The organism is Escherichia sp. 10290, from assembly GCF_030295155.1.
Lineage (GTDB): Bacteria > Pseudomonadota > Gammaproteobacteria > Enterobacterales > Enterobacteriaceae > Escherichia > Escherichia coli_F.
This window is the reverse complement of the sequence record NZ_AP025741.1, coordinates 1,495,600-1,550,232: the sequence shown is the minus strand read 5'-3', so window position 1 is coordinate 1,550,232 and position 54,633 is coordinate 1,495,600. Positions and strand designations below refer to the sequence as shown.

Annotated in this window: 69 protein-coding genes, 2 tRNA genes and 1 pseudogene (2 of these 72 cut by a window edge); 20 read left to right on the top strand and 52 right to left on the bottom strand. The window is 53.0% G+C overall.

The window, feature by feature from the left end; all coding sequences use genetic code 11:
• Nucleotides 1–770 carry the 5' portion of an NADP-dependent isocitrate dehydrogenase gene (gene icd / locus QUE74_RS07755; RefSeq protein ID WP_000444487.1) on the bottom strand. The gene continues 481 nt to the left of window position 1, outside the view, so 770 of the gene's 1,251 nt are visible here — the first part of the coding sequence; the start codon lies at nt 768–770; the stop codon falls past the left edge of the window.
• Between the two features lie 171 nt (nt 771–941).
• Between icd and rluE the strand changes: the two genes are divergently transcribed.
• The 8 genes from rluE to roxA all read left to right on the top strand — a co-directional run bounded on the left by rluE (nt 942) and on the right by roxA (nt 8,773).
• The gene (gene rluE / locus QUE74_RS07750; RefSeq protein ID WP_001248699.1) at nt 942–1,595 is read left to right on the top strand and encodes a 23S rRNA pseudouridine(2457) synthase RluE; all 654 of its coding nucleotides are present in this window, start codon (nt 942–944) and stop codon (nt 1,593–1,595) included.
• Between the two features lie 9 nt (nt 1,596–1,604).
• Nucleotides 1,605–2,066, top strand: a complete 462-nt coding sequence (gene nudJ / locus QUE74_RS07745; RefSeq protein WP_000476078.1) for a phosphatase NudJ — start codon at nt 1,605–1,607, stop codon at nt 2,064–2,066.
• Nucleotides 2,067–2,119: 53 nt separating this feature from the next.
• Nucleotides 2,120–3,226: a tRNA 2-thiouridine(34) synthase MnmA gene (gene mnmA / locus QUE74_RS07740; RefSeq protein ID WP_001353282.1), complete on the top strand. Its 1,107-nt coding sequence runs from the start codon at nt 2,120–2,122 to the stop codon at nt 3,224–3,226.
• A 34-nt stretch (nt 3,227–3,260) separates the two neighbouring features.
• Nucleotides 3,261–3,902, top strand: coding sequence for a high frequency lysogenization protein HflD (gene hflD, locus QUE74_RS07735; protein ID WP_001297479.1), 642 nt, complete (start codon nt 3,261–3,263; stop codon nt 3,900–3,902).
• A gap of 3 nt (nt 3,903–3,905) precedes the next feature.
• The gene (purB, locus tag QUE74_RS07730) at nt 3,906–5,276 is read left to right on the top strand and encodes an adenylosuccinate lyase (protein WP_000423752.1); all 1,371 of its coding nucleotides are present in this window, start codon (nt 3,906–3,908) and stop codon (nt 5,274–5,276) included.
• Nucleotides 5,277–5,444: 168 nt separating this feature from the next.
• Nucleotides 5,445–6,116, top strand: a complete 672-nt coding sequence (phoP, locus tag QUE74_RS07725) for a two-component system response regulator PhoP (RefSeq protein ID WP_001265481.1) — start codon at nt 5,445–5,447, stop codon at nt 6,114–6,116.
• Nucleotides 6,116–7,576, top strand: coding sequence for a two-component system sensor histidine kinase PhoQ (gene phoQ / locus QUE74_RS07720; RefSeq protein WP_000735420.1), 1,461 nt, complete (start codon nt 6,116–6,118; stop codon nt 7,574–7,576). Before phoP ends, phoQ begins: the two co-directional genes overlap by 1 nt.
• Nucleotides 7,577–7,651: 75 nt before the next feature.
• Complete coding sequence (gene roxA / locus QUE74_RS07715) at nt 7,652–8,773, top strand: [50S ribosomal protein L16]-arginine 3-hydroxylase (RefSeq protein ID WP_001354917.1); 1,122 nt, start codon at nt 7,652–7,654, stop codon at nt 8,771–8,773.
• A 48-nt stretch (nt 8,774–8,821) separates the two neighbouring features.
• Here roxA and pepT read toward each other — a convergent pair whose 3' ends face one another.
• On the bottom strand, nt 8,822–10,048 hold the full coding sequence (gene pepT / locus QUE74_RS07710) for a peptidase T (RefSeq protein WP_000359451.1): 1,227 nt from the start codon (nt 10,046–10,048) through the stop codon (nt 8,822–8,824).
• Between the two features lie 249 nt (nt 10,049–10,297).
• On the opposite strand from pepT, the gene potA reads away from it, so the two are divergent.
• The 3 genes from potA (at nt 10,298) to QUE74_RS07695 (ending at nt 12,776) form a co-directional block, all read left to right on the top strand.
• Nucleotides 10,298–11,434, top strand: a complete 1,137-nt coding sequence (gene potA / locus QUE74_RS07705) for a spermidine/putrescine ABC transporter ATP-binding protein PotA (RefSeq protein ID WP_000531596.1) — start codon at nt 10,298–10,300, stop codon at nt 11,432–11,434.
• Entirely contained in the window at nt 11,418–12,281 is an 864-nt protein-coding gene (gene potB, locus QUE74_RS07700; RefSeq protein WP_000799399.1) for a spermidine/putrescine ABC transporter permease PotB, read from the top strand. The genes potA and potB overlap by 17 nt, the downstream gene beginning before the upstream one ends.
• A gap of 165 nt (nt 12,282–12,446) precedes the next feature.
• Entirely contained in the window at nt 12,447–12,776 is a 330-nt protein-coding gene (locus tag QUE74_RS07695) for a YkgJ family cysteine cluster protein (RefSeq protein ID WP_071528431.1), read from the top strand.
• Nucleotides 12,777–12,918: 142 nt separating this feature from the next.
• On the opposite strand, the gene QUE74_RS07690 is transcribed toward QUE74_RS07695, so the two are convergent.
• The 22 genes and pseudogenes from QUE74_RS07690 to QUE74_RS07585 all read right to left on the bottom strand — a co-directional run bounded on the left by QUE74_RS07690 (nt 12,919) and on the right by QUE74_RS07585 (nt 35,047).
• Nucleotides 12,919–13,527 carry a DUF4376 domain-containing protein gene (locus tag QUE74_RS07690; protein WP_047082641.1) on the bottom strand — a complete coding sequence of 203 codons (609 nt, stop codon included), beginning with the start codon at nt 13,525–13,527 and terminating at the stop codon, nt 12,919–12,921.
• Nucleotides 13,528–13,544: 17 nt separating this feature from the next.
• On the bottom strand, nt 13,545–14,588 hold the full coding sequence (locus QUE74_RS07685; RefSeq protein WP_286331915.1) for a prophage tail fiber N-terminal domain-containing protein: 1,044 nt from the start codon (nt 14,586–14,588) through the stop codon (nt 13,545–13,547).
• Between the two features lie 64 nt (nt 14,589–14,652).
• A complete protein-coding gene (locus QUE74_RS07680) occupies nt 14,653–15,252 on the bottom strand; it encodes an Ail/Lom family outer membrane beta-barrel protein (protein ID WP_087661122.1) in 600 nt (199 codons plus the stop codon).
• 67 nt (nt 15,253–15,319) lie between these two features.
• The gene (gene gpJ, locus QUE74_RS07675; protein ID WP_105268814.1) at nt 15,320–18,706 is read right to left on the bottom strand and encodes a phage attachment tail tip protein J; all 3,387 of its coding nucleotides are present in this window, start codon (nt 18,704–18,706) and stop codon (nt 15,320–15,322) included.
• A gap of 234 nt (nt 18,707–18,940) precedes the next feature.
• The gene (locus tag QUE74_RS07670; protein ID WP_050866423.1) at nt 18,941–19,522 is read right to left on the bottom strand and encodes a tail assembly protein; all 582 of its coding nucleotides are present in this window, start codon (nt 19,520–19,522) and stop codon (nt 18,941–18,943) included.
• Nucleotides 19,519–20,262: a C40 family peptidase gene (locus tag QUE74_RS07665; RefSeq protein ID WP_047082290.1), complete on the bottom strand. Its 744-nt coding sequence runs from the start codon at nt 20,260–20,262 to the stop codon at nt 19,519–19,521. Before QUE74_RS07665 ends, QUE74_RS07670 begins: the two co-directional genes overlap by 4 nt.
• 10 nt (nt 20,263–20,272) lie before the next feature.
• Complete coding sequence (locus QUE74_RS07660) at nt 20,273–20,971, bottom strand: phage minor tail protein L (protein WP_001179486.1); 699 nt, start codon at nt 20,969–20,971, stop codon at nt 20,273–20,275.
• On the bottom strand, nt 20,971–21,312 hold the full coding sequence (locus QUE74_RS07655; protein WP_000807926.1) for a phage tail protein: 342 nt from the start codon (nt 21,310–21,312) through the stop codon (nt 20,971–20,973). The genes QUE74_RS07660 and QUE74_RS07655 overlap by 1 nt, the downstream gene beginning before the upstream one ends.
• Nucleotides 21,305–24,547 carry a phage tail tape measure protein gene (locus QUE74_RS07650; protein ID WP_047082287.1) on the bottom strand — a complete coding sequence of 1,081 codons (3,243 nt, stop codon included), beginning with the start codon at nt 24,545–24,547 and terminating at the stop codon, nt 21,305–21,307. The genes QUE74_RS07655 and QUE74_RS07650 overlap by 8 nt, the downstream gene beginning before the upstream one ends.
• A gap of 51 nt (nt 24,548–24,598) precedes the next feature.
• Complete coding sequence (locus QUE74_RS07645) at nt 24,599–24,880, bottom strand: phage tail assembly protein T (protein ID WP_001234271.1); 282 nt, start codon at nt 24,878–24,880, stop codon at nt 24,599–24,601.
• Between the two features lie 23 nt (nt 24,881–24,903).
• Nucleotides 24,904–25,278, bottom strand: coding sequence for a phage tail assembly chaperone (locus QUE74_RS07640; protein WP_001030063.1), 375 nt, complete (start codon nt 25,276–25,278; stop codon nt 24,904–24,906).
• 5 nt (nt 25,279–25,283) lie between these two features.
• Entirely contained in the window at nt 25,284–26,000 is a 717-nt protein-coding gene (locus tag QUE74_RS07635) for a major tail subunit (protein ID WP_001275471.1), read from the bottom strand.
• Between the two features lie 65 nt (nt 26,001–26,065).
• Nucleotides 26,066–26,410 carry a tail completion protein gp17 gene (gene gp17, locus QUE74_RS07630; RefSeq protein WP_000133388.1) on the bottom strand — a complete coding sequence of 115 codons (345 nt, stop codon included), beginning with the start codon at nt 26,408–26,410 and terminating at the stop codon, nt 26,066–26,068.
• A complete protein-coding gene (locus tag QUE74_RS07625) occupies nt 26,407–26,853 on the bottom strand; it encodes an HK97-gp10 family putative phage morphogenesis protein (RefSeq protein WP_000573391.1) in 447 nt (148 codons plus the stop codon). Before QUE74_RS07625 ends, gp17 begins: the two co-directional genes overlap by 4 nt.
• Entirely contained in the window at nt 26,850–27,200 is a 351-nt protein-coding gene (locus QUE74_RS07620; protein ID WP_001007905.1) for a phage head closure protein, read from the bottom strand. Before QUE74_RS07620 ends, QUE74_RS07625 begins: the two co-directional genes overlap by 4 nt.
• A 10-nt stretch (nt 27,201–27,210) precedes the next feature.
• Nucleotides 27,211–27,537, bottom strand: a complete 327-nt coding sequence (locus tag QUE74_RS07615) for a head-tail connector protein (RefSeq protein WP_000125984.1) — start codon at nt 27,535–27,537, stop codon at nt 27,211–27,213.
• Nucleotides 27,534–29,956, bottom strand: a pseudogene (locus QUE74_RS07610) (phage portal protein). Before QUE74_RS07610 ends, QUE74_RS07615 begins: the two are co-directional and overlap by 4 nt.
• Complete coding sequence (locus tag QUE74_RS07605; RefSeq protein WP_001063101.1) at nt 29,902–30,123, bottom strand: hypothetical protein; 222 nt, start codon at nt 30,121–30,123, stop codon at nt 29,902–29,904. Before QUE74_RS07605 ends, QUE74_RS07610 begins: the two are co-directional and overlap by 55 nt.
• A 44-nt stretch (nt 30,124–30,167) precedes the next feature.
• Nucleotides 30,168–32,105: a phage major capsid protein gene (locus tag QUE74_RS07600; protein ID WP_089607112.1), complete on the bottom strand. Its 1,938-nt coding sequence runs from the start codon at nt 32,103–32,105 to the stop codon at nt 30,168–30,170.
• A gap of 63 nt (nt 32,106–32,168) precedes the next feature.
• Nucleotides 32,169–33,830 carry a terminase large subunit gene (locus QUE74_RS07595; RefSeq protein ID WP_032253698.1) on the bottom strand — a complete coding sequence of 554 codons (1,662 nt, stop codon included), beginning with the start codon at nt 33,828–33,830 and terminating at the stop codon, nt 32,169–32,171.
• Nucleotides 33,827–34,390, bottom strand: a complete 564-nt coding sequence (locus QUE74_RS07590) for a terminase small subunit (protein ID WP_047082717.1) — start codon at nt 34,388–34,390, stop codon at nt 33,827–33,829. Before QUE74_RS07590 ends, QUE74_RS07595 begins: the two co-directional genes overlap by 4 nt.
• Nucleotides 34,391–34,681: 291 nt before the next feature.
• Nucleotides 34,682–35,047, bottom strand: a complete 366-nt coding sequence (locus tag QUE74_RS07585) for an HNH endonuclease (protein ID WP_000829190.1) — start codon at nt 35,045–35,047, stop codon at nt 34,682–34,684.
• A 41-nt stretch (nt 35,048–35,088) separates the two neighbouring features.
• Here QUE74_RS07585 and QUE74_RS07580 point away from each other — a divergent pair, with 41 nt between their 5' ends.
• Entirely contained in the window at nt 35,089–35,289 is a 201-nt protein-coding gene (locus QUE74_RS07580; RefSeq protein WP_000095746.1) for a YlcI/YnfO family protein, read from the top strand.
• A 192-nt stretch (nt 35,290–35,481) separates the two neighbouring features.
• Here the strand turns inward: QUE74_RS07580 and QUE74_RS07575 are convergent, their stop codons facing one another.
• From QUE74_RS07575 to QUE74_RS07440, 28 genes are all read right to left on the bottom strand, one after another.
• Nucleotides 35,482–35,949, bottom strand: a complete 468-nt coding sequence (locus tag QUE74_RS07575; protein WP_045907062.1) for a lysis protein — start codon at nt 35,947–35,949, stop codon at nt 35,482–35,484.
• 7 nt (nt 35,950–35,956) lie between these two features.
• On the bottom strand, nt 35,957–36,103 hold the full coding sequence (locus QUE74_RS07570; RefSeq protein ID WP_000539792.1) for a hypothetical protein: 147 nt from the start codon (nt 36,101–36,103) through the stop codon (nt 35,957–35,959).
• Complete coding sequence (locus QUE74_RS07565) at nt 36,103–36,672, bottom strand: phage antirepressor N-terminal domain-containing protein (RefSeq protein WP_001056806.1); 570 nt, start codon at nt 36,670–36,672, stop codon at nt 36,103–36,105. The genes QUE74_RS07570 and QUE74_RS07565 overlap by 1 nt, the downstream gene beginning before the upstream one ends.
• A 270-nt stretch (nt 36,673–36,942) precedes the next feature.
• Nucleotides 36,943–37,476, bottom strand: a complete 534-nt coding sequence (locus QUE74_RS07560; protein WP_000992128.1) for a lysozyme — start codon at nt 37,474–37,476, stop codon at nt 36,943–36,945.
• 50 nt (nt 37,477–37,526) lie between these two features.
• On the bottom strand, nt 37,527–37,871 hold the full coding sequence (locus QUE74_RS07555) for a YdfR family protein (RefSeq protein ID WP_047089938.1): 345 nt from the start codon (nt 37,869–37,871) through the stop codon (nt 37,527–37,529).
• A gap of 4 nt (nt 37,872–37,875) precedes the next feature.
• Nucleotides 37,876–38,082, bottom strand: coding sequence for a class II holin family protein (locus QUE74_RS07550; RefSeq protein ID WP_000411809.1), 207 nt, complete (start codon nt 38,080–38,082; stop codon nt 37,876–37,878).
• A gap of 299 nt (nt 38,083–38,381) precedes the next feature.
• The gene (locus QUE74_RS07545; RefSeq protein ID WP_105268821.1) at nt 38,382–40,232 is read right to left on the bottom strand and encodes an SASA family carbohydrate esterase; all 1,851 of its coding nucleotides are present in this window, start codon (nt 40,230–40,232) and stop codon (nt 38,382–38,384) included.
• 475 nt (nt 40,233–40,707) lie between these two features.
• On the bottom strand, nt 40,708–40,872 hold the full coding sequence (locus QUE74_RS07540) for a DUF3927 family protein (protein ID WP_032185423.1): 165 nt from the start codon (nt 40,870–40,872) through the stop codon (nt 40,708–40,710).
• Complete coding sequence (locus tag QUE74_RS07535; RefSeq protein ID WP_001380362.1) at nt 40,869–41,300, bottom strand: tellurite resistance TerB family protein; 432 nt, start codon at nt 41,298–41,300, stop codon at nt 40,869–40,871. Before QUE74_RS07535 ends, QUE74_RS07540 begins: the two co-directional genes overlap by 4 nt.
• A 189-nt stretch (nt 41,301–41,489) precedes the next feature.
• Nucleotides 41,490–41,699 carry a hypothetical protein gene (locus QUE74_RS07530; protein ID WP_000498121.1) on the bottom strand — a complete coding sequence of 70 codons (210 nt, stop codon included), beginning with the start codon at nt 41,697–41,699 and terminating at the stop codon, nt 41,490–41,492.
• Between the two features lie 52 nt (nt 41,700–41,751).
• A complete protein-coding gene (locus tag QUE74_RS07525; RefSeq protein ID WP_000735807.1) occupies nt 41,752–41,976 on the bottom strand; it encodes a hypothetical protein in 225 nt (74 codons plus the stop codon).
• 89 nt (nt 41,977–42,065) lie between these two features.
• Nucleotides 42,066–42,142: transfer RNA gene (locus QUE74_RS07520), tRNA-Arg, on the bottom strand.
• 80 nt (nt 42,143–42,222) lie between these two features.
• Nucleotides 42,223–42,298, bottom strand: a tRNA-Ile gene (locus QUE74_RS07515).
• Between the two features lie 40 nt (nt 42,299–42,338).
• Nucleotides 42,339–43,397 carry a DNA-methyltransferase gene (locus tag QUE74_RS07510; protein ID WP_044789899.1) on the bottom strand — a complete coding sequence of 353 codons (1,059 nt, stop codon included), beginning with the start codon at nt 43,395–43,397 and terminating at the stop codon, nt 42,339–42,341.
• Between the two features lie 151 nt (nt 43,398–43,548).
• Nucleotides 43,549–43,746 carry a hypothetical protein gene (locus QUE74_RS07505; RefSeq protein ID WP_000917768.1) on the bottom strand — a complete coding sequence of 66 codons (198 nt, stop codon included), beginning with the start codon at nt 43,744–43,746 and terminating at the stop codon, nt 43,549–43,551.
• A gap of 211 nt (nt 43,747–43,957) precedes the next feature.
• Nucleotides 43,958–44,647: a bacteriophage antitermination protein Q gene (locus tag QUE74_RS07500; RefSeq protein ID WP_024243668.1), complete on the bottom strand. Its 690-nt coding sequence runs from the start codon at nt 44,645–44,647 to the stop codon at nt 43,958–43,960.
• Nucleotides 44,640–45,002: a RusA family crossover junction endodeoxyribonuclease gene (locus tag QUE74_RS07495; protein ID WP_032331587.1), complete on the bottom strand. Its 363-nt coding sequence runs from the start codon at nt 45,000–45,002 to the stop codon at nt 44,640–44,642. Before QUE74_RS07495 ends, QUE74_RS07500 begins: the two co-directional genes overlap by 8 nt.
• A 13-nt stretch (nt 45,003–45,015) precedes the next feature.
• Nucleotides 45,016–46,065: a DUF968 domain-containing protein gene (locus tag QUE74_RS07490; protein WP_001265175.1), complete on the bottom strand. Its 1,050-nt coding sequence runs from the start codon at nt 46,063–46,065 to the stop codon at nt 45,016–45,018.
• Between the two features lies 1 nt (nt 46,066).
• On the bottom strand, nt 46,067–46,345 hold the full coding sequence (locus QUE74_RS07485; protein WP_001341388.1) for a hypothetical protein: 279 nt from the start codon (nt 46,343–46,345) through the stop codon (nt 46,067–46,069).
• Nucleotides 46,346–46,512: 167 nt separating this feature from the next.
• Entirely contained in the window at nt 46,513–46,668 is a 156-nt protein-coding gene (hokD, locus tag QUE74_RS07480; protein ID WP_001303917.1) for a type I toxin-antitoxin system toxin HokD, read from the bottom strand.
• A gap of 245 nt (nt 46,669–46,913) precedes the next feature.
• Nucleotides 46,914–47,018, bottom strand: a complete 105-nt coding sequence (locus tag QUE74_RS07475) for a hypothetical protein (protein WP_001278450.1) — start codon at nt 47,016–47,018, stop codon at nt 46,914–46,916.
• Between the two features lie 115 nt (nt 47,019–47,133).
• On the bottom strand, nt 47,134–47,718 hold the full coding sequence (locus tag QUE74_RS07470) for a DUF551 domain-containing protein (RefSeq protein ID WP_000627694.1): 585 nt from the start codon (nt 47,716–47,718) through the stop codon (nt 47,134–47,136).
• Between the two features lie 56 nt (nt 47,719–47,774).
• A complete protein-coding gene (locus QUE74_RS07465) occupies nt 47,775–48,170 on the bottom strand; it encodes a DUF977 family protein (RefSeq protein ID WP_001118159.1) in 396 nt (131 codons plus the stop codon).
• A 15-nt stretch (nt 48,171–48,185) separates the two neighbouring features.
• The gene (locus QUE74_RS07460; protein ID WP_105268832.1) at nt 48,186–48,956 is read right to left on the bottom strand and encodes a DUF1627 domain-containing protein; all 771 of its coding nucleotides are present in this window, start codon (nt 48,954–48,956) and stop codon (nt 48,186–48,188) included.
• 21 nt (nt 48,957–48,977) lie between these two features.
• A complete protein-coding gene (locus QUE74_RS07455; protein WP_001409081.1) occupies nt 48,978–49,724 on the bottom strand; it encodes an ATP-binding protein in 747 nt (248 codons plus the stop codon).
• Between the two features lie 6 nt (nt 49,725–49,730).
• The gene (locus QUE74_RS07450) at nt 49,731–50,696 is read right to left on the bottom strand and encodes a phage replication protein O (protein ID WP_001422090.1); all 966 of its coding nucleotides are present in this window, start codon (nt 50,694–50,696) and stop codon (nt 49,731–49,733) included.
• A gap of 20 nt (nt 50,697–50,716) precedes the next feature.
• Nucleotides 50,717–51,142 carry a toxin YdaT family protein gene (locus QUE74_RS07445; protein WP_032207470.1) on the bottom strand — a complete coding sequence of 142 codons (426 nt, stop codon included), beginning with the start codon at nt 51,140–51,142 and terminating at the stop codon, nt 50,717–50,719.
• A complete protein-coding gene (locus QUE74_RS07440) occupies nt 51,126–51,398 on the bottom strand; it encodes a transcriptional regulator (RefSeq protein WP_000887447.1) in 273 nt (90 codons plus the stop codon). Before QUE74_RS07440 ends, QUE74_RS07445 begins: the two co-directional genes overlap by 17 nt.
• Nucleotides 51,399–51,507: 109 nt before the next feature.
• Between QUE74_RS07440 and QUE74_RS07435 the strand changes: the two genes are divergently transcribed.
• From QUE74_RS07435 to QUE74_RS07400, 8 genes are all read left to right on the top strand, one after another.
• On the top strand, nt 51,508–51,909 hold the full coding sequence (locus tag QUE74_RS07435) for a helix-turn-helix domain-containing protein (RefSeq protein WP_001329851.1): 402 nt from the start codon (nt 51,508–51,510) through the stop codon (nt 51,907–51,909).
• A gap of 27 nt (nt 51,910–51,936) precedes the next feature.
• Nucleotides 51,937–52,128, top strand: coding sequence for a type II toxin-antitoxin system RelB family antitoxin (gene relB / locus QUE74_RS07430; RefSeq protein ID WP_000100899.1), 192 nt, complete (start codon nt 51,937–51,939; stop codon nt 52,126–52,128).
• On the top strand, nt 52,128–52,415 hold the full coding sequence (locus QUE74_RS07425; RefSeq protein ID WP_000936798.1) for a type II toxin-antitoxin system RelE/ParE family toxin: 288 nt from the start codon (nt 52,128–52,130) through the stop codon (nt 52,413–52,415). The genes relB and QUE74_RS07425 overlap by 1 nt, the downstream gene beginning before the upstream one ends.
• A gap of 272 nt (nt 52,416–52,687) precedes the next feature.
• Nucleotides 52,688–52,840: a DUF1391 family protein gene (locus tag QUE74_RS07420; RefSeq protein WP_032190801.1), complete on the top strand. Its 153-nt coding sequence runs from the start codon at nt 52,688–52,690 to the stop codon at nt 52,838–52,840.
• A gap of 11 nt (nt 52,841–52,851) precedes the next feature.
• On the top strand, nt 52,852–53,226 hold the full coding sequence (locus QUE74_RS07415) for a hypothetical protein (protein WP_032180882.1): 375 nt from the start codon (nt 52,852–52,854) through the stop codon (nt 53,224–53,226).
• Between the two features lie 519 nt (nt 53,227–53,745).
• Complete coding sequence (gene dicB / locus QUE74_RS07410; protein ID WP_000449175.1) at nt 53,746–53,934, top strand: cell division inhibition protein DicB; 189 nt, start codon at nt 53,746–53,748, stop codon at nt 53,932–53,934.
• The gene (locus QUE74_RS07405) at nt 53,931–54,119 is read left to right on the top strand and encodes a DUF1482 family protein (protein ID WP_000199473.1); all 189 of its coding nucleotides are present in this window, start codon (nt 53,931–53,933) and stop codon (nt 54,117–54,119) included. Before dicB ends, QUE74_RS07405 begins: the two co-directional genes overlap by 4 nt.
• Nucleotides 54,120–54,214: 95 nt before the next feature.
• Nucleotides 54,215–54,633, top strand: the 5' end (the start) of a protein-coding gene (locus QUE74_RS07400) for a 3'-5' exonuclease (RefSeq protein WP_286331914.1). It continues 2,053 nt past the right edge of the window; the window shows 419 of its 2,472 coding nt (coding positions 1–419); it begins with the start codon at nt 54,215–54,217; its stop codon lies off the right edge, out of view.

The following is a 54,633-nucleotide window of genomic DNA, read 5'->3' as shown; positions in this document are numbered from 1 at the left end:
AGTTCACCGCCAAACTCTTCACGCGCCAGCTGGTAACCCCAGTCTTTAAACGCGCCTTCGGTGAACTTCATGATGTTACCTTTGTGCACCAGGGTCACAGAGTCACGGTCGTTAGCAATTGCGTATTCGATCGCGGCACGAACCAGACGTTTGGTGCCTTCTTCCGAACACGGCTTGATACCGATACCGCAATGTTCCGGGAAGCGAATTTTCTTCACGCCCATCTCTTCACGCAGGAATTTAATCACTTTCTCAGCGTCGGCAGAATCAGCTTTCCATTCGATACCCGCATAAATGTCTTCCGAGTTTTCACGGAAGATAACCATATCGGTCAGTTCAGGATGTTTAACCGGGCTTGGGGTGCCCTGATAGTAACGTACCGGACGCAGGCAGATGTAGAGATCCAGTTCCTGGCGCAGAGCTACGTTGAGAGAACGAATACCGCCGCCAACCGGAGTGGTCAGAGGGCCTTTAATGGCAACGCGATATTCACGAATCAGATCAAGGGTTTCAGCAGGCAGCCAGACGTCCTGACCATAAACCTGTGTGGATTTTTCACCGGTGTAAATTTCCATCCAGGAGATTTTACGCTCGCCTTTATAGGCTTTCTCGACTGCAGCGTCGACCACTTTCAGCATGGCTGGGGTTACATCTACACCGATTCCATCACCTTCAATGTAAGGGATAATCGGATTTTCAGGAACGTTGAGTTTGCCGTTTTGCAGGGTGATCTTCTTGCCTTGTGCCGGAACAACTACTTTACTTTCCATTCACCTCTCCTTCGAGCGCTACTGGTTTGCTCGTCTGCCACCACGTTGCATATGCGTTTGCGTCCTGCGATACGGATGCTTTAGAGCAATTTTTTGTTAATGATTTGTAATTGGCTTGTCAATACTACCCTATTGTTTGCCGTCATGAAAGATGCGCGTTATTAGGCTATAATGCGGCAATTCATAATCTCTGAAAATACCATGCAAAAAACTTCTTTTAGAAATCACCAGGTTAAGCGATTCAGCTCGCAACGTTCTACCAGGCGAAAACCTGAAAACCAGCCCACGCGTGTGATCCTGTTCAATAAACCCTACGATGTTCTTCCGCAGTTCACCGATGAAGCCGGACGCAAAACATTAAAAGAATTCATCCCGGTTCAGGGAGTGTATGCGGCAGGTCGTCTCGACCGCGACAGCGAAGGGTTACTGGTACTGACCAATAACGGCGCTTTGCAGGCGCGTTTAACCCAGCCGGGTAAACGTACCGGGAAAATCTATTATGTACAGGTAGAAGGTATTCCCACACAAGACGCCCTTGAAGCGTTGCGCAATGGCGTAACCTTAAATGATGGCCCTACCCTGCCCGCAGGTGCGGAGATGGTTGAGGAGCCGGAATGGTTATGGCCCCGTAATCCGCCAATTCGTGAACGAAAAAGTATTCCCACCAGCTGGCTTAAGATCACCTTATATGAAGGACGTAATCGCCAGGTGCGCCGCATGACCGCCCATGTTGGTTTCCCCACGCTGCGACTGATTCGCTATGCGATGGGGGATTACTCTTTGGATAATCTTGCCAATGGCGAATGGCGAGAAGCGACAGATTAAGGATGCAAAATGTTTAAACCGCACGTTACCGTTGCTTGCGTGGTGCACGCAGAGGGCAAATTTTTAATCGTTGAAGAGACGATTAATGGTAAAGCGTTATGGAACCAGCCCGCCGGGCATCTGGAAGCAGATGAAACCTTAGTGGAAGCCGCCACCCGTGAGCTGTGGGAAGAGACGGGCATCAGCGCGCAACCGCAACATTTTATCCGCATGCATCAGTGGATTGCGCCGGATAAAACGCCGTTTTTGCGCTTCCTGTTTGCCATTGAGCTTGAGCAAATATGTCCAACCCAGCCCCATGACAGCGATATCGACTGCTGTCGTTGGGTCAGCGCCGATGAGATTTTACAGGCCTCAAATCTGCGCTCGCCGCTGGTGGCGGAAAGTATTCGTTGTTATCAAAGTGGGCAACGCTATCCGCTGGAGATGATTGGCGATTTTAACTGGCCTTTTACAAAGGGTGTCATCTAAAAGGCTGCGTGATAGAATACGCCGCCTTGAAGTTCAATGTCGTGAGTGATCCAATGTCTGAAACCGCAAAAAAAGTAATCGTCGGCATGTCCGGCGGTGTCGATTCCTCCGTTTCTGCCTGGCTGTTGCAACAACAGGGATATCAGGTCGAAGGCCTGTTTATGAAGAACTGGGAAGAAGACGACGGTGAGGAATATTGCACAGCGGCAGCGGATCTGGCTGATGCCCAGGCTGTCTGCGACAAGCTCGGCATTGAACTGCACACCGTTAACTTTGCTGCCGAGTACTGGGACAACGTCTTCGAACTGTTCCTTGCCGAATATAAAGCCGGTCGCACGCCGAATCCGGATATTCTGTGCAACAAAGAGATCAAATTTAAAGCTTTCCTCGAATTTGCCGCTGAAGATTTAGGTGCCGATTATATCGCTACCGGTCATTACGTACGTCGGGCAGATGTCGATGGCAAGAGCCGCCTGCTGCGTGGTCTGGACAGCAATAAAGACCAGAGCTACTTCCTTTATACGCTCAGCCATGAGCAGATTGCGCAAAGCCTGTTCCCGGTCGGCGAACTGGAAAAACCGCAGGTGCGTAAGATTGCAGAAGATCTCGGTCTGGTTACCGCGAAGAAAAAAGATTCTACCGGGATCTGCTTTATCGGCGAGCGTAAATTCCGCGAGTTCCTGGGCCGTTATCTCCCGGCGCAACCGGGCAAAATCATTACCGTCGATGGCGATGAAATTGGCGAGCACCAGGGTCTGATGTATCACACCCTCGGTCAGCGTAAAGGTTTGGGTATTGGTGGCACCAAAGAAGGCACTGAAGAACCGTGGTATGTGGTCGATAAAGACGTCGAAAACAACATTCTGATTGTTGCGCAGGGCCATGAACACCCGCGTCTGATGTCTGTCGGTCTGATTGCCCAGCAGCTGCACTGGGTCGATCGTGAGCCATTCACCGGCACTATGCGTTGCACGGTAAAAACCCGCTATCGCCAGACCGACATCCCATGCACCGTCAAGGCGCTGGACGACGATCGCATTGAAGTGATTTTTGATGAGCCGGTTGCCGCCGTGACGCCGGGCCAGTCTGCCGTCTTCTATAACGGTGAAGTGTGCCTCGGTGGCGGTATTATTGAGCAGCGTCTGCCGCTGCCGGTCTGATTATTATCTTTACTTAAACAAGGAAGCAGTGAACGTGGCAAAGAATTACTATGACATCACCCTCGCCCTGGCCGGAATTTGTCAGTCGGCACGCCTGGTGCAACAACTCGCTCACCAGGGGCATTGTGATGCCGATGCGCTACACGTCTCACTCAACAGTATTATCGATATGAACCCCAGCTCCACGCTGGCGGTTTTTGGTGGCAGCGAAGCTAACCTGCGCGTCGGGCTGGAAACATTGCTCGGCGTGCTCAACGCCAGCAGTCGCCAGGGCTTAAATGCTGAGTTAACCCGCTACACCCTTAGCCTGATGGTGCTTGAGCGCAAACTTTCCTCAGCGAAAGGTGCGCTCGACACTCTGGGCAACCGCATCAACGGCCTGCAACGTCAGCTCGAACACTTCGATCTACAGTCCGAAACGCTGATGAGCGCGATGGCCGCTATTTATGTTGATGTGATTAGCCCGCTAGGCCCGCGCATTCAGGTCACCGGATCTCCTGCTGTACTGCAAAGCCCACAGGTGCAGGCGAAAGTCCGCGCCACCCTGCTGGCAGGCATTCGCGCCGCCGTGCTCTGGCACCAGGTCGGCGGCGGACGTCTGCAACTGATGTTTTCTCGTAATCGCCTGACCACTCAGGCAAAACAAATTCTTGCTCATTTAACCCCGGAGTTGTGATCTATGGAATTATCCTCACTGACCGCCGTTTCCCCTGTCGATGGACGCTACGGCGATAAAGTCAGCGCGCTGCGCGGGATTTTCAGCGAATATGGTTTGCTGAAATTCCGTGTACAAGTTGAAGTACGTTGGCTGCAAAAACTGGCCGCGCACGCAGCGATCAAGGAAGTTCCTGCTTTTGCTGCCGACGCAATCGGTTACCTTGATACAATTGTCGCCAGTTTCAGCGAAGAAGATGCAGCACGCATCAAAACCATCGAGCGTACCACTAACCACGACGTTAAAGCGGTTGAGTATTTCCTGAAAGAAAAAGTGGCCGATATCCCGGAACTGCACGCAGTTTCTGAATTCATCCACTTTGCCTGTACTTCGGAAGATATCAATAACCTCTCCCACGCGTTGATGCTGAAAACCGCGCGTGATGAAGTGATCCTGCCATACTGGCGTCAACTGATTGATGGCATTAAAGATCTCGCCGTTCAGTATCGCGATATCCCGCTTCTGTCCCGTACCCACGGTCAGCCAGCCACGCCGTCAACCATCGGTAAAGAGATGGCAAACGTTGCCTACCGCATGGAACGTCAGTACCGCCAGCTTAATCAGGTGGAGATCCTCGGCAAAATCAACGGCGCTGTCGGCAACTATAATGCCCACATCGCGGCTTACCCGGAAGTTGACTGGCATCAGTTCAGCGAAGAGTTCGTCACCTCGCTGGGTATTCAGTGGAACCCTTACACTACCCAGATCGAACCGCACGACTACATCGCCGAGCTGTTTGATTGCGTTGCGCGTTTCAACACCATTCTGATCGACTTCGACCGTGACGTCTGGGGTTATATCGCCCTTAACCACTTCAGACAGAAAACCATTGCTGGTGAGATTGGTTCTTCCACCATGCCGCATAAAGTTAACCCGATCGACTTCGAAAACTCCGAAGGTAACCTGGGGCTTTCCAACGCGGTATTGCAGCACCTGGCAAGCAAACTGCCGGTTTCCCGCTGGCAGCGTGACCTGACCGACTCTACCGTGCTGCGTAACCTCGGCGTGGGTATCGGTTATGCGCTGATTGCGTATCAATCCACCCTGAAAGGCGTGAGCAAACTGGAAGTGAACCGTGATCATCTTCTGGAGGAACTGGATCACAACTGGGAAGTGCTGGCTGAGCCAATCCAGACAGTTATGCGTCGCTATGGCATCGAAAAACCGTACGAGAAGTTGAAAGAGCTGACTCGCGGTAAGCGCGTTGACGCCGAAGGCATGAAGCAATTTATCGATGGTCTGGCGCTGCCAGAAGAAGAGAAAGCCCGCCTGAAAGCGATGACGCCGGCAAACTACATTGGCCGCGCCATCACCATGGTTGATGAACTGAAATAAGCCTCAAATCAGTGCCGGATGGCGATGCTGTCCGGCCTGCTTATTAAGATTATCCGCTTTTTATTTTTTCTCTTTACCTCCCCTCCCCGCTGGTTTATTTAATGTTTACCCCCATAACGACATAATCGCGTTACACTATTTTAATAATTAAAACAGGGAGAATGAAAAATGCGCGTACTGGTTGTTGAAGACAATGCGTTGTTACGTCACCATCTTAAAGTTCAGATTCAGGATGCTGGTCATCAGGTCGATGACGCAGAAGATGCCAAAGAAGCCGATTATTATCTCAATGAGCATTTACCGGATATTGCGATTGTCGATCTCGGTTTGCCTGACGAGGACGGTCTGTCATTGATTCGCCGCTGGCGCAGTAATGATGTTTCACTGCCGATTCTGGTATTAACCGCCCGTGAAAGCTGGCAGGACAAAGTCGAAGTATTAAGTGCTGGCGCTGATGATTACGTGACTAAACCGTTTCATATTGAAGAGGTGATGGCGCGAATGCAGGCATTAATGCGGCGTAATAGCGGTCTGGCTTCCCAGGTAATTTCGCTGCCACCGTTTCAGGTTGATCTCTCCCGCCGTGAGTTATCCATTAATGACGAAGTGATCAAACTGACCGCGTTCGAATACACCATTATGGAAACGTTGATACGCAATAATGGCAAAGTGGTCAGTAAAGATTCGTTAATGCTACAACTCTACCCGGATGCGGAGCTGCGGGAAAGTCATACCATAGATGTACTAATGGGACGTCTACGCAAAAAAATTCAAGCGCAGTATCCACAAGAAGTGATTACCACCGTTCGCGGCCAGGGCTATCTGTTCGAATTGCGCTGATGAAAAAATTACTGCGTCTTTTTTTCCCGCTCTCGCTGCGGGTACGTTTTCTGTTAGCAACGGCAGCAGTAGTATTGGTGCTTTCGCTTGCCTACGGAATGGTCGCGCTGATCGGTTATAGCGTCAGTTTCGATAAAACTACGTTTCGGCTGTTACGTGGCGAGAGCAATCTGTTCTATACCCTTGCGAAGTGGGAAAATAATAAATTGCATGTCGAGTTACCCGAAAATATCGACAAGCAAAGCCCCACCATGACGCTAATTTATGATGAGAACGGGCAGCTTTTATGGGCGCAACGTGACGTGCCCTGGCTGATGAAAATGATCCAGCCTGACTGGCTGAAATCGAATGGTTTTCATGAAATTGAAGCGGATGTTAACGACACTAGCCTGTTACTGAGTGGAGATCACTCTATGCAGCAACAGTTGCAGGAAGTGCGGGAAGATGATGACGACGCGGAGATGACCCACTCGGTGGCGGTAAACGTCTACCCGGCAACATCGCGGATGCCAAAGTTAACCATTGTGGTGGTGGATACCATTCCGGTGGAGCTAAAAAGTTCCTATATGGTCTGGAGCTGGTTTATCTATGTGCTCTCAGCCAATCTGCTGTTAGTGATCCCGCTGCTGTGGGTCGCCGCCTGGTGGAGTTTACGCCCCATCGAAGCCCTGGCAAAAGAAGTCCGCGAACTGGAAGAGCATAACCGCGAATTGCTCAATCCAGCCACAACGCGAGAACTGACCAGTCTGGTACGAAACCTGAACCGACTGTTAAAAAGTGAACGCGAACGTTACGACAAATATCGTACGACGCTCACCGACCTGACCCATAGTCTGAAAACGCCACTGGCGGTGCTGCAAAGTACGCTGCGTTCTCTGCGTAGTGAGAAGATGAGCGTCAGTGATGCTGAGCCGGTGATGCTGGAGCAAATCAGCCGCATTTCACAGCAAATTGGCTACTACCTGCATCGTGCCAGTATGCGCGGTGGGACATTGCTTAGCCGCGAGCTGCATCCGGTCGCCCCTCTGTTGGACAATCTCACCTCGGCGCTGAACAAAGTGTATCAACGCAAAGGGGTCAATATCTCTCTCGATATTTCACCAGAGATCAGCTTTGTTGGTGAGCAGAACGATTTTGTCGAGGTGATGGGCAACGTGCTGGATAACGCCTGTAAATATTGCCTCGAGTTTGTTGAAATTTCTGCAAGGCAAACCGACGAGCATCTCTATATTGTGGTCGAGGATGATGGCCCCGGTATTCCATTAAGCAAACGAGAGGTGATTTTCGACCGGGGTCAACGGGTTGATACTTTACGCCCTGGGCAAGGTGTAGGGCTGGCGGTAGCCCGCGAAATCACCGAGCAATATGAAGGTAAAATCGTCGCCGGAGAGAGCATGCTGGGCGGTGCGCGGATGGAAGTGATTTTTGGTCGCCAGCATTCTGCGCCGAAAGATGAATAAATATGTCCATACTTCACGCATTACGTTAAGCATCCGTTATAATCGGTTGCAGATACCAGCCTGTGGATGCTTAACATGGAATACCAACTCACTCTTAACTGGCCCGATTTTCTTGAACGTCACTGGCAGAAACGCCCGGTAGTGTTAAAACGCGGCTTTAATAATTTTATTGACCCGATCTCTCCAGACGAGTTGGCGGGTCTGGCGATGGAAAGCGAAGTCGACAGTCGACTGGTCAGTCATCAGGATGGCAAATGGCAGGTCAGCCACGGCCCGTTCGAAAGCTACGATCATCTCGGTGAAACCAACTGGTCGTTACTGGTACAGGCAGTGAACCACTGGCATGAGCCGACCGCCTCGCTGATGCGGCCGTTCCGTGAACTACCAGACTGGCGTATTGATGACCTGATGATCTCTTTTTCCGTACCTGGCGGCGGCGTCGGCCCACATCTCGATCAGTACGACGTGTTTATCATTCAGGGTACCGGACGTCGTCGCTGGCGAGTGGGCGAAAAGCTGCAAATGAAACAGCACTGCCCGCACCCGGATCTGTTACAGGTCGATCCGTTCGAAGCCATCATCGATGAAGAGCTGGAGCCTGGCGATATCCTTTATATTCCGCCAGGATTCCCGCATGAAGGCTACGCGCTGGAAAATGCGATGAACTATTCCGTGGGTTTTCGCGCGCCAAATACGCGGGAACTGATTAGCGGATTTGCCGATTATGTGCTGCAACGTGAACTGGGCGGCAACTACTACAGCGATCCTGATGTTCCACCTCGCGCTCATCCTGCGGACGTTCTGCCGCAAGAGATGGATAAACTGCGTGAGATGATGCTCGAATTGATCAACCAGCCGGAACACTTTAAGCAATGGTTTGGCGAGTTTATATCCCAGTCACGCCATGAACTGGATATCGCGCCGCCAGAGCCGCCTTATCAGCCGGATGAAATCTACGATGCGCTGAAACAAGGTGATGTGCTGGTGCGCCTGGGTGGTCTGCGCGTATTGCGCATTGGCGACGACGTGTATGCCAATGGTGAGAAGATCGATTCCCCGCACCGTCCGGCACTGGATGCGCTCGCCAGCAACATTGCGCTGACCGCGGAGAATTTTGGCGATGCGCTGGAAGATCCGTCATTCCTCGCAATGCTCGCGGCGCTGGTCAATAGCGGATACTGGTTCTTCGAAGGGTAAGTTTGGATTTAAGCCGGATGCGGCATCACATGCCGCATCCCTTTTCGCTTACTTCCGTTGCGCCGTCAACTCGGCAATACGGACGATTACCTGCACCGCTTTTTCCATACCTTCCAGAGTCACAAACTCATGCTTACCATGATAGTTGTAACCGCCAGTGAACAGGTTCGGGCACGGTAATCCCATAAACGACAACTGCGCGCCGTCGGTACCGCCGCGGATCGGTTTCAGTTCCGGTTCAATATCGCAGTCACGCATCGCCTGCTGGGCGATATCGAGAATATGCGGATGCTCAACCACTTTCTCGCGCATATTGTAGTAACTGTCTTCAATCACCAGTTCAATGTAGCAATCAGGATGTAACCCTTTGCCCACTTTTTTGGCGATCTCCATCATTTTACGTTTACGCGCTTCAAACTGTTTACGGTCGAAATCACGGATGATGTAGTGCATATCGGCCCGTTCAACGGTGCCTTTCATGCTCGCCAGGTGATAGAAACCTTCATAGCCTTCTGTCATTTCCGGGCTTTCATTTGCCGGAACTTCCGCATGAATACGTGCCGCCAGCGAAAGCGCATTTACCATCACTCCTTTCGCCGTGCCCGGGTGAACATTGTTACCGACAATTTTGATATTGACCGACGCGGCGTTGAAGTTTTCAAACTCCAGTTCGCCTACGCCACCACCATCAACGGTGTAAGCCCAGCGGGCATCGAAGGCGTCAACATCAAAATGTTTCGCCCCTTTGCCCACTTCTTCATCCGGGGTAAAGGCGACGCGAATATCACCATGCGGAATGTTTTTTTGTTGTAATACCGCCAGCGCGGTCATGATTTCTGCAATACCTGCTTTGTCATCGGCACCTAACAAGGTTTTACCATCGGTGGTAATCAGCGTCTGACCCAGTAGCTGATGCAGCACCGGGAACATAACCGGTGATAAAACTTCATCGCCGATACCCAGCGCAATATCGCCACCGCGATAGTTTTCAACAATTTGCGGATTCACATTTTTGCCGCTGCAATCCGGTGAGGTATCCACATGAGAAATAAAGCCAATCGCCGGGATATCGCCAGGGACGTTAGCCGGTAACGTCGCCATCAAAGTGCCCTTCTCACTTAAGGTCACATTGATAAGCCCCATCTCTTCGAGCTGCTCTTTCAGCAGATGCAATAACTTCCATTGGCCTTCCGTGCTGGGAACCTGTCTCACCCCTGCCTTTGATTGGGTATCCAGAGACACGTAGTTCAAAAATCGCTCAAGTAGTTTATCCATGTAGTCACCCTCACTTTTTGTGACAACATTATTAAGAAGCAAGAAAAGACAAATATTGCGTCAGGTCACTTTTAGCCCTGCAAGCGGGAATATTTATCAGCATTACCTTAATGAATATAAAGCTAAGCCAGTAATTCACAACAAAGATTGGCGATTCAAGCGGTTTGCCGTAGAATTACCGCCCTCATTAAGAGTCACCAAGGTGGTTAACCACAAACCCCGCATCGGTAAGCCATCCGTTGCGTTTACATGGGACAGAGTAAAAAATTGAATAAACAACCGAGTTCGCTTTCACCGCTGGTGCAATTGGCGGGAATTCGCAAATGCTTTGATGGTAAAGAGGTCATTCCCCAGCTGGATCTGACTATCAACAATGGCGAGTTCCTCACGCTGCTTGGCCCTTCTGGCTGCGGTAAAACAACCGTTCTTCGCCTGATTGCAGGTCTGGAAACTGTTGATTCCGGACGCATCATGCTGGATAACGAGGACATCACCCACGTTCCGGCGGAAAACCGCTATGTGAACACTGTTTTCCAAAGCTACGCACTTTTCCCCCACATGACCGTGTTCGAAAATGTGGCCTTTGGGTTGCGCATGCAAAAAACCCCCGCTGCTGAAATTACGCCCCGCGTGATGGAAGCCCTGCGGATGGTGCAGCTGGAAACCTTCGCTCAACGTAAACCGCATCAGCTTTCTGGTGGTCAACAGCAACGCGTCGCCATTGCTCGCGCGGTGGTTAACAAGCCTCGTCTGTTGTTGCTGGATGAGTCGCTCTCAGCGCTGGATTACAAACTGCGCAAGCAAATGCAGAACGAGCTGAAAGCGTTACAGCGTAAGCTTGGCATTACATTCGTGTTCGTAACTCACGACCAGGAAGAAGCACTTACCATGTCGGACAGGATTGTGGTGATGCGCGATGGTCGCATTGAGCAAGACGGCACGCCGCGTGAAATCTACGAAGAGCCGAAAAACCTGTTTGTTGCTGGGTTTATCGGTGAAATCAATATGTTTAATGCCACGGTCATCGAACGTCTCGACGAGCAGCGCGTACGCGCCAACGTTGAAGGCCGCGAGTGTAATATCTACGTTAACTTCGGCGTTGAACCGGGGCAAAAACTGCATGTTCTGCTGCGCCCGGAAGACTTACGTGTTGAAGAGATTAACGACGACAACCACGCCGAAGGGCTGATTGGTTACGTTCGCGAGCGTAATTACAAAGGCATGACGCTGGAGTCGGTTGTTGAGCTGGAAAATGGCAAGATGGTGATGGTCAGCGAATTCTTCAATGAAGACGATCCTGACTTTGACCACTCTCTCGACCAAAAAATGGCCATTAATTGGGTAGAAAGCTGGGAGGTCGTACTGGCTGATGAAGAACACAAGTAAGTTCCAGAATGTAGTGATTGTCACTATTGTCGGTTGGCTTGTGTTGTTTGTCTTTCTGCCCAACCTGATGATCATTGGCACCAGCTTTTTGACCCGCGACGACGCCAGTTTCGTCAAAATGGTCTTTACGCTGGATAACTACACGCGTCTGCTCGATCCGCTCTATTTTGAAGTGCTATTGCACTCGCTGAATATGGCGCTGATCGCCACCCTCGCCTGCCTGGTGCTGGGCTATCCCTTTGCCTGGTTTCTGGCGAAGCTGCCACACAAGGTGCGTCCGCTGCTGCTGTTTCTGCTGATTGTTCCGTTCTGGACCAACTCATTGATTCGTATCTACGGGCTGAAAATTTTCCTCAGCACCAAAGGCTATCTCAACGAGTTTTTGCTCTGGCTGGGCGTTATCGATACACCAATTCGCATCATGTTCACGCCCAGTGCGGTGATAATCGGTCTGGTTTACATTCTGCTGCCGTTTATGGTGATGCCGCTGTACTCCAGTATCGAAAAACTGGATAAGCCGTTGCTTGAGGCGGCGCGCGATCTCGGTGCCAGCAAGTTGCAGACCTTTATCCGCATCATTATCCCACTGACGATGCCGGGAATTATTGCCGGATGTCTGCTGGTAATGCTGCCAGCGATGGGCCTGTTCTATGTGTCCGACCTGATGGGCGGTGCGAAAAACCTGCTGATCGGTAACGTCATCAAGGTACAGTTCCTCAATATTCGTGACTGGCCGTTTGGTGCAGCCACCAGCATTACGCTGACTATCGTAATGGGCCTGATGTTGCTGGTTTACTGGCGCGCTTCTCGTCTGCTGAATAAGAAGGCAACCGAAATAGATGATTAGTGCTGAATATTCAAAGAGTTAATGGCAAATTTGGCATGCTTTTTACTTTTGCGTAAAAAGCATGCCTCTATCCATAAAATCAAATAGTTATAATCTAATTTTGGAGAATGTTTTTTTCAGCGCCCTTTTATCTGATCGCTTAAAAAAACAACAAGTAGTATGAAAATGAGCAATCCGAATCCATGCATGACGTGTGGTGCCTGTTGTGCATTTTTCCGCGTCTCTTTTTACTGGGCTGAAGCCGATGATGCAGGCGGAAACGTCCCGGTCAGTCTCACTGAGCAAATATCTCCTTTTCATCGCTGTATGCGCGGCACCAATCAGAAAAATCCCCGATGTGTCGCTCTGGCCGGCCCCCCCGGTGAAAACGCATATTGCTCTGTTTACAAAAACCGTCCGTCCACATGCAGGGAATTCGCGATGTCCGGAGAAAATGGCATCGCGAATGAAGCATGTAACCGCGCACGGGAAAAATATGGATTTCCCAAAATCTGAATATTCTCCGCCGTGCAAAAATGCGAACAACATCACTTCACTAATCAGCCTTACATGGCATACTTAGCACGCTAACTATGATAACAAACTAATACCCTAAAACTCATGGTTCCGGGACTGGTCGTGGTCCCGTTTTTTTTATTCAGCCAGCAGGCCATCCGACAACATAACTGCGGATCGCCTTCAGGTCTGTCAGCGCCTCAACCTCTGCTTTCATCTGCAACTGCCGTGTATTAATCTCCACTCCCTTCGCAAACATCGCCTGCTCTGTCGCATCCGACAGGGCTATGATGTCTGCCGCCGTCACCGGCACCACATTATTATCCCCGTCCGTCCAGGCAAAACCTTCCGGAAGACGGTTATTCTCTGCCATCAGGCGTGTCGTGCTTATCCTGGACAACGTCTTCTTGCCGTAATCCCAGTGCCTTCCGTTGAATTCCATCACGTATTCCATATTCTCCTGCACATCACGCCAGATATTAATCTCTTCCCGTTTCGCCGCCTTTGCCGCTTCCAGTACTGCAGCCGTGGCAACAAAGGCGGTCACACTTCCGTATGTTCCTGCTGTCAGCCCCGACCACAAGGCTTTTCCGTGTTCTGTATTATCCGTTTCCGTTGCGGTATACGGCAGCCATACCTGCTCTCCTTTTTCATTCACCGCATCTTCAAACTGCACCTCGCAGTTTATCCCGCCATTTTCGTTATACGCAGCATTACGAACGGCAATAACACCAGTTACCGTCTCTGCCATAACTTTTTCCTCCTCGTTTATTTTATACGAATAAACAGTGACTTCCCTGTCGACATCCCTGCATATCCAAGGCAGCGCCATGTCCCTGACAGAGTGACAGCCGAGTTGTCGAAACTTACATCAGCATCATAAGAAGATGACGGGTGCAACTGGCTGGCTGCAACACTGTCGCCATAGTCTGCTGTGCCTTCGTACATGGCATAAACCAGAGAACCTATATCCCCCGCACTGACCTGTTGAGCACCTGGTCCAGGATCGCCTTTATCACCTTTCGGACCCTGCGCACCTGCCGGGCCTGCGGCTCCCGTATCCCCTTTAGGTCCCTGTGGCCCTGCCGGGCCTGCGGCTCCCGTATCCCCTTTTGGTCCCGGTGGCCCCGCCGGGCCTGCAGCTCCCGTATCCCCTTTCGGTCCCTGCGGTCCTGCCGGACCTGTGGCTCCTGTATCCCCTTTTGGTCCCTGCGGCCCCGCCGGGCCTGCAGCTCCTGTATCCCCCTTGTCGCCCTTCGGTCCCTGTGGACCTCCCGGGTCGCCCTGCTCACCTTTCGGGCCGGTATCCCCCTTATCGCCCTTGTCTCCTTTATCCCCCTTTGGCCCCTGTGGGCCTGTATCACCCTTGTCTCCCTTCTGTCCCTGCGGACCCGTTGCTCCGGTGTCGCCTTTCGGTCCCTGTGGTCCCACCGCCGTTTCCGCTTTCCTCGCCGCTTCCTCTGCCCTGCTGACAGCCGCATCCGCCGCGTCTTCCAGTTTTTTCAGCGACTCAGGGTAATAAGTGCTGTCCTGCTCACGCAGCAAAAACGCATTCAGTGTGCCCGGCTCGTCGTCTGCCATGACGTCAATCTCGCCAGCGCATGCCGGCTGACGGCCTTCCACGCACAGGGTCACACGATAACGCCCCGGCTCAACCTGCATGGTGTAACTGCCTGTTTCCCCTGGCTGACACTCCGCCACCGTGGTGACTATCACCGTCTCACTCGTTCGCGTGGCTTTCAGCTCTATGGTGCAGTCCGGTACCGGTTTTCCTGTACCATCCTTCAGCACACCTGAAATCTGTACTGACATATTCCCCCCACAAAAAAGCCCACCAGAACCGGCGGGCTGTCATAACTCTGTGTTACCTGGCTAATCAGAATTTATAACCGACACCCACAATGAAACCGTCAGTGCGCCAGTCGCCACTGCCGGAGCCTTCATAAGCAATATCAATGGCCACGGATTCGGTCGGGTTAAACTGCACGCCAGCCCCCCACGCCAGTGACGTGTTGCTGTGGCGACCGTCATCACTTCCGGTCAGCACATCGTGCGTTTTCCCCTTGTTGTCAGGTACACGGAGATAATCCCCGGAAAAAGTCGACACTCGACTGTAAGCCACACCCACCATCGCATACGCGCTGAACCCTTCATTCACGCGCACAGACGGCCCCGCCATCACGCTGAACCAGCGGTTACGAATGGAATCTTCATGCCAGCGGGTATCACTGTAACGGGTAAGCTGGCGATTCATGTCTCCTGCATAGCTGAATGACGTCACCAGCCCCAGCGTGTCCGTAAATTCATAGCGGTATTTCACGTTGAATCCGGTTAAATCATCACTGCCGGACATATCAGAATGGGTATGAAGATACCCGGCACTCAGAGTGGAGTGATTCTCTGCTGCACCCGCTGGCGCACCCGCAGCGGCCAGCCAGACGACTGCAGACATAATAACAGCACATAATTTACGCATAATTACCTCTCGCTTTTCTGCAATAAAAAAGGCACCATTTCTGGTGCCCTTATATGGGTTATAAAATTCAGCTGATACTGATGCCTGCGGTGGCTTTCTTCATCACCACAACCAGCAAATCGCTGATACTTGCTGTGGGATACCAGTTATTCACCAGCCATGCTGACACCGAAAACTCCAGTGTCATGTGACCGTGACCGGCAGGCATATCAATAACGCCACTGTAAATCAGCGTATTATCCAGCGCGGTACGGTTATAAATTTCAGCACCGTTTTTCCGCACTATCAGACGGCATGAGGAGTAAATATCAGTATGCTCTCTCTCATGCTTAGCGCCACTGAATGCCACCGCCGGAATAACAATCTGCCGGTCAAACGGCTGATCGTCATAAACCCTGACGGTAATGGTCCCTGATGGCCACCGCTCCGGTGCCCGGGAGTCCCGCGGGAAAGCCTTACCCACTGTTTTGACAATATCGCCTTCAATCTGGTTGGCTGACAGTTTCCCCTTAATCTGACAGTTCTCATTAATCGTGACGTTGTTGAGCGTCCCTGAGTTCGCATTCACACTGCCACTGATATCCGCATTTTTAGCGGTCAGCTTTCCGTCCGGTGTCAGGGAAAATGCCGGTGGATTTCCACCACTGGTAATGGTGGGGGCCGTCAGGCGTTTCAGGAACACGTCGTTCATGAATATCTGGTTGCCCTGCGCCACAAACATCGGCGTTTCATTCCCGTTTGCCGGGTCAATAAACGCGATACGGTTAGCGGCAACCAGAAACTGGCTCAGTTTACCGTCCTCCGTGTCCTCCATGCTGAGGCCAAGCCCGGCAACATAATGCTTACCGTCTTCGGTCTGCTCAATTCTGACGCCCCACATGGCATTCCATTTATCGTTAGCGTCTTTCCACTCTTTCGAAAACTCATCCAGTCTGCTGGCGTTATCTTCCGTCAGTTCAGCGTTTTCCAGCAGCTCTTTACCGAGATGTGTTTTATTAATCAGCCCTTTGTAAAAATTCAGGTAGCCTTCGGCATCATCGCTGGCCCGGCCGACGGCCTCCACAAATGCCGATTTGCCCACCAGGTTGACGCTGCGGATATAAAAATAATAATCATGGCCCGGCCTGATATTACTGGCGGCTGTCCAGTACAGCGCCGTGCCAAGATAGCGGGCGGAGGTTTCAACCTGCCTGATATCCGCAATCTGCTGTTCCGAAAACCAGAATTCAAACTGCACCGTCGGGTCATATACAGCCAGTTTCGGGACCGCCGTTATCTGAAAATACCCCGGTATCAGTTCAATGGTGGCAGGCGCTGCCGGGGCGTCAATCCGGAACGTGGTGGTGGCAGGTTCGCCCTGCTGGCCATAGCTGTTAATCGCCCTGACCGTCAGGGTGTATTCCCCGGGCGGCAGACCACTGAAACGGTGCGCCGTGTCTGCGGTGATGGCGGTGGTCACCAGGCGGCTGTTTTCACCGCTTCCGCTGGTCAGACGCAGACTGAAGCTCACACCTTTCACCACCCGCGGCGTGTCCCATTTCGCCTGCGCCAGATACTGGCCGTCTGAGGCACTCACCTCCACCGTGAGGTGCTGCACTGCCGGAGGGATAACGCTGTTCAGGGTGCCTGACTGCGGCTCAAAGCTGGCCCCGTTATCCACGATGGCTTCTTTTTCCGGTACGTGCTGCACCGCCGTGATGGCAAAGGTGCCATCCGTGTTTTCCCGGATGGCGACACAACGGAACAGGCGACGACGCAGTGACGGCAGGGAGAGTCCCCACACACCGTATGTCGCCACGCCATCAGGCAGGGTACTGACCTGTATCCGGTCCGGCGCGGGGTGTGCGGTGATGTCCACACTCATCGGCTTACCGCTGCCGTTAATCAGGTTCACCGTGGCGGTACCGGTCTCCGGCAGTGTCACCTCACGGTCCAGCGTCAGTGTGCGGCTGGCAGCGTCGATGGACAGGATACGTCCGCCGGTCAGGGTCCCGGCGTAGTCGTTATCACAGATTTCAATGATGTCTCCGGGCGTGTGCCGCAGCCCCTGTGACCCGAGCGTGAAATCCACCGTCTGCGTTTCCAGCAGTCCGGTCTTTATCACCCACAGTCCGGCACGGTGGGCCTGACCACGACTGGTGCAGCCGAACGCATCCATCTTCAGCAGGTTGCGTCCGTAGCGCAGTATGGCTTCCGGGTCTTCCACCAGTTCCGTGGAGGTCTGCCAGCCGTTCTGCGGGTCGGTGTAATTCACCTCCACTGCCGTGTGACGGTCCTTCAGGGCGCTGAAGCTGTAGCGGAACCCCACGCCGTTATCATCCACCACCACATCGCTGTTGGTGTACGGCCACACCACATCCGACGGGCGGTCCTGAACGAACGTCAGCGTCTGGCCGTTCCATACCGGCATACAGCGCATCGCCGAGCAGAAATCGCAGAGCACATCCCATGCCTTACGCTGCTGTGACAGGTACGCATTAAACGTCATCCGCGGCTCTGTCCCTCCGAAGCCATCCGGGACACGCTGGTCACAGTACTGCCCGATGGCATACAGCGCCCACTTGTCCACATCCGCCGCCCCCAGACGTTTTCCCATGCCGTAGCGCGGGTGAGTCAGCATGTCCCACAGGCACCAGGCCGGATTGTTGCTGTATGCCGGTTTCAGACTGCCGTCCCAGATACCGCTGTAAGTGCGTTTTTCCGGGTCATAGTTTGACGGCACCTGGATGATGCGACCGCGGATATGGTAGTTCACCGTCATCTGCTGGCCACCGAACTGCTCCGCATCCACCTGCAGCCCCACAATGGCCGTGTTCGGGTAGCACTGTTTCACATCGATGATTTCGGTGTATGACGACCACAGCGTTCTGTTCTGCAGCTGGTCCGTGGTGCTGTCCGCCGTCTCCCTGACCATCCGGATGTTAAAGGGGCGGGGAGGCAGATTATCCAGAATCACCGACGCCAGAAACTGCGAGGTGGTCTTGCCGTTAATGGTGACATCCTTTTCCGTCACCCAGTTACCGTTACGCTGTAACTGAATCAGCAGCCGGACAGAAGCCGGATTACGGTCACCCTGTGAGGTTGTCTGCACCAGTGACTGTACGCCGAAGGTGACCCGCAGGCGGTCAATGTTCGCGGACGTAATGGTGCGCGTCACCGGCTTTGCCTTCGTCACTTCCACGCCCAGTGCGGTTTCAGCTCCGGAGGACTCAAAGCCTTCCGGCGGGGTCTGCTCCTGCTCCCCGGCGCGCCAGACCGCGGTCACACCGTGTATCACGGGATTACCGTCCGTGTCCGTCAGCGGGGTTTTGTTCACCAGGATACTCTGCAGTCCCTTCACCGGGCCTTCCACCGGTCCCTCTCCAATCGCATCAATCACGCTCATCATCTGCGTGGATTTGAGATTATCCTTTGCCTCAACCGGCGTGTGCCCCTTGCCGCCACCTTTGCCCATTGTCTCACCCTTTACTGTGATAACTGTTACGCACAAAAACAACAGGCATCCCGGAGGATGCCTGTATCATGACTGAATAAAAATTCTGAATTTCTTCACATTCTGAAAAAAAAGACTGTTGCGCTGATAAATACGCTGCGTTACTTTTTAGTGCCTGAAAAATAACTCCATAACGTTAATCTTCATCGTTCTCTCCCGCAGCTCCGCGATCACTGCGGGATTTTTTTATTCTTTTTACCCCTGCCGCCCGATAACCACGACCTTTCCGCCCCCGCCTTCATCACGGGTGCTGATGTCCTGGGATATACGGCGGGAGCCAACCAGCATTTCCCCGTAAGGCACCGGCATCGGGTTCCCCTGGGCAATCATGTTATCCAGCGAGGAAAAGTACGTGTTCTGTCTGCCGTTATCCGTTGCGCGGTAATCCGGTGTTTTTGCCTTCGGGGCCAGCATCTGGGCCACACCGCCCAGAATCATGCTGGCTCCCAGTGAAAACAGCATCGTGGTGGCAGAAAAACCGCCGGCACTCAGGGCTGTACCCCATAACGCCATCGAGGCACCGGCAGTGAAGAAAGAGCCCACGATGGCTGCCGCCCCCAGCACAATCTGCAGTCCACCCTTTCCGGCCCCGGCCAGTCGCGGCACAATGTGGATGACCGTTCCCTCACCCAGCTGTTCGTGAAGACGGGCGTACACCGCCTCCGGTGCCGTGTCCTCACCGCGAATACGTATCTGGTACCAGCCTTCGTTCATCTGACGGCGGAATCCCGGCATCTGCATCGACAGGGCACGGATGGCTTCCGCTGCCGTGTTCACATACAGGCTGAGGCGGCGGCCAAATCGTTGCAAATCCCCGTGAAGGCAGATGCGTGCCAGTGGCGGTGACGCCAGACAGAATGCGTTCGTCGTTGCCATTTTTCGGAATACCTCTCCCGTTTACTCAGTTGTTCAGGCAGATGGTGAAGCAGTTCACCGTTGCCGCAGTAAATGGCGGCATGATTGGCCACCGATGCGCCAAAGCAGCACAGCAGGATATCGCCCGCCTGTGCAGAGGACAGGGGCACCCGGTAAAAGCCTGTGACCGCCATATTGTCCAGGTAAAGGTTCTGACCGTTGCGCCACCAGTCATCCTCACGCACAAAATCCGGCAGCGTTATCCCCGCCAGATGGTATGCATCCCGGAACAGGGTGTAACAGTCCGTCACCCCGTGCTCAAAACGACGCCCAGTCAGGTGCGGCACACAGCGGAATTTGTGAATTTCCCCCCGGCAGACCAGCCACCAGGGCAGGGCACTCTTTATCTGCAGCCGCCGGTCCGCCTCGCTCAGCCAGGGCAGACCACCGGGGTGGCTGTGAACCAGCGCCACAATCTCCCCCTGCATCTCTGCCTGCAGCCAGTCTTCCGGCGCAATACGAAAATACGCCTCCGGCTCTGCGGAGATATTCACGCAGGGCTGGTACCGTTCGCCCTCCGGGGTGCCTATCACGAAGCCGCACAACTCCGCAGGCGCACACCGCCGGGCATGCACCAGAATCGCTGATTCAGTCTGTGTCATAAAACAGGATTTACTGCGAAAGTTTATTGATGGAAAGGAAACCGCCAAAATTAGCCACCATGCCGCGCATCTCACACCCGCGCATGCACTTGCTGCATCTGTCCTTACGGATATCGGTGGTGGGTTTATCGAACTCATCCGCCACAGCCCCGCCCGTGTAACCACACTCATCAGAGCGGTAGGTCCACATACAGGTATTCGCCAGCATAATGCGACCGGGAAACAGCGCCCCGTCCGTCTCCGTCGGTGTCGCCAGCACAAACGAGGCTGTCATGGCCGTCAGCTCTGACATCTGCTCCACCACCCAGCGGTCGCTCAGCTCCTGCTCCGGGTCCGCTTCCGGATTGCCCGCCACAAAATTCACCGCATCCAGAAAACGGGCATACACCCGGCGGCGGACCACCGTTGCCCCCACCAGGCTCTGCAGGTCCTCCGCCATCCCGGTGACCAGACCAAACAGATTGGACACCGTCAGCGACGGGCGGGCACTGCTGCCCTTCCCGTTCATCTCAAAACCGCTGCCGTCAATCGGGTATACCTGATATTGCCGCCCCTGCCAGGTGACCGCCTCCCCTTTTTCATTCAGCTCATTGCAGAAAAAATAGCGCTCACCGCCCTGCACCGTCAGGTCAATTTCCCAGAGCACCACCCGCGGTGACTGCTCTGATTTAACCGACTCGTTCAGGCTTTCTTCATGAATATTCTGCATCAGTTCACCACCTGCTCAATCGTACAGCTGAAATCACTGTACCGGGCGTTATCCGTGACGCTCCACTCCCGGCACACCACCCTCACCGTCCGGTTATGTTTCGGCGGTCGCCACAAAAAGGCACGGTAACCACCATGCCAGGATAAAAATTCATCCAGCCAGCGCCGGGTTGACTCATCCGTCACCCGGAACACCGCCTGAAACGTCTTCAGTTGAGGATTCAGCCCTGTGGGGCGACGCTGTTCATAACCGTCACCAAACCGTACCCTCGCCACCGACGGTTTCTCACTCACCTGCATCCCTTCACGCGGGACCAGATGCAGCGTTTTTATCTCAGCCACTCAGCATTCCTCCGTCACGTCGCATGGACAGCATCACCGCCTGCACCCGCTGGTCAATCAGCTGCACAAGACTGCCTGCCGCCTCCGGCCCTATCTGGCCATTAGTCCCGTCATTCTGAATGGCGATATGGTAGACCGGGGAATACACCAGACCCGCACTGCCGTTCATACTGCCCACCGCTCGCACACCCAGCGAGCCATCCGCCGCCCGGGTCAGGGGCATAATGGCTTCAGGACCGGCCTCCCCCATCAGTCCCGCCCCTTTTGCAAAGGCAAAGTACGTGGGCGTATCCACAATACTGTTGCTGTACGCACTCAGGTTTGCCGAGGTATACACGCCGCCTTTTGCATTGGCCACCGCCCCGCCCAGCCAGTCACCAATGCTGCCGAGAAATCCTCCCGCACCGGACATACCGTTTGCCGCCGTCTTAATTCCGTTGACAATCGCGGCATTCATAAGAACTTTTGATATTTCCTGCAGCACTGATGAGGCCCAGCTGCGCCATTCCACTTTATTTCCGTTCAGCATCTCCGTGATGTTATTCACCATCCCTGAGATACCCTCCGTCGCAAGCTGTGCTGCCTGTGAGGCGTAATCGGACGCATTATCCACCCAGTTACTGAACCCCTCCTGCAGCCCTTTCTGCCAGTCCGCACGCTGCACATCCGATTCGGCATAAAAGGCTTCCTGCTCTTTCAGACGTTCACTCAGATACTGTGCATTCTGCGCCAGAGCCTGTCTGTAAAAATCCTCACTGATATCCCCGGTCTGATACTGAGACTGAAGGTCCGCATCCTTCTGGCGGAAGCTGTCGCGGATCTGCTGCAACTCCCGCATGCGTTCTCTGGCTCGTTCCCCCTGCCCGTACCCCAGCAGTTCAGCATCATTCGACGCACGCGCAGCCGCATTCTCATTCTTCAGTGTCTCTTCCCGGGATCGCAACTGTTCCCGGATTTTTTGCTGGTCAATCAGGGCCGCATTACGCAGCAGCTCCTGCTTCTGCATCTCCGTCAGGGTTTTCAGTTCGCCCTGCGCAGTCTGGTATTTCAGCTTCGCCAGCTCTGTATTCTGCCCCACCAGTGCCAGTTGCTCTTTCTGCTGCTTCAGCAGCCGGGAAAAACTGTCTTCCGCTTTTTCCGTCTCTGATTTTCCACCCCGGGATTTGGGTTTATTCGCCTCGTTATTGCGCCAGGCTTCCAGGGCATTACTGATATAACGCTGTCTCGCCTCCTGATACGGATCACCCACAAAACCGAGGTCATCCGCCGCATACCCCAGCCGGACACGCTCTTTTTCTTCCCCTTTCAGTCTGGACAGGGCCAGCTCACGCTCTGTTTTTGTCAGGGCACTCTGCTGTTTATCATCCAGAGTGGCCTGTGGCAGCCGTAACGGCACATTCACCAGTCCCTGCCGCTGCTGAAGCAGTTCATTACCCAGCCCCAGCAGACGGTTGAATTCCGTATGCTGACCATTCATAACCAGCATGGACTGGTACACCTTATTCTGCTCTGCCGCCTGCTGACGAATTAACGCCACACGACGGTCTTCCAGCCCGGCAAGCACATCCTGAATGGACTGCGCTTTTTCCTGCATCTGTGCCAGACGGGACTGCTCAACGGCAAGCTGCTCTGTTGCCTGAGCAAGCCCTTCCGTTACGGTCTTCACCGAGGTCAGATGGTTTATCATGAATCCGTCACCGGTCGTCCAGCCCGGGTTCGCCAGAACATACTGATATCCTGCGATTTTTTCCTGCAGGGATTTCACCCGACTGGCCTGTTCATCAATCAGCCGGTTCTGCTCTGTCAGCGCCGCCCGTGTTCGTCCTTCATTATCTGAGGCTTCAGGCAAAGACATTGACGGCGTTTTATGCGCGATTTCATCTATCGTCAGTGCATACTGGCGCGCAGACTCCCTGGCCTGCTCCTGATTCTGGTACAGCGTGTACCACGCTGCAGCCCCCAGCATCACCAGTCCGGGTACGCCACCAACCAGCCCCAGCGCACCGCTCATCAGACGTGAGCCCACCGCCGTTGTACTGTTCAGCGCATTCTGGGCGGCGCTTCTGGCAGCAATATTTCTGTTCAGGCGTTCCTGTGTGGCCGCCAGACGGGCCTCTGCAGCAATCTGCATCTCCGTCCCGCGGGCTGCCGCCACGGCCTGCTGAGCACGGTACACGGCTGCCCTTGCCCGCGCCGTGGCAATCTGCGTTCCCCTGAACTGTGCTTCCGCCAGTGCCACTTCATTACGTGCTGCCGTCACAAGTCCTGCCGTGGCAGACACCGCTCCGGAGGCCATATTGCCAAAGTACCGGGCAACCCCGACGGCAACCAGCGCGCCCACGGCTGTTGCCACATTATCAATCTGTCCGGCAACACCGTTCAGCATGCCGGAGAGCGTTTTTGTCACCCCGCTGGCCTCATTCGCACCGCCCACCCAGGCCATAAAGGCGTTTTCCACCTTTGTGATACTACTGGAAACCGTTTCCGGCATGGCCGCATATTCATCACGTAATATCCCCAGCTGGCTGATTAACGCGGGGACCACTTTATCCGCTGTCAGTTTTCCGTCATCCGCCATTGCCTTCAGATCTTTACGGGCCACGCCCATACCCGCAGCCAGTGCACGTACGATCCGGTCACCACTTTCATTGACCGAATTAAACTCCTCACCACGCAATACACCCTGCGCCAGCGCCTGACTGAACTGGGTGATCACCGAGCCCGCCTCTGCCGTACTGGCACCGGAGATTTTCAGCCCTGTCGAAATGGCCTCCGTCACCTTCAGCACATCATCAGCACTGTAACCATATTCACGCATCGAGGCAGCCGAACGGGCAAACAGGGCCGCATTATCCGAAAATGCGGTGCCTGTCCGCTGGCTGATATCCATCAGCACTTTCTGTGATGACGCAAATTCATCCGATGACTGCGACGCCTGTTTCAGACGGGCATTCACGGAGCTCCATTCATCCGCCAGCGAAATCAGGTGTCCGGTGGCAAAGGCACCGGCAAACGCACCGGTCATTCCGACAGCCGAAGCGCGGATTTCCGTCAACTGGCTGTGCAGCTCAGCCAGAGCCCGGCGCTGCTCCCTGGCTGCCGCAGCAGCCTGACGTCCGCCATTCTGCAGGGTCCGGTAATATTCACTGCCCATACGGGACGCCCGCTGGATCTCCGACTGGAATGACTGTGAATTTGCCGAAATTTTGATAATCAGTTCACGTAACGTCGCCATTCACCTTTCTCCGGGCAAAAAAAACCTGCCACAGCAGGTTTTCATCATTATTTATGACATTGCTGCAAGGCTCAGCGCGTCTTCCAGCGCCGCAAACGGATCCACCTCCGGCTTATCCTCATCCTCGCCCCAGCAGAGCATGGCGTCCTTCAGTGCAACATTCATCCCCTGTGCCCCGAAAACCGCTTTCACGATCTGTGCATTACGGATATCCCCGCGCTCATCACCCAGCGGGGATACCCTGTCGAACTCCATCCACATCATCGCCTCGCTCGCACTCAGGCTGTGCCGCAGTTCGGATAAGGTGCGCCCCAGACGGAGCGCAAGTCGCATCAGAAAGCGAATTTCCGGGCGGGCTACTTTTTTCTGGCCGACTCTGCATCAGCGATCAGTTCCAGTGCCTGACGCAGCAACCGGGCATGTACCGGACCATAGACGGCCAGCACCTGCTCACGGTCGTCCGGAGTGAACACCCGTTGCAGGTCAGTATCACACAGGACATCGCAGAACAGCGTCACATCCGCTTCCAGGTTACGGCGGGTTTTCGCCACCACCGACAGGGTATCGTCATCCTCTCCATCACCATTGAGCACTTCCTGCCACAGATACCAGGCCTCTGCCGAAGGCTCCCGCAGCACCACGCTGACATTTCTCCATTCCGGCACCTTCACCGTTTTATGACGGAACCCCGACAGTCTGGCCAGCGCCAGTGTTTTCAGATCTTTTGCCATAAGCCTTATCCGCCCGCACCATTAACCGTTACTGTACACGCATCAGAGGTAATGCTCTGCGGCTGTTCTGCAGAATCCGTTACCTCGCAGGTATAAGCCCCCTTATCACCTGACTGCGTATTGGCTTTACTGAAAGTGTCAGTAGTCTGTCCCTCTACCGGCTGACCATCCTTCTTCCAGGCGTGTTTATAAGGCGGCGTTCCCCCGTTGACACTGACTGACATTGTCAGCAGCGCACCGGTATTCACGGTAAGTGTCTTCTCCAGATTTTTCACAAACGCCAGCGGTACCACATAGGACACCGGTTTACCCTTCAGGCGAAGTGAAAACGTTGCAGCCACCACGCCGTTGGTACCGGATGACCAGGTGTGCTGACGCACTTCCGCCAGGAACTTAAAGCCCTTACCGGACGGAAACTGCACCTTAAACGCATACACCGTGTCATTGTCATAGGCATCACGCAGGGCGTTCTGGGCCTGATTCAGATAAAAATTACCCGACATGGAAATCTCGGACGACGCCCCCAGACCGTTGATGTTCTCCTGCTCTGTGGAGCAGAGCGTGGTCACATCAATATCCTGTTTCTGACCGGCGGTGAACTGGACTTCCTTGATGGTGCAGTCCAGGCGCAGATATTCCGCCTTATCCATAGTTTCAGCAGTCGCCGGGGCAGATGAAATCATCACCTGCGTCAGCTGTGAGCGTTCATACAAAGCAGACATTCTGCCTCCTGATAATAAAAAACCCGCACGCGGCGGGGTATGGGTTTTGTAGAAAAAAGAAAAAGTCACACCGTGACCTGAAACTCCAGGGTTGCACGGTAACAGCGGTTTTCCGGAATATAGTCCTGCATTTCACTGACGGATCCCGGGGCCAGCAGCATTATGGCTTCACGGGCGTCCTGACGTATCTGACGCGCCTGCGTCACAGTCCCGGCATAAACGTCTATCTGCACCGACACTGAGGACTCCGCCTGCCCGCCCATCACGTCCGCCGACACCGATGAAATCAGGCTGAAAACCACCCACGGAAGCGCCACCGACGGCCTGCCATCCAGCAGGGGGACCACATACGGGTACACCTGCCCGCCGGCAAGATGCGCCAGATGAGGATACAAATCCGCCTCCGTCATCGTCTCAGTACCTCATCAATGGCCCGGTTCATCCGCGCAATCGCCACCTGTGCCGCCTGTTCACTGCGCACATCAAATGCCGGGCGCACAAACGGGTGCGGTGGCATATTCACGGTCCCCATTTCCACAAACCGCCAGTAGAAAGCATTGCGCGGGTTATCCGCCTTCATGGTGTTATCGCTGTTACCGGTGTCCGGATTAACACCCCGGATATGCACACCGGATTCCATCCCGCCATCGCGGGAGCGCCGGGAAAGGACCACCACATTGCGGCGCAGTTTTCCCCTGCGTACCGGTGCCCGTGACACCACTTCTTCTTTCAGCACATTCGCACCCGCACGGGTTGCCTCACGCAGCACCCGGTTATTTTCTGCACCACTCAGAAGCTGCAAATCGCGGCTGATGTCCTCCAGCCCCGAAAAATCCAGCAGGGTTTCGATCATTTTTCACCTCCCAGCCGACAGAGAATTTCCAGACGTCCGCCGGTCGCATCCGGCACGGGCAGCCCGACAACGTTCAGGATCCGGTCACGCCAGGGACCACTCAGCACATGAAGTCGTGACGCTGCCGTGATTTCCCGACCGGACTGACCGCGCACCCAGATGCGGATTTCCGCCTGCGCCATTTCCGCACCAGACTGCATCCGCTCCCGGCTGCTCCTGCCACGGATATCCGCATGAATTTTCCCGCATGACACCCATTCTTCCGTCATTTCTCCGGCAGCATTACGGGTTAACACCGGGTTCAGAACACTTATCATCTGTGTCAGACGACCTGCAGATATTGCCATTCCTCCCTCCTCATAACACCGTCGGACAACGCAAATCGTAAATCAGCACGGACACAGAAAACGGCAGTTCCCCCTGCACGAGGTCTTCCCGCTCAGCAAGATCCGGATTCCGGTACAGCATCCCGGTCAGTCGCATGGCAGCCCCCTTCATCCGGGTTAATGCCTCGCCCGGGATCAGCTCACCGTCCTCACGAATCACTTTATCCCGGCTGCCCTGAATGTAGGCCAGCAGCACGGCGGTAGCCTGACGAACCTTGTCCATCAGCATGTCATCATCCGCGTCATGGTCAACACGCAGATGTGCCTTGATCTCTTCCAGTGTCAGTAATGCCGTCATTTTCCGCCTCCTGCATCCCGTCCACGTTTTGCAGCCAGGGTCCAGCCTGATGAATGAGCTTCTCCGGGTTTATCACCGGTCATACTGTTGCAGTGCCACAGCGAGCCCCCCCACGTCACCGTATCGCCGGGGTGGTAGGTTTCACCGGCTCTGAACACACCGCGGTAGAGCATCACCGGCAGGGAAAATGTTTTTTCCGTACACTGGCCACTGCTCTGCCGGATCACCACAGAGAACAACCGCTCATCCGTCATGCTGACGTCGATATCCGCCACCCCGTCAACCAGGCATTCCCATCCCCGCATCCCGTGCGTTTTTTCATACGCCCGCCAGAGTCCACCCAGGTGTGTGGCATACGTGCCCCGGGGAAAGGATTTTTGATCGTCAATAGCGGGGAGCACTTCCAGTGCCGTGGCATCACGCCCGTCCTGCGGAGCCGGAAGGGCATTCACCGCCTCCAGAACCGCCTGCTTCAGTACTTCCGGATCGTAATCACGACCATCACGCGGAGCAGGGATATGGCTTACGGCCTCTTTCACCATCTGCTCAAGCATCGGACGCACATCATCCGGGGTGAGACTTTTACCGTCCGCCGGCTGCGGAATATTTGCGACCGCATCATTCACCGCCTGCCTCAGTACTTCCGGATCGTAGTCACGACCATCACGCGGAACAGGAATATGGCTTACAGCCTCTTTCACCATCTGCTCAAGCATCGGACGCACATCATCGGGGGTGATACTTTTGCCGTCTGCCGGCACCGGTATTTTCGCGACCGCATCATTCACCGCCTGCTTCAGTACTTCCGGATCATAATCGCGACCATCACGCGGTAGCGGAATGGCCCCCACTGCGTCATCCACCATCGCCTGCAGAACAGGGCTAACCTCATCCACCGTCACATGCTTCTGTAACAGAGCGGACAGGGAAGCCAGTTTCTCTTCAAACGCTTGTGCCTGCGCGCTCATCTTCTCCTCAAATGTGCGCTGTAAATCCGCCAGCACCGTGGCGAATTCTTCTCCCAGGGCACGAATAATGGACAGTTCACGTTCATTCATTTTTTCAGAATCCCCCTGAACATCGCTTTCACCGCATCATGCTCTGTTTCACTGATTGCCTTATTACCGTCAGATGCGCCGTCAGGCGGTTGCGCTAAGGCCGTTTTCCCGGTCGACGCGAACGGATCCTCACGGGCATCACGACGGGACAGTGCCTCCAGACTGTAGTTCTGCTGCTGAAGATACAGTGCATCACCGCCGGCCAGGGGCGGCAGGTTCTCCCGTTTACGGGCCTCATTGGGCGTGAGAAGCGTATTTTTCACCGCATCCCCCAGCGTTTTCATGCGCCGCTCACTGTCCATTCTCAGCAGCGTGGTGACATCAAATTCTGTACTCTCGTTTTCCCCCGTTTCCAGCGCCTCATCCAGTAACAGTTCAATGGACTCAATCAGCGTCTGCAGGCACTGGGAATAATACTGCTGCTCCAGCGCCTCCACGTTGTCACTGGAAGGCGGTTGTCCCACGCCAATCTTGTAGGCCGGGACACGGAACACCGAACAGACAATTTCAGCGGTCATCTTCAGTTGTTCCACCGTCTGCGCATCCACCGGTGAAAACGTCGTGGGGTTATATTTTGCCCCGTTGCTCAGAATGGCCGTTTTCCCCGCATTTTCGCCGGTATACCCGCTGTCCCAGTTGCTCTTCAGTTTTTTCGCATTTTCTTCCGTAATACTGCCGGGGATCTCAATCACCCCGGACGGCATGCCGCCATTTCTGAAAAAATACGTCGAATTTTCCTGAATATGATGCCCCTGCGTGGCGGCCAGCCCGGCGGCATACACCGGCGGCAACCCTATAAGCGGATGAAAAAAACAGTTAAACCGGTCGTGGATCACTTCCCGGGCAGGCACCGTCACCGCCTCAGTGATCCCGCAGTTCCGGTCCGGCGTGATGCGGTAGAACACTTCGCCGTCATCCGCCACCAGTGGTTCAACCCGGCTCCAGTCCAGAATGCGCAGTTCTTTGATCTGCCCCCGGGAGTTACGGATTTTCAGCACCACCGTATTGCCGTGACGCAGTTTGGCGTTCAGCCACAGTTCAAAAAACTGGATGCGGTTCTGCTGGGCGTTGGGACGACGACAGAGGCGGGCAATATCCCCCCGGCGAGTTTCCCTGCGTATCCCCTGCGCATCCGTCTGCATAAGACGCAGCCGCATTTTGGCGATATCCTGGGATATCAGCGAAATGCACGAAAACACCGCATGAAAGGAGAGGACGGCTTCCGGATCGGCTTTCACGCCCTGCTGCCAGGCGCCGGAAAAGGGCTCAGCCACCGCCTGAAACAGGCTGGTCCAGCCCGCCTCTCTTACGTCACGTCCTGATTTCTGGTTTTTTCGGGTTCGCTGTAAAAGGTTCCACATTCGCCATGCTCCGCATCACGTTTCTTTTTCTGACCTGCCGGACGTCGCACCGTGATGTACTCCGCCTTTCCCAGGCGAACCAGCACCTCCGCGCACGGCTGTGCCACATCACGGATATCCCCGGCCCGGGCATCATGCGTGCCCTGCAGATATCGGATCTTTGCCATAACCTGTTACGGGAGGCGCACGCCTCCCGTCCTCCTTATCAGACTCAGCCGCCGGACGCACTGCCGTAGTTCACACCGGTGATCACCGCCACCGCCGCGGTACGGCGACGACGCCAGTTGATCCAGCGCTCCGCACGGATGGCCACACTGCCTGTCTGGAACATGGAAACCAGCTCCACCGGCGACGGCGTGGTACTGTCGCCGGTCGGCTCAGACTGCATTTCCAGTGATGCCTCGCGGGACATATCCACTGCCACGCCGCCGTCATCCGCCAGATAAATATCCGGGGCATTCACCAGCACCAGCTGGTCACCCACGTACTGGGAGACAATCACCGGCAGCCCCTGGAAGGTCCCCCCCAGCAGGGTCATGTCCGGGTATTCCTTCTGACCCAGCGCATTTTTACGCATGGACAGCGCCAGGGCATTGGTGCTGGACATCAGCCAGACCGCACCGGTGGGCTGCAGGTTTGCTGCCACAAACTGTCCAAACGCCGCCTCTGCATCCGCATCCGGGTTACCGGTTGATGCCTTGCCCTTCACATCATGGGTGATGGACGCCGGGGAGACATCTGCCACTGCGGCTTTTTTCGGGTCCACAAAGTCTGTGTCCAGACGCGCCACCACCGCTTCTGCCAGCGCATTACGGACCAGCGCATCAGCTGCCGGACTGGAAAAACGGATCAGCTCTTCCGTCAGTACCGCAATGGCCGACACCTTCGCATGACTGAAGGTGATGGATTCAAAATCAAACTTCGTCAGGGGTTTTGCCTTACCCTCACCCACCCAGCCGGCAGCACCGCCGGACACCTGGGCGTGCACACGGATATTGAACGGCACCTGACGAAGTGCAGGGATCCCGCCCTGACCAAATCGCCCGATAATGGTCTGCGGACGCAGGTAATCAATAAAGTCCTGTGCGTATTCCTGATATTCAGACAGGCTGCCTGCCCACTGCGGATCCGTGGTGGTCCCCGCGCCCACTGCCGATTTCAGGACATGATGCAGACGACTGTCATCCGGATACTGACGACGGGCCACTTCCAGGGCTTCAGAGCGGACACCTTTAGCCGCAGCCAGTGATTTGGCAAAGCGGGCGAAGCCAATCCCCTTATCCAGTTTCTGCTCCACACGGATCACCGGCGCTGAAGCCACCGCGGCCACATTCCCGTTACCGGCCTGTTTCACCGGCTGCGCCGTGGCGGCCTTACCGGCTTCCAGTTCACGCAGGCGCTTCAGGTGCGCATCCACCTGACGGATTTCCGCTGCGGTGTTGTCGTAATGCTCTTCCTCCTCCACATCCAGCGTGCGCCCTTCCTCTGCGGCTTTGGTCATGACCTCCTCAAGGGAGGCTGCCAGCGCTGCACGCTTGTTTTCAAAACTTTTAATCTGTTCGCCAATATTCATTATGGTCTTTTCCTTATGAAAAACGGTTGTTGACTGTGCCGCAGCGCCGGCAGAAGATGCGATTTTCACCACCGGTTTCCGGTTGCCGGACGCGGCAGAAAACTGGCGGTCGTAAGATTTAATGGTCCGGATGGTGCATTCCGCATTCGCGGGCACGGTGACGGCAGACACCTCCATCAGTTCCCAGCGCAGAAAATGCAGTCCGCCTCCGTCCAGAAAGGTGTATTCATGGGGACGGAAGCCCACGGACAGTCCCCTGACCAGCCCGGTCTTAATGGCCGCCCAGGCCTCATCCAGTCGGGCTGCCAGTTGCGATGGCATATCCGGCACAGGCTTCGCCAGTGTTGCCGTGATTTCCAGCCCTTCGCTGACCCGGCGCACCGTACACTGCCCCACCGGGCGGGAATGGTCATGCTGCCAGAGAAACGGGATCGCACTGCCGAACTCCGCCCCCTCCGGCTCCAGGATGTCACCATCCCGATCCGGAGAAGGCGTTGACGCAATCCCGGTGATCACCCGCTCATCCTCACTGAAGGATTTCACCGTCAGCAGGGAGCAGGCCCGTTTAAGATTCACATCAGCCTCCTGAAAATAAAAAAACCGCCGCAGCGGTCCATGATGGTTACAGGGTGAACAGGGTTATATGAAAAAAACCGCATATTCTTTCTTTTTGGGCTCCGGATTCAGGGACATCAGGGATACCGCATTGAAAAGCGCCATCAGCGGGTCGATTTTCCCCCGTCCGCTGGCCTGTTTGGTAATAAGGATGGCGTTACCTCTGGGCTCCACCCGGGCATTGCCAACGCACCAGGCCATCAGTGGCTGGCCACCATGCACCAGCACCCCTTCAGCCAGTTTGCGTTCGGTGGTTTTGATGGCCCCGCCCAGCTTCCAGCCCTGGCTTATCCCCACAACAATTCCGTCGGGGATCCCGGCTTCCGCCAGTGAATCCAGAATCTGCCCCACACCTGACGGGTCAATACCGATATGATCCAGTAACTCAGCCTCATGAATACGACGCACATACTCCGCCACTTCCGCCGTGTCATCCCCGACCCGACGGACAATCGTCATGTCTCCACAGGCCACAAAATCCTGAAACCGGGATGCCTCACTCTTCCGTCGGACCACCGCGGTTTCATGCGCCCAGGCATGGCCCCAGCCTAACCATTCGCGGGTCTCCCGATCACGACCAATCACGTACATTCCCAGCAGATCATCCAGGCCCCCGCCGTCAATCCCCACCGTCACCACATCAGCGCGCTGCAGGATATCTTCCAGGCTGACGCGCCTGCCCTGCTGCTCCCAGAAATCCGCGCCCGCCCAGCGGTCAGAACGCAGGGCAAGGCCAATTTCCACATTGGCGTGTTTTGACATGAAGCCACGAAATGCTTCCTCACCAGCCTCCCGGGCTTTACGGTACTCCCGGTACAGAAAGGCCTCATCCACCGAATAGCCGAGATTCGGATTGACCATGGCGAGGTTTTCCATCAGCAAGTGAGCCCCGCTTTCCACCATTTCAGGAGGGTGTTCAAATATCACCGGCAGAAAGTGCGGATCATGAATTTTGCCGTCGCGCACATCCCGGGCGTACTGCAGTTTCTGTCTGAACACCCCGGCGGGCGGTTCATTCGACTGGGTGGTCGTATACACCACAAACCCTTCCGGGCGGGAGGCAAGGCCGCCTATGGCTTCACGTAACATGTCCTCCGCCTTGCACTGCTTGCCAAACAGCCACAACTCATCAATCAGCGTACCCACGGACTTGATACCGGACACCGTATTCGGATCGGCTGCCACCACCTTCAGGGTGGTGTCTGTCACCCTGTGGGTGATGGTCCGGATATGGGTCTGTACCTGGCAGAGGTCATCCAGATCATCGTCCCGTCGTACCATATCCCTGGCAGGATTGAAGGCGTTGGCTGCCACCTCCACAGTCGGGGCCAGAATCGTGTAACCCGCCGCCTGCCGCCAGTTCAGTAACAGCGCCGTCATCATGATCCCGGCGGCCAGTGTGGACTTGCTGTTTTTTTTGGGTATCAGAATGAACACTTCCTTGATATGGCGGACACCGGTCTGCGCATCGTAGGAGCCAAACAGAGCCGCCACCAGGTCAAACACCCACTGTGCACAGGACTCACCGAACGTCGGGCTGCCCGGTGCATCCACAATCCGCAGTTGTTTAAAAATCGCCAGGGCATGTGCGGCCTGCTCCGGGTAAATCGGAGACGGAATAATCGACAGCCCCTTTTTCAGGCGCTCTGCCCAGTCCGGGCAGGCCGTGCTCCACACAGGTATCATCCGTTGCCCTCATTATCATTATTCACCACCAGTCGGGGTGGTGGTGGCACCGCAAAACGGTTAGCCGCTTTTTTCGCCGCGTCACCTTTTGCCGATTTTTTACCAGCATCGCCTTTTTTATAGTGTGTGAACTGCGCCAGTCGCCAGGCCGCATCCAGTGCCAGTTTCGGGTCAATTATCAGGTTTTCCACCAGGATCCTCCCCATTGCTTTTACCGGATCTGGAAGACCGTCTTCCATGTAATCAATACTAGGAGATATCACCACGGGCGGTGGCATCTCCGGATTTGTTTCGTCCTGCTGTGGTATTGCAGCCGCCTCACGGCGACGGGGTTTATCCTCCTGCTCTGATTTTTTCTGCCGGTAAACAGGAACCTCATCCACCTCCACCGTCTCGCCCTGTTTACGGGCTATAAACGCAAGCACCTCCGGATCTTTTGCCAGCTGCGAGCCTTTAACTCTGGCCGTCTTCGCCGAATAACCTGCCGCAATGGCTGACGCTGTTTTGTTTTTCCCGGACATGAGCGCCAGCGCAAATTTTCGTTTTTGCGTCGTCAGCACAGTGCCCTCCCGGGGTCAAAACTCTCTCAGCCGGGCATGCATCAGGCCGTTTTCCCACACCGCGCATACCCCGAATGTTAACTGCTGCCTGGTTAACATTTTCCGAAAAAGTCGGTTAACATTTTTTCCACGCAATAAACTGAATTATAAAGATAAAAACAGAAAAAAGGCCGAACAGCCAGTTAACATGTTAACTGGCCTGAAACGGGAATTTTTTCTCTGCATGAGAGGGGGCGCGGTGTCCGGAGCGATCGTTTTTTTCGCCGGATGATCCCCCCCCCCCGGGGCGGGTCACAGTCCGATGATATCGTCTGCCCTGCCATGACCTCCGGACACCTCCGGCAGCGTCGGGTCCGGCATACCACCCGCCGCTTCACGAGCAGACTTTTGTCGATGGCATTCGGTACAGAGCGTCCAGAGATTCGTCTCCTCATTACCACCACCGAACTGAAGTGCAATTCGGTGATCGAGTTCACTGTCACAGAGGTCAACCACACGACCACAGAGACAGCACTGTCCGGCATCCCTCAGCCAGATATGACGCTTGAGGGAAACACGTGCACTGCCACTGACACGACGCTGTTCCCCCTTCAGAATATTCACCCGTCGGGTGTTCAGAGTTTTGATTCTGCTCTGGAGTGTACGAAGCTCAGCCATGTAAAATCCCCGTCATATGGCAATCAGTAAAGGAAATAAATATGTCATCGAAAAACCGGACCCGCAGAACCACAACCCGCAATATCCGTTTCCCCAATCACATGATTGAACAGATCAACATCGCCCTTGAGCATAAAGGGTCCAGTAACTTTTCAGCGTGGGTTATTGAAGCCTGCAGGAGAAGGCTGGCAACAGATGCAACGCATCTGCGTACGGCCAGCATGACAAATAACGAGAAATGAACGTTCGGTTTCTTCCACCATCGTACCGGACAGGCGACTATGAGGGGACAACGCCGCGCTCCGTTAACGCGGTAAACCCCGGTGTGTATCGTTTTTGATTATCCCCGCACACTCGCGCAGAGGAGTCTCCCTGTCGGGCTGCGGTCTCTGTTAATGAGGGAATACAGCGACGATACGGCGCATCAGCAAAACTTAGTTCAGGCACTGAGTGCGGATATAGTCCTGTGCCCCTTCCAGTTGCTTCTGCATCGTCATCAGCCGCTCTCTGAGGGTGAAATAATCCCGTGTAACGGTGTCTGCCAGTTGGGGGCCGGTTGCATTATCCACGCGGGCGGTGCCGGTGGCTTCACGCACGGTACCGGGACAGTTGGCGTTGATGCGCAGGCGCTTACGACCAGCGGCAACATCAGCGCGCAGAGTTTCATTTTCAGCTCTCGCATCGGCTAATTCCCTCGAGTATCTGGCATCAAGTGCAGCAACATCACGCTGGCGCTGCTGCATATCAGTAATGGTTGCATTCGCCTGTTCCAGCTCTCTGGCTTTTTTATCGCGCTGCGCTTTGTAGGTGAGCGCGTTGTCACGGTAATGGTTTGTTGCCAGCCACAGCGCACCACAGCCAACCGCCAGGACAATAATCACCACACACAGAACACGGTTCATCTCTCTTTCACCCCACCAGTCCCGATAACGTCAGGACTCGCCAGGCGGTGGAAAAGAAAATGGCAACCAGCATGACTAAAAATGAAATGCCGACAAGTACACAGAGGCTCTTCACCAGCGTTATGAGTTTATCTGATATCATTAGCCACCCCATCAATCCGCCTTTGTTATTTTCCCTTTGCCTGTATCAGCCAGGACAAAATCAATCAGCATATTCGCTTCATTTACCAGCGTACGGATTTTTGATACATGCGCGGCTTTAACCTGTTTCCACTCATTCAGCCCGGTAGCAAACACACTGGCAATATTTTTATCCCGTTTCATGTCAGCACAAGCCTGGTTGAGTTCTTCCATCACGCTCATTTTACGGGGATTAACGACAAAACCCTTCGTCCAGTACTCGTAAAGAACATCGTCGCACTCTTCCTGATACCGGATGACCTTATCGCGGATTTCGGGTTTTACTTTGTTGGGATTAATGGTTTGTAGCCAGCCGGCAAGTTTTCGAAGTGGCATGGACACCATATTGCGTTGTTTCCCATCCTCAGCAACCATAACGATTTCCGTTATAGTTGACGCAAAACGCTGTCTTAACTTAGCCAACTGTGATTGCCAGGCCAGCCCCATCCCCGCAACGACAGGTTTCATGGGAACGTATGGTTCGCCATTATGGTTAACTACATAAAGAGAGTTGCCGTGAAACGGCACGGCCATCATATTCATCGGTTATTTCCTTTTAGTGATGAACCTTGTCTCACAGGAATCCAGTCCACAGAAAGGCACCGACAGCCAAACCGGTATCCTCAAGGGTCATCCTGAAAGGTTCTGTGTTGTGAGATGCGCGTGAGATGCGCAGAAATGACAAAGGCATCATTACGGTGCCTGAGTGTTAAACAACTGTTTTGACTTTATTCACTTACATTTTGCAAATTTGCAGGATTTCGTGTTATCCGTCCATGTAAGCAAACCTCATTTTTCAGCAAAATATTCTTCTTATCTGTCGATTCCCCAGCACGCCAGCGCGCTCTCCTGGTCACGACGGGATACCTGACCGTAACAGTTGTTTGAACGAATACGGCAGTCTCTGCCACCGTCCTTAATCCACCAGCGAATCGCTTCGCAGGCACCTTTTCGATCACCTGCATTAATTCGTCTGTAAAACGTCGACGGGAAACACTTACCGGGACCAATGTTGTACGGACAGAATGACGCGATCCCCGCTTTCTGGGGTTCGGTCAGCGGCACTTTGATGTTTTTCTCCACCCATGCCAGCGCCTTATCACGCTCAATGGCGTTAACCCGGTCGCATTTTTCCTTCGACAACTTCATGCCCGGAACGACAGGTTTACCATCCACCAGGATGGCACCTCGGCAGATGGTCCAGATACCCGCACCATCACGGTATGCCGTGGTGTGGTTACCTTCCTTTTCATCCAGAAACTGGTCGAGGATTTCAGGCGCAGACGCCCCTGCACCAATCAGCGCCAGAACGGCAGCCGACAGGCCGTATCTGATTTTTGCGTTCATGGATATTTATCAGGATTTATCGATTTCAAATCCCTGGATATGTTAAGTCTTCAGGCCAGCGGTGGAGTCTTCAGAGAACCAGTAATTATTCCCGGTAGTTTTCCTCTGTAGGTTATCAACACATCCTGCGCCTCTAAAATGATGGGCCGCTTTTCCGGCAACGGACCATCCCCTTCACATAACCCGGCAGCAACATCCATGAAAAACTGCTTCGCCTGCTTTTTCGCCTCAGCTTCGTAAAACTCCAGCGTGGCTCCTTCAGTACGGTCAAGACTAATCGCCACATCTGGCAACAACAGTGACGGATACCCACCAATTTCCAGTGCCACACTAACAGTAATCTTATCCGGGTAATTATTTATCCCTTTAACAACCAGTTCGTATTTTTTCTTCATCGCTTTACTCTCCCCGCGCCGCCTTACGACGGTCCTCTCTGATTTTGAAATACAGGTTAGTAAGATACGTCAACAGGCCAAACAGCAGACTCCCCAGCACACCTATCGCCACCCACTGGGACGGAGAGACTTTGTCCAGCAGCTGCAGTAACCAGTATCCCGTCCCCACCGCTGACGTGGTGTATGACACACCTGTTGTGATTTTTTCCATCTGATGTATGTCTCCGTCACCGCCGACAGAAAATGAAAGTAAAGAAAAACAAAAAAGCCGCCAGTGTCACCCACTGGCGGCCAACGCCGGGAGCCGTGATTATGGCATTCAGGCTCTGCTAAAAATGCCAGATAACATTCCGGCCTCCCCTGATTCAGGTTATAAATGACACAATATCTTGACAACATCCGTCACTATCTGTCAGAAAATGTACCGTCCAGTCTGAAAATGATGTGAAACACAACTATCCTTCTTAGCCAGTACTTCTCCGACGAAAGTCAGTACTGGCTGTTTTTTTATTATGCTGCCAGTGTATTTATCTCCAGCACCAGACTTTCTATCTCAACGCCGTACGTGGCACCTTTTGTGATGTCAGTTAACGTCAGCGCATTCAGCCCCACTTTCAGACTGTCTTTTATAACCTGGAATGCCGGGCCAGCCACTCCATTCAGTTTCGGAGTAACCGTGGCACTGCCGGCGGTGAACACCAGCTCCAGCGTCTGCCAGTCGTTACCGTAATCGCCGAACTCCCCCAGCTTCGTGTTTCCGGCTTTCCTGTGATGCATCAGATTCACTCTGCCGTCAGTGGTCTGAGTGAAGTACGACATCAGGAACGGATTACCGGTACCCGTCATCGCCACACCATCAGGAACGGGAGCATCCGTATACAGATAAATCCCCAGCCCGAACTGATTGTTGGTCAGTGCGCCTGACAGGCGGAACTTACAGGTCAGTCTGCCGCCCTGTGTCAGCAGGGTAATTGCGTCATCCACCGGATGCGTCAGGGACCAGGTTTTATTGCTCTGCTTGGTGATCTTAAATACACCATCTGACAACTGAATTCCGCCATCCTTAATGCTCCAGCCCTGCGCAGCAGCCTCTCCGGCTGCCGGCAGCAGGGAGATTGTGCGAACGGACGTATCTGCAGACGGACCCGATGGCGTGTTGCCGCCGGGCGAGGGTTTGATTTCCGGTGCCTTACCACTGATGAAGGCTGAGGTGCGCCCGGCTGCGTTCAGAATAGCGGTTGCCAGACGATCCGGAATAATGCTCCTGCGCGCCCATGAACTGAAATGTGTCGGGCGGTTTGATGATACCTGGTTTCCATTCGTTCTCGATGCCGCACCGTAATATCCTGATGCCGGAATATCCGGATCTTCTGCCGGCGCGTTAGTGGCGGTATTGACGCCGTTACCGTCTGTCATGAAGGGCACAAAATAAACGCCCTCACTCTCCCTGTTTTTATACCCGCCGTACACGGTGTCGTACTGGGTAGCGTATGTATTTTTCCAGTAATACGTCGTGTCACCACAAATCCACGGCACATCTGCAGCACTGCCACCATGGCACTGCGCGTTAAACACGGAGAGGTCAGCACGAAACTGTGTCAGCATGGCTGTAAACAGCGCAGGTTGCTGTGCGTGGGTGGCGGCGCTCATGTCAAACTCTCCCTGCATCCAGCACACCGCCAGCAACACATTTTTCGGGTTCTTCTGTAATGCAGCTTTGGTGCGCGCAATCAGGTCCTGATATAACGGTTTACCCACACCCCAGCGCGCCGAATCCTGGCTGGCCCCCGTGTCCGCACTGAATGTCCCCTCCGCGCCCTGGGTAAATGCCGAACCACCACGACAGCATGGTACCAGCAGGATCCCCGCGTTATTCGGGATATACGGGAGCAGTTTTTTGGCAATATGTAACCCCTGGCCGACACAGCCGTACTGCCCTTTGCTCAGGTCTGCCTTCGGATGATTCAGCGTACTCATATCCTGCACATCATGCAGGCAGTGGTCGGCCGGAATAATATCGTTATATCTGCAGGCAGCCCCACCCGGCGTCACTGTACTGCGGCGCGCCAGCTGTTTAATGCGCGGATCCGGAGCATCGTATGAATCCGGCAGCGGAAGCCCTTCACCGTAAGCCATGGCATTGGACTGCCCGGCCAGTACGATGACGTAGTACCACTCCGGCTCAGTTGCACCACTGACCACCACATCACCTTCTGCTGTAATCGCCTGCATCAGGGTATAAGGGGTTATGGCCACCGGACTACCAAACGGCTGCCAGCCCTCTTTCAGTTTGTGTGTCAGCTTTTCCGCAAGGTCTGACGGCGACGCCGCCCTGACAACATCATAATGTTTAAATGTCATTATTCCTCCCGGCCGGGATAGTGTATTAAATCAGATATGGAGTGGGCTGTAGTCCGGAAGCCTGAATGACACACGGGGACTACAGCCCAAGAAATGAAAAAAGGCCACGCAGTTGCGCAGCCTGATAAACCCTGGTTAAAATCCACACGATAACAACACAACAATATCAGTATCTCATGCTATTGCCCGAACCCATTCGGGCATTTTTTACCCATAAAAATGCCCCTCCGGAGAGGGGCATGTTTGCATGCACATTCTTTTTCTTGCATGGTGCCGGGTGCCTCCCGGTGAGTTCAGTATCAGCACCTGAACCCGCACAGAAAGGATAGAGTAGAAACACCTGCGCTGATATGCCCCTCCGCTCAGGGGGATTCACCATGCCAGTTTCTTTTAACAAACTCCCCGCAAACCAGACAACTGTCAACCGTCTGAATTGTGAGACATTTAAAATTTTCAGGGCATGACTGATACCCGGCTAACTACCTGACATCTCCTTTTTCACCAAAGGAAAAAGCACCACCACAATACCGACCACCAGCACTCCATCCGCCAGCACCGACATGATCCTGCTGGTGAAGTCCACCATCACCACCAGAAACAGCAGGAGTGCCACAGCGGCCAGACGCAGTTTTACCGTCACAGGTGGTTCTCCAGTCGCAGGCCAAGAACACCGGCGATCTCTTCCAGAACCTTACGCTCTTCCGGCTCAATTTCACCATCTGCTTCAGCAATGGCCACCGCCACATCCAGCACATCTTCCGCTTCACGCGTATCGTGTTTCACATCTTCAATTTCACGCAACGCCGCTCGACGACCAATTTTAAAGTTGGTGTCAAGCTGACCTGTGATCGTGGCACTGATAGCATTAATTTCTGACGTAAACGCGGACAACGCTGGCTGGTTACGCAAGACCTGCTCGATCTTCGCTTTCTCTGAAGCCTCACATTCACCATCTGCATAGGCCACCAGATAGGCAGCATTAATAACCGCCTGTGCCAGATCACGTTTCTCAAACTTTTTAATTTCCGCTGCTGCTCTGCGGGTTTTCTTTTTGAAAATACCAAACATCGTGACGTTCCTTTGGGTGGGTGAGCCAACGCCCGGGAGCGATCTGCCCACAGAGAAAGTCACACTGACCACTCCGTAAGCTCACCCCCGAAAGGCTCTGTGGTTGATATGTGCCGGGCGTGGCGCGGATACAAAAAAGGCCGCCAATAGCGACCTCAGTTACGGGATTATTCTGGGGTTAAACGACTGTTACTCCCCCCAGACAAAATCATCACTTCCTGTTCGATGCGAGCCATAGTGAACCTCGTACTTATCTCCCATCTTTCTTGCTTCCGTTTCTGCGTCTTCCTCTGTCGCAAAAACCCCAACAAGATGCCAGGGCGAGCTTCTTACCACAGCCCAACCTTTAACCCATCCTTTGTTGTCCTTATCTTCCATTAACACTTCAGAAACAAACATATTTATCTCCTTGTGGGTACCCAGAGATATTTTATGATTGCTCCCGGTCAGATCAATAAAGTGGCTTCAATTTTGCCTTAATGATCAAATCAGGGTGATTGACGGAATCGTACACCACCTCAATATTTTCATCCGTGGCGTCGATAAGATATTCTTTTACATAAGGACCTGTTGATTTTCCATGAAATACATCTTCAACAAGTACACTCTCCCCCTGAACAACACGAAAACTAACTTCTGTTTCGAACGGACCAATCGTCACCATCAGTTTTTTCACATAGCCTCCTGATAAGCACTCGATTTATTAGTTAATGGTGTAACGCAGATACAAAAAAGGCCCGCAAAAGCGAGCCAGGTAAATAAATATGGCGCGTTGTACTGGATTCGAACCAGTGACCGATTGCTTAGAAGGCAATTGCTCTGTCCGGCTGAGCTAACAACGCATAATGCTGATAATGGACCGCCACCGGGGACTCCGAATCTCGCACAGGGTGACGTTCTTTCCTGATGAGCTAGTGGCGGTTGGTGGCCCTTGCTGGATTTGAACCAGCGACCTGGCGATTATGAGTCGCTCGCTCTCACCACTGAGCTAAAGGGCCGATAACATAATGATAACGTTACAGAATAAATTCAGCAATATCACTCTCTCTTTCTGATTAAATTCTGTACATCCCTTGCGGTCTGCTCAAAACGTTCAGCCTCCAGCTCGACACCAATTGCACGACGCCCCAGCGCCATCGCTGCTTTGACTGTCGAACCGGACCCCATGAAGAAATCTGCAACCAGGTCACCCGGACGACTGCTGGCGGTAATCATTTGCCGCAACATATCTGCCGGTTTTTCACAGGGATGTTTGCCCGGATAATACTGCACAGGCTTGTGCGTCCAGACATCCGTATAAGGAACGGCTGCCGATACGGAAAAATAACGCCGCAGTGATTTGTACTCTTCCAGCAGGCTGGCATACTGCCGGTTCAGCTCACTGTATGTGCTGACCAGTTGGTGATGTGGCTTTTCCAGTTCACCCCGCTGATGTTTCTCTTCTGCCACCCGGGCAAACAGCACCTGAAGTTTTCTGTAATCATCCTCGTTCGGTAACTGCCACTGGCTGGCACTGAACCAGTGCGACACCATGTTTTTCTTTCCTGTGGCATCCACAATCTGTTTTGCCGTTATCCCCAGGGTAGCGCGCGCATCACGAAAGTAAGCAATCAGCGGGGCCATCACATGCTGTTTCAGTGCCCTGCCCTTCGCCTCATACCCGGCATCTTTCGGACGATACGGCCCCTGATAATGTTCCGCGAACAGAATGCGCTCTGTTGCCGGAAAATACGCCCGCAGGCTTTCCTTGTTGCACCCGTTCCAGCGTCCGGACGGCTTCGCCCAGATAATATGGTTCAGCACACTGAAGCGTTCACGCATCATGATTTCGATATCAGATGCCAGGCGATGGCCACAGAACAGGTAAAGACTTCCGGCAGGTTTCAGCACCCGCCAGAACTGCGCAAGACACTGGTCCAGCCACTTCAGGTAATCATCGTCGCCCTTCCACTGGTTATCCCAGCCCTCAGGCTTCACTTTAAAGTACGGCGGGTCCGTGACTATCAGGTCAACAGAATTTTCGGGTAACGACCGGATAAATTCCAGGCAGTCGGCGTTGATTAACTCACAACTGGATATTTTTACAGTATTAAGCATGGATCATTAAGCCTGTCTCTGATAGGCTCATTCTGCTTTTGCGCAAAGCAGATGGGCCTGAGGTTTGCTTGTGATCCGGACGCATGAGCAGATGGCTGGTGAGTGCCCCTAACACCCACCAGCCGCCCATTTACCACAAATAAAAAAGCCTTCAGGACTGAAGGCGTCTGTAACAACCGAACTGATAGTCTGCCAGCCCCGCCATAACAAGCTGGGTCAGTATTAACTGGCAGCGTTCACGTGAAAGATAAGTATTCTGCGCAATCTCCCCGACTGTCGCCGGTTCAGTGACGCTTAATTCATTAAACACCACTCTGGCGGTTTCGGTCATATCCTGCTGTTTCAGCATGTCTTTTTCCCTTTTCCGGTTAACGTGACACACCAATAACTCTTGTCAAAAAAGCCAGCAAGCTGAAAGACCGGTATTCACCACCACCAGCGCGTTTACTGTACTGACGAGATTTTCGGACATAAAAAAACCACCTAGCGGTGGTTTTTTCTTACTTTGCCATCGCGTACAAAATCGGCAAAATATCAGATTTATACGAAACATACGCGATTTAATTGACTTTTGCAATATCTCGTCGTGAAAAGGTCGCTTTTTGTTGCGCTCTTATTTTCACGGAGCAAATCAAGGATTCTCTATCGAGGCGCTTAAAAATATCGCACATCTCACGCCAGTAGTTCGCATAATTATGGCTCCAGTTATCAGGCTTAACTCCACACAGTCTGGCAAGCTCCTGTCTCTGGTAGACCTCACACCCGGTAACCCATCCTCTGACATCCTGTGCCGCCAGCCAGATCAACTTCTTCACACGCTCCAGCGTTTTCACTGCAATTTTTCTGGAGCCGGACTGAGTTTTAAATTCACTCCACACCCACTGCGTTATCGCGATCTGATGCTCCCAGCAAATGTTTCCGCCATAACACCACAACAACCACGCCTTCTGATGTTCTTCCAGTTCCAGAAGGGCACGCCGCCACGATGATGTTGCAAACTCAACAGGACTGACCAGCGCAATTGATGAGCCTTTCGCCAGTGATTGTTTACCCTGGATCGGGGGATTATCCCGCGTGATCATTTTTCCAGTTACCTCATCGCGGTAACGAATTTTTTTGCGTCTGTAACGCCCTGTATCGAACAGGGCATTTTCCTGCCAGGCTTCCAGCTGGCCTTTTGTCGACCCACTGAGATCTGCAGTGGCAATCATGAGTTGCTCACGAACAAACTGTAAATACTGGTTATTCATGCACACCCACCTCTGTAATTCTTATTTCCAGCCGTCCACCAGATACTGGCTGACCACGTACAATATTGATTTCATCAAACTGTTCATCGTCCATTAACAACCCCGCGTGCGTCAGCGCATCCAGCGGTGCTTTCAGAATATTGTCCAGGTCACGGCGGCGCTTATCCGGTGGCTCTGCAATAATTTTTATTGCCAGCCGTCCGGACAGGCTTAATTTCAACTGCTGCTGGCGAACAATAAACGCCACTGCCCGGCGATAACGCTCCCCGGCTTTTGATACAAAATATGTGCTGCCACGACGTCGCCAGTAAGTATTCACCGTCGGCGGGTAAGGCAAAACAAACTCTATACACATCAATACCCCCCTTTTACCCAAGCACACCGGTTGCAAAGGCGTGATCAAGAAAACGAAAAATTAAATCAACCTGAGAACCATGCTTTTCTTCGAACGCCAGCGGATCCGCATGAAGCTCGTTATGATGCTCCCGACACAGCGGTAGCGTGAAAATATCGTGAGATTTTGTCCCCATTCCGCCCTGACCATGACCAATCAGGTGATGGGGATCGTCGGCTGGCTTACCACAACACGCACACGGCTGTGTCTTCACCCAGCGAGTGTATTTCTCGTTAACCCAGCGGCGACGTTTAGGTCGTTTCATGAAAGATTCCGGAGACTCAGGATCAACGGCAATGCTGACCACCGTCTTTTCCTGTGGTGGGTTCTGTTGCTGGTGGGCGTGAGGCAGCGGCGCAAGATTTTTTGTGCGCTGTTTCAGTATGCTGGTGGCGGTCTGCTCTCCCGGTACGATGTCGCTTTCACGGTACATGGAGCGGATTTTTTCCGCACGCAACCCCAGCGAACGACGTAATACCGCTTCCGGTAGCGCGTCCGCCACCTGATTGCGGACCGCCCACCAGGATAATTCAGCCAGAGATAATTCACGCTCCTGCGTACCGCTTATTGCGTGACCGATGACGTCAATCATCCATGCTGACAGGTTTTGATGAGCAAGTTGCTCGAGTGATTCGGATGTCTGGTCACGCAGCTGGTTGTCGCAGTGCCAGCACAACACCATTGCGCCGGTACCGTAACGGTGAATGACGGTTTCGCTGTGATGATAATCACCGTGTAGCCACTGGCAGGATTTCACGTGACGTAATAACCAGTCAGACAGTGCACCAGCGCCACCCGCAGCACGGCTCACCCGCTCATCGCTGAAAAATGGCAGTAGTGATTTATCTTCCGCCAGCGGCTGGTGAACGGCAGGTACAACCCCGGACGGCAGAGCTCGCATGCTTTTTGGTTCCGGCTCCACCAGTATTCTGCCGTTATGGAATGCTGACATTGATTCACGGCCTGGCTTAACGATAACCAGACCGAGTTCCGGTACCAGAACAGGTCGAAGTAATACCCGCACATTACCTCCAGATCCGTTGCTGGAATGTGCGGGACGGACGCGGTGGCCGTTCGGAGTAAGGGAGCCTGACGGAGATTATCCAGTGACGGTAGTCGAGGCTAAGGGCTTTTTTAACCTCGCATCCGCGCCTGCGGTAACACTGAATGAGCCATTCGGCCTGTTCTTCAGTGCATGGGGGATGCTGGTACCAGTCAGATTTGAATGCGTGAAAACACCGTCCGCGCCTGCTGGCAAAGACGGCAGAATCATCAGAATTGTATAATTTGGTATCGTGCGCCATCGGTTGTCTCTGCTGGCGCAGCAGGTGCCAGTTGTTCAGGCTGGCGTGCGAATTGTAAACCAGAATGCCAGGAAAAAACAAAACCCGCCGAAGCGGGTTAAGTGCGGGTGCGTTGAGGATGCCTGATTCATCAGAGGTGGCGAGGGATTTCTCCCTCGCCAGGTCTCTTACTCCTCAGGTTCGTAAGCTGTGAAGACAGCGACCTCCGTCTGGCCGGTTCGGATTCGTACCTCGCAGAGGTCTTTCCTCGTTACCAGTGCCGTCACTATGACGGTGATACAGATGACGATCAGGGCGATTAACATCGCCTTTTGCTGCTTCATAGCCTGCTTCTCCTTGCCTTTCGGCGCGTAAGAGGCTAACCTACATATGTCTAGCATGAAATTGGCCTCAGATTAATGTTAGGCGTCTTGCAGGACGCGTAATGTTAACTGGGGCTTTTCTCTGTCTGCCTTACGGTGGCATGCCCGAGGCAGACAGCCTCAAGCACCCGCAGCAATTCTACTTAACTCTCGCTTTACCGCAAACCGTTTTTACCCGATATGGGAATTCCCATATCGTAATGAATTCAGTTCCCTAGTCGATCCATCAAAAACACAACCAGGCAGTAAACGCCCACAACAGCAATAACAGCCAGAGCACCTTCCATTGCCAGTGAAATATCATCCGACATATTCCCTCCTTTGGTGTGAATCCCGGCGAACGTTTTTACCCCCACCGACAAATAACATATACTAAAAAATCAATAGCTATAGCAACGCCTGTAATTGCAAAGGCTTCAGGCCAGATCATTGGCGCACCTCCTGCGGCGGTTCTGGTAGCGGCATCCAGTCGGTTACATTGCGGCTCTGTGTTTCGAAAAATTCATCACCATTACGGACTACATCAAAAAACTCACCGTCTCGATATTGCGCATAAAGAACGAATGCGCCATCACATAAAATAATTACGTGCTGACCATCATCCGGCATTCGCTCACTACAGCTTATCCAACCATCCGGAGTTACCGGATAGTTGGTTGACGTTTCCGAGATTTCCCGAAAATTATTGGTTGACGAACCCTTATTTTCCCGAAAGTTTCCAGCCTGAAGCATGGCGGCGCTGTCTGGCGGGGCAGCATATAGCGGCACGTATATTTCCGGTTCCTTATCAGCACCGGGTTGCTCTTCCAGTGAGAATGTCTTTCCGGTAAATCGATTCATATAAAGCACGGGCTCTGCTTCCAGCGAAGCCTGAGCAACAAGGGCCAGTGCTAAATCCAACTCAATTGCCTCGAGAGAATTTTTGAATACTGTCTGTTTTACTGCAAATTTCATCGCCTTTACATTTTCACTAACATGACTGATTAACTGCTCTTTTGTAAAAGTGATCATCTCATTCTCCTTTGATGCGAATGCCAGCGACAATTGAAGCCTGATAGCTAATTCACTCACAGTACCGCCTCCTGAAAATTGCCCTGATAGAACGCCAGTACACGCAGCATAACTTCACTCTTCCGGCACTCGCCACAGATTATGTTCTGTTGTCTGTCGTAGCGGCGTATTTCTCCGTCTGGTAACTTTCGAATCAATGTCTGGTCGGTTGCTTTCTCCGCTGCCTTACGCCATACGCGATACACCTGTTCTGATGTAAAAACACCGTATTTACCGGGCATGTATAAATCGCCACAAGCCAGTACATCCACAAGGCAACGTCTGACTGAATGCCAGCCTGCTCCCGTCGCTCTCTCCAGTTGTGATATCGTCATGCGTTCATTTTTGCGTACCAGCCCGATAATTCGGGCCTTCAGTTCTTCACGCTGTTCGTGTGTAAAAGGTTTCGCCATAAGCGCCTCCGGCTATCACTTTTCCGATACAACACGGCGGGAAGAATCAGTAATCTGTCGAACAATATCCCGGTGCTTGTTCAGCTCCCGCAGCGCGGCGCAGACTCGCTCCCACTTCTGAACATCACTTTTCGCCCTGCGCAGCGCCAGGTTTGCCCTGCGCAGGGACGGAAAAATCAGCTCATCTGCTTGCGTTTCGGTAAACGATAGCAACGGCTGCACAATGTCCGCCACAGTTTCTGTTTTAATTTCTTCCTGTGTTGCGGCTTCCCGGACTGGTAACGCAACACCTGCTGGCTGAGGAAAGGCCTTACCATCATTTTCCGTTACCGATGCTGCTTTCGGCTCTGCTGGTAAATTACCGCCCGGCATGCAGTAACGAAATTTACCGCTCTGATTAACGCGTGCCAGCCGCCCCGTTGCAGTTACCACCGCCAGCGTGGAAGCAACCTTGCGAGTACTGATGCCGAACTTACCCGCCAGTTCCTCACACGTTTTAGCCCCATCCTGACCGATAAACTCAATCATCATGTCTGCGGTAACTTTTTGTTCGACCTCCCCGGTCAGCATATCCTGTGCTTCAGATTTTACTGGCCGCTCTTCGGTTACCAGGGATTCACCTTCGCCAGCCAGAAACCAGGTGTGACCAGTTTTATCAACGACGCCATTTCTTTTGAGTTCCCACAGCTCGTTGAGAACCTCTTCACGACTGATATCAAGTCGCGCGGCCAGTTCTACCGATGTGGCTTTTCCCATTGCTTTCAGTGCGTCAAAAACGGTTTCCATTAAAATTTCCTCCGGACAAAATTACTTCACAACCCTCAGGTGTCTGACATTCGAACGCCAGCTCTCCCAGTTAAAATTCACCCAGCGACCACCGTTCATGACCATGCGGTCCATCACACGCTCGCCAAGAAGCGTACTCATCGCTACGTGGTTCAGGTTCGTCAGCATTCCGACACTACGCATCGAAGCCGTTCTGCGGTCGACTATCTGGTTCAGTGTGACCTGCTCGTTGCGCGTATCCCGCTGCATTCCGATTTCATCCAGGACAAGCAGGTCAACATCACACAACCCCTGTAAAAATTTTTCGCCTGAGTTTTTGTTGTCGTAGCTGTTGTGTAACGCCAGCATCACATCAGCCACCGTTATCACAATCACGCTGCGACCTTTCGCCAGAAGATGATTGCCAATGGCGGCTGCAAGGTGGTTCTTTCCGGTACCCGGCTTACCGCTGAACACAAAATTCGTGCACCCTGTCATCAGTTCGTCAGCGATGGATTTTGCCTGGCTCAGCGCATGTTTTTGCCCGTCGTTCTGCACCTGATAATTCGCAAACGAGCATTTGCTGTGCAGAGGCTGGATGCCCGAACGATTCAGGATTTTTTCCACCCGCAACTGGCGATTCTGGCGGTTGATCTCCTCGCTACGTTTTCGCCCTTCTGCCAGTTGCCACTCGCGCCACTCGTCCACTGTCCGGTACGGCGCGATTACATGCTGCGGGGTCAGCTTACGGATACGCTCAAGAACACCACCTGTCGCGATATTTTTCATGGCCCGTTACCCCCTGAACCCCGGCGGAATTTCGGTATCCGGCTCAGAAATATGATTCACGCAACGCTGTACAGACGAACGCCCCAGGCGGATAACCAGTTCATCCCATTTTTCGCGAAGCTTTGACGGACTCATGATATTTTTTACCCAGAATGGATCCCGCTGCGCCCGACCAAACATTTCACAAATTTGTCTGTGAGTTCTGCCATCCAGCATCCGCATTGTGCGCACGTCGTTGGCCCATGCGGTCCAGTTGGGTTCTTTCGGTCGCGAAATCTCGCCATCATCGCTGGCGGCCTGCTCGTAAAGACTCACGATTCGTCCCCAGATCCACTGCGCACACGCCAAATCTTCCTGGTTGCCCCACTGGCGTTTTTTTGCACTGAACACAACCGCGTCAGGGTGTCGGGTTAAAAAATCCTGTTCAACCGTCTGCGGGTCCGGTTGCGAAGCTTCCGGACGAGAAGTGTTTTTATTCTCTGTAGTAATCTCTGTTGTATTCTCTGTAAGATCATCAGGCCATTTTGACCCGATGACATTGAGTCGTTTTGAACCAATGGAACGTGCCATTTTGGCCCCTTCCATCGTGTCATTCTGACCTGATGGAGCAGCGCATTTTGACCTGATGGATTCGCTCACTTTGCCACCATTTAAAAGCTCGCTCTCGTAATTAATCGTGTAAAAATTAGTCATATCACGCTTTGATTTATTGAGCTTTTCGCAACGCAAAAGCCCCAGCGTTTTCAGACTTGCAAATGCGCGTTTTAACGTTGACTCTGACCAGAACGGGAACTGCTCCAGCCATTGTTCTGTTGTGTTATAAATCCAGCGAACACCATCACATTCCATGCCGGAACCGGTATCTCTCAACCAGTAATGCAACTGCTGCAACACGATGGCTTCGTTCAGACCAATTTTCATCGCCAGCTGCGTGTTTATAACCAGCGGACGTTCAGCAAAAAGGAGCTTCATCCCCCCCCCAGAACACGTTATCAATGCGCCACCACGGCATTTCCCGCCGGACCACCACGATTCATCTGATCGAACAACACGATCGCTGCCGCAACAAACTCATCGATATCTTTCACCAGGCGCTCCCGTCGCTCGACAAGCTCCCGGTGATATTCCGAACTGTGGCTGCGCATTCGGGCCACCAGTGGAGGCGGCATTGCTTTTTCGATCGCCGGTAACAACGCCTGAATTTTTTTAACCGCATCAGGGGTGTCTTTTTCTACCCAGCGGAAAATTTTCTGGGTATTACGAGACAGGGCTTCCGGATGGCTGTCGTCATACAGTTCAGGAAACGTCATACCCAACTCAAAATAAGCCTGGGTTATTCCAGCTACTGGAACTTTTTCGCCATCAGGACGCGCCCAGGCATTCATCGCCATGCGGATGTGTTCATGCTTGATTTTCATGAATCAACTCCGGTGCATTTGATGTGTTAACCTTGAATCCAACAGGTAAACCGTCGGTTGGGTTAGGATAAATATCAGGGCGAATTTCATGCGGGGTAACTTCCCACTTCATTAGCTGACATAACGGAATTACCTGCTTTGGGGGAACGTCAAAGCTAAACCATTGCCAAACTGTCTGTTGAGCGACCCCCATATAACGACCTATTTCAGCTTGAGTGTATTTCTGCCTAATTTTTTCGCGAGTGCTATCTAGCATTTTGCTCTCCTCTAAAAAACTATAAGCAAAGCCTACAATAAAAAACTGTACACAATCAACAGTTTTTTATTGTGATGCTTTTAACAGTATTTACCTGTAAAATTGAATAATGATGAACGCCCTAGAAGTATCTATGTACAGAATCAGCAAGCTTCTTCAGGAAACTGGATGGAGCCAGGCTGAGCTTGCCCGTAGAATTGGTGTGACACAACAAACTGTTCAACAATGGGTCAGCGGTAAGGCTACACCTAAAGCCTCAAGTTTGGATAAACTGGTTGAGGTTACAGGGCATCCATTGCATTGGTTTTTATTGCCTCCTGAAGAGGGGGAGCAAATTTTCACCCCTGACACGATGAAAATTGGTCCTCGTCAACGCGAACTGCTCCAGGCTTTTAGTGCGTTTCCAGAGGAAGACCAAGAAAAAATGCTTCAAGAAATCAAAGACAAGAAAAAATCAATGGAAGAAACCATTGCCCGGTGGTTGGCGGCACAAAAAAGCCGCCGGGCGTGACCACAGTACAAGAAGAGGAGTTATGCCATGAGTACAGCCCTTTCTCCGATAGTTTCAGAATTCGAAACTACCGAACAAGAAAACAGTTACAACGAATGGTTACGCGCTAAAGTGGCGTCAAGCCTTGCTGACCCTCGTCCCTCAATTCCACATGATGAGGTAATGGCTGAAATGGAGAATCTTATTGCTCAAATTGCTGTAACTAACAGGAGCGAGTAATGTTACCCATTTTGTGGCTACCATCTGCTCGCGATGATTTGCGTCAGATCGTAGCCTATATTGCTAAGGAAAATATTCCTGCAGCACGCAGACTAAAAATACGGATTGAAACGTCTGTTTTAGCCCTCTCTGAGCATCCATATCTATATCCGCCAAGTGATCGAGTATCCGGTTTGCGGGAAATTGTGGTTCACCCTAATTATATCGTTTTGTACCGAGTAGCAGCTTCAAGCATTGAAATTGCAAATATTGTGCATGCCCGCCGACAATTTCCCTTCCCTATCTGAACTGAACAATTTTCACACTCCCTCATTCGAGGGAGTTTTTTTGCCCAATACAACAATTAAAAACTGTTGACACAAAACAGTTTTTAATTGTAGATTATTTCCACTACCCCACCACGCCCCACAGAACGCAGGGAAATACTTCGAGTTACCCGGCAGTGGTCAGGGGTTAAGTAGCCAGCCCGAGGCGTAAGAACATGACGGCAGGGTTCAACTTTAACTATGCAGCAGGTTTTTGTTCCGCTACCCCGGCGTTAAGGGGAAATGAGGTCAGCATGGATACTATCGATCTTGGCAACAACGAATCTCTGGTATGTGGTGTGTTCCCCAACCAGGACGGTACGTTCACCGCGATGACGTATACCAGAAGCAAAACGTTTAAAACTGAAGCTGGCGAGCGTCGCTGGTTAACCAGAAACACTGACTGATGAGGTTGACGATGGAATTTAAAGATTTACCAGTACCATTCCAGGAAATGGCATCGAATGTGGTTCGCTCTCAACTGGCGACTCTTGACCTGAGTACTGTAGAAAAAGAAACCATCGATACTATATCCGGTAACGTGCGTCGTGCCTTTATCGGTCTGTGCGAAGAGAAGCAGCTCTCTGATAACCAGGATTTACATGAAAAATACTTCCTGGAATTAATGGACATCATTAATAAAGGATTTGGCTTGTTAATGAAAAAGAAAGGGATTCGAATAGCTCCCCTTGAAAATCATTTTACAGCAAGCAGTATTAATTCCTGTGATTTAAAGCATCACACATCCGATGGGAAAGTTGAATCAAACAACAAAATATCAATTAATCATTAATTTATTCACAGGTGAGGTAGAGTGCGTGCGCCGGACACGGATAAGAATCCGGCACTGACAGTTTACTGAAAAGGATATATCCCTGAAAAGTCAGGGCATAACGCGAAAGCGCACGGCGAAGTTCGTCTCTCTGTAGGTAGTCGTTAAATTTAATTCGACCGTGCGCTTCCGGTTGTGGCAATCCGCGAAATGGCGCGGCGGTAAGTATGGCGGGGTTATTCCTTCCCCGCTGAGGACACCGGGTTGTCAGGTTGACCATACGCTTAAGTGACAACCCCGCTGCAACGCCCTCTGTTATCACTTTTCTGGTGATTCGGCGGAAACGGATATCCGCCCTTTTTAAAGTGAATTTTGTGATGCGGTGAATGCGGCTATGCGCACGCGGAACAGTTAAAGCAGTAAGGCGGTATTTTACGGGCGTAACGAGCATCAACTAATCCGGCGTTAATTGTTAACTGGTTAACGTCACCTGGAGGCACCAGGCACTGCATCACAAAATTCATTGTTGAGGACGCGATAATGGAAACGTTATTACCAAACGTTAATACGTCTGAAGGTTGTTTTGATATTGGTGTTCTGCTCAGTAACCGGGAGTTTACTGAAGATGCCATTAATATGAGGAAATATGAGCCTTATCTGCTCAATGATAATTCCATACTTTCCCGAATTGCTCTTCTTGAACTTGGTATTTTCGGAGAACGTCAATGACTTCAGCATTTGCACTGATGATGACGGTTTTTCTTATAACGGGTGAATCACAGAATGTGATTACCGGAATTTATGCAAGTAAAGAATCCTGCCTCCAGGCAAGAGACGAGCAAAAAATTTCTGGTGAATGCCTCCCGCTAAAAAAAGTATCGCTGTACCTGAATAACGAAACACCGGCTGGATAACCCTCCAGCCATATTAACACCATACCAACGGATTAAAAATGCCAGCAATGGCAGGGATTCGTTCACCCTGAAATCTGTAATGAGGTTAAAACAAAATGAGTAAAGTCTTTATTTGCGCCGCCATTCCGGACGAACAGGCAATAAAGGAAGAAGGTGCCGTCGCTGTAGCCACTGCCATTGAAGCCGGTGATGAACGTCGCGCCCGCGCAAAATTTCACTGGCAATTCCTGGAACATTATCCGGCTGCTCAGGACTGCGCTTATAAATTTCTTGTCTGCGAGGATAAACCCGGTATACCCCGCCCTGCCCTAGATTCCTGGGATGCTGAATATATGCAGGAAAACCGCTGGGATGAGGAGTCTGCTTCCTTTGTCCCGGTTGAGACTGAATCAGATCCGATGAACGTCACTTTTGACAAGCTGGCCCCTGAAGTACAGAACGCTGTCATGGTTAAGTTCGACACATGTGAAAACATCACCGTTGATATGGTTATTAGCGCACAGGAATTGTTGCA

What these genes read in the sequence shown, in the direction of transcription:
- rluE (WP_001248699.1), top strand. Translation starts at nt 942, where the DNA reads ATGCGGCAATTCATAATCTCTGAAAATACCATGCAAAAAACTTCTTTT.
- nudJ (WP_000476078.1), top strand. Translation starts at nt 1,605, where the DNA reads ATGTTTAAACCGCACGTTACCGTTGCTTGCGTGGTGCACGCAGAGGGC.
- mnmA (WP_001353282.1), top strand. Translation starts at nt 2,120, where the DNA reads ATGTCTGAAACCGCAAAAAAAGTAATCGTCGGCATGTCCGGCGGTGTC.
- purB (WP_000423752.1), top strand. Translation starts at nt 3,906, where the DNA reads ATGGAATTATCCTCACTGACCGCCGTTTCCCCTGTCGATGGACGCTAC.
- phoP (WP_001265481.1), top strand. Translation starts at nt 5,445, where the DNA reads ATGCGCGTACTGGTTGTTGAAGACAATGCGTTGTTACGTCACCATCTT.
- phoQ (WP_000735420.1), top strand. Translation starts at nt 6,116, where the DNA reads ATGAAAAAATTACTGCGTCTTTTTTTCCCGCTCTCGCTGCGGGTACGT.
- roxA (WP_001354917.1), top strand. Translation starts at nt 7,652, where the DNA reads ATGGAATACCAACTCACTCTTAACTGGCCCGATTTTCTTGAACGTCAC.
- pepT (WP_000359451.1), bottom strand. Translation starts at nt 10,048, where the DNA reads ATGGATAAACTACTTGAGCGATTTTTGAACTACGTGTCTCTGGATACC.
- potA (WP_000531596.1), top strand. Translation starts at nt 10,298, where the DNA reads ATGGGACAGAGTAAAAAATTGAATAAACAACCGAGTTCGCTTTCACCG.
- potB (WP_000799399.1), top strand. Translation starts at nt 11,418, where the DNA reads ATGAAGAACACAAGTAAGTTCCAGAATGTAGTGATTGTCACTATTGTC.
- QUE74_RS07695 (WP_071528431.1), top strand. Translation starts at nt 12,447, where the DNA reads ATGAGCAATCCGAATCCATGCATGACGTGTGGTGCCTGTTGTGCATTT.
- QUE74_RS07690 (WP_047082641.1), bottom strand. Translation starts at nt 13,527, where the DNA reads ATGGCAGAGACGGTAACTGGTGTTATTGCCGTTCGTAATGCTGCGTAT.
- QUE74_RS07685 (WP_286331915.1), bottom strand. Translation starts at nt 14,588, where the DNA reads ATGTCAGTACAGATTTCAGGTGTGCTGAAGGATGGTACAGGAAAACCG.
- QUE74_RS07680 (WP_087661122.1), bottom strand. Translation starts at nt 15,252, where the DNA reads ATGCGTAAATTATGTGCTGTTATTATGTCTGCAGTCGTCTGGCTGGCC.
- gpJ (WP_105268814.1), bottom strand. Translation starts at nt 18,706, where the DNA reads ATGGGCAAAGGTGGCGGCAAGGGGCACACGCCGGTTGAGGCAAAGGAT.
- QUE74_RS07665 (WP_047082290.1), bottom strand. Translation starts at nt 20,262, where the DNA reads ATGACACAGACTGAATCAGCGATTCTGGTGCATGCCCGGCGGTGTGCG.
- QUE74_RS07660 (WP_001179486.1), bottom strand. Translation starts at nt 20,971, where the DNA reads ATGCAGAATATTCATGAAGAAAGCCTGAACGAGTCGGTTAAATCAGAG.
- QUE74_RS07650 (WP_047082287.1), bottom strand. Translation starts at nt 24,547, where the DNA reads ATGGCGACGTTACGTGAACTGATTATCAAAATTTCGGCAAATTCACAG.
- QUE74_RS07645 (WP_001234271.1), bottom strand. Translation starts at nt 24,880, where the DNA reads ATGCGACTTGCGCTCCGTCTGGGGCGCACCTTATCCGAACTGCGGCAC.
- QUE74_RS07640 (WP_001030063.1), bottom strand. Translation starts at nt 25,278, where the DNA reads ATGGCAAAAGATCTGAAAACACTGGCGCTGGCCAGACTGTCGGGGTTC.
- QUE74_RS07635 (WP_001275471.1), bottom strand. Translation starts at nt 26,000, where the DNA reads ATGTCTGCTTTGTATGAACGCTCACAGCTGACGCAGGTGATGATTTCA.
- gp17 (WP_000133388.1), bottom strand. Translation starts at nt 26,410, where the DNA reads ATGACGGAGGCGGATTTGTATCCTCATCTGGCGCATCTTGCCGGCGGG.
- QUE74_RS07625 (WP_000573391.1), bottom strand. Translation starts at nt 26,853, where the DNA reads ATGATCGAAACCCTGCTGGATTTTTCGGGGCTGGAGGACATCAGCCGC.
- QUE74_RS07620 (WP_001007905.1), bottom strand. Translation starts at nt 27,200, where the DNA reads ATGGCAATATCTGCAGGTCGTCTGACACAGATGATAAGTGTTCTGAAC.
- QUE74_RS07615 (WP_000125984.1), bottom strand. Translation starts at nt 27,537, where the DNA reads ATGACGGCATTACTGACACTGGAAGAGATCAAGGCACATCTGCGTGTT.
- QUE74_RS07605 (WP_001063101.1), bottom strand. Translation starts at nt 30,123, where the DNA reads ATGGCAAAGATCCGATATCTGCAGGGCACGCATGATGCCCGGGCCGGG.
- QUE74_RS07595 (WP_032253698.1), bottom strand. Translation starts at nt 33,830, where the DNA reads ATGATACCTGTGTGGAGCACGGCCTGCCCGGACTGGGCAGAGCGCCTG.
- QUE74_RS07585 (WP_000829190.1), bottom strand. Translation starts at nt 35,047, where the DNA reads ATGGCTGAGCTTCGTACACTCCAGAGCAGAATCAAAACTCTGAACACC.
- QUE74_RS07580 (WP_000095746.1), top strand. Translation starts at nt 35,089, where the DNA reads ATGTCATCGAAAAACCGGACCCGCAGAACCACAACCCGCAATATCCGT.
- QUE74_RS07575 (WP_045907062.1), bottom strand. Translation starts at nt 35,949, where the DNA reads ATGAACCGTGTTCTGTGTGTGGTGATTATTGTCCTGGCGGTTGGCTGT.
- QUE74_RS07570 (WP_000539792.1), bottom strand. Translation starts at nt 36,103, where the DNA reads ATGGGGTGGCTAATGATATCAGATAAACTCATAACGCTGGTGAAGAGC.
- QUE74_RS07565 (WP_001056806.1), bottom strand. Translation starts at nt 36,672, where the DNA reads ATGAATATGATGGCCGTGCCGTTTCACGGCAACTCTCTTTATGTAGTT.
- QUE74_RS07560 (WP_000992128.1), bottom strand. Translation starts at nt 37,476, where the DNA reads ATGAACGCAAAAATCAGATACGGCCTGTCGGCTGCCGTTCTGGCGCTG.
- QUE74_RS07555 (WP_047089938.1), bottom strand. Translation starts at nt 37,871, where the DNA reads ATGAAGAAAAAATACGAACTGGTTGTTAAAGGGATAAATAATTACCCG.
- QUE74_RS07550 (WP_000411809.1), bottom strand. Translation starts at nt 38,082, where the DNA reads ATGGAAAAAATCACAACAGGTGTGTCATACACCACGTCAGCGGTGGGG.
- QUE74_RS07545 (WP_105268821.1), bottom strand. Translation starts at nt 40,232, where the DNA reads ATGACATTTAAACATTATGATGTTGTCAGGGCGGCGTCGCCGTCAGAC.
- QUE74_RS07535 (WP_001380362.1), bottom strand. Translation starts at nt 41,300, where the DNA reads ATGTTTGGTATTTTCAAAAAGAAAACCCGCAGAGCAGCAGCGGAAATT.
- QUE74_RS07530 (WP_000498121.1), bottom strand. Translation starts at nt 41,699, where the DNA reads ATGTTTGTTTCTGAAGTGTTAATGGAAGATAAGGACAACAAAGGATGG.
- QUE74_RS07510 (WP_044789899.1), bottom strand. Translation starts at nt 43,397, where the DNA reads ATGCTTAATACTGTAAAAATATCCAGTTGTGAGTTAATCAACGCCGAC.
- QUE74_RS07505 (WP_000917768.1), bottom strand. Translation starts at nt 43,746, where the DNA reads ATGCTGAAACAGCAGGATATGACCGAAACCGCCAGAGTGGTGTTTAAT.
- QUE74_RS07500 (WP_024243668.1), bottom strand. Translation starts at nt 44,647, where the DNA reads ATGAATAACCAGTATTTACAGTTTGTTCGTGAGCAACTCATGATTGCC.
- QUE74_RS07495 (WP_032331587.1), bottom strand. Translation starts at nt 45,002, where the DNA reads ATGTGTATAGAGTTTGTTTTGCCTTACCCGCCGACGGTGAATACTTAC.
- QUE74_RS07485 (WP_001341388.1), bottom strand. Translation starts at nt 46,345, where the DNA reads ATGGCGCACGATACCAAATTATACAATTCTGATGATTCTGCCGTCTTT.
- hokD (WP_001303917.1), bottom strand. Translation starts at nt 46,668, where the DNA reads ATGAAGCAGCAAAAGGCGATGTTAATCGCCCTGATCGTCATCTGTATC.
- QUE74_RS07475 (WP_001278450.1), bottom strand. Translation starts at nt 47,018, where the DNA reads ATGTCGGATGATATTTCACTGGCAATGGAAGGTGCTCTGGCTGTTATT.
- QUE74_RS07470 (WP_000627694.1), bottom strand. Translation starts at nt 47,718, where the DNA reads ATGATCACTTTTACAAAAGAGCAGTTAATCAGTCATGTTAGTGAAAAT.
- QUE74_RS07465 (WP_001118159.1), bottom strand. Translation starts at nt 48,170, where the DNA reads ATGGCGAAACCTTTTACACACGAACAGCGTGAAGAACTGAAGGCCCGA.
- QUE74_RS07460 (WP_105268832.1), bottom strand. Translation starts at nt 48,956, where the DNA reads ATGGAAACCGTTTTTGACGCACTGAAAGCAATGGGAAAAGCCACATCG.
- QUE74_RS07455 (WP_001409081.1), bottom strand. Translation starts at nt 49,724, where the DNA reads ATGAAAAATATCGCGACAGGTGGTGTTCTTGAGCGTATCCGTAAGCTG.
- QUE74_RS07450 (WP_001422090.1), bottom strand. Translation starts at nt 50,696, where the DNA reads ATGAAGCTCCTTTTTGCTGAACGTCCGCTGGTTATAAACACGCAGCTG.
- QUE74_RS07445 (WP_032207470.1), bottom strand. Translation starts at nt 51,142, where the DNA reads ATGAAAATCAAGCATGAACACATCCGCATGGCGATGAATGCCTGGGCG.
- QUE74_RS07440 (WP_000887447.1), bottom strand. Translation starts at nt 51,398, where the DNA reads ATGCTAGATAGCACTCGCGAAAAAATTAGGCAGAAATACACTCAAGCT.
- QUE74_RS07435 (WP_001329851.1), top strand. Translation starts at nt 51,508, where the DNA reads ATGATGAACGCCCTAGAAGTATCTATGTACAGAATCAGCAAGCTTCTT.
- relB (WP_000100899.1), top strand. Translation starts at nt 51,937, where the DNA reads ATGAGTACAGCCCTTTCTCCGATAGTTTCAGAATTCGAAACTACCGAA.
- QUE74_RS07425 (WP_000936798.1), top strand. Translation starts at nt 52,128, where the DNA reads ATGTTACCCATTTTGTGGCTACCATCTGCTCGCGATGATTTGCGTCAG.
- QUE74_RS07420 (WP_032190801.1), top strand. Translation starts at nt 52,688, where the DNA reads ATGGATACTATCGATCTTGGCAACAACGAATCTCTGGTATGTGGTGTG.
- QUE74_RS07415 (WP_032180882.1), top strand. Translation starts at nt 52,852, where the DNA reads ATGGAATTTAAAGATTTACCAGTACCATTCCAGGAAATGGCATCGAAT.
- dicB (WP_000449175.1), top strand. Translation starts at nt 53,746, where the DNA reads ATGGAAACGTTATTACCAAACGTTAATACGTCTGAAGGTTGTTTTGAT.
- QUE74_RS07405 (WP_000199473.1), top strand. Translation starts at nt 53,931, where the DNA reads ATGACTTCAGCATTTGCACTGATGATGACGGTTTTTCTTATAACGGGT.